This window comes from Lentzea sp. NPDC006480, assembly GCF_040611995.1.
Taxonomy (GTDB): domain Bacteria; phylum Actinomycetota; class Actinomycetes; order Mycobacteriales; family Pseudonocardiaceae; genus Lentzea.
Genome location: NZ_JBEXPJ010000046.1, coordinates 1 through 52,752 on the forward strand (window position 1 = coordinate 1; position 52,752 = coordinate 52,752).

Below are 52,752 nucleotides of genomic sequence, written 5' to 3' on the forward strand. Positions count from 1 at the left end.
GTGAGTTGGTAGTACTTGCAGACGCCGAACCGGCAGCGCTACTGCTCCCGTATTCCGTTGACCACCAGGCGGAGGGTCGTGACGAGCTCGCTGGCGAGCGTCGTCGGCTGCTTGCCGCGACCCACGTACCGGTAAAGCGTCCCCAGGTAGACATCCCGCAGGATGTTGCCGACCAGCGTCGGGTCGACGTGCTCGGCGACCTCGCCCGCCTGCTTGCCGGCGGTGACGATCTCCGCGAACAACGTCGTCGCGTACGGCTGCTCAAAGATGGGGTGGCCGCACCGCACCCAGGCCGCGAGCATGACCTGTGTGGTGCGCCACTCCAGCTTGTTGATCTTCGCGAGTGCCCGCATGCAGTTCTCCAGGCACGTCAGCGTGTCCAGGCCCCCACCCGCGATCGCGCCGAGTTCCGCTCTCAGCGTGTCTCGCCGCCGCGCACCCCACGCGGCGATGACCTCCTCCTTCTTGTCGAAGTAGTTGAAGAAGGTGCCTCGCGCGACATCAGCCCGTTCGGTGATGTCCTCGATCGAGGTCTCTTCGTAACCCTGTTCTGTGAACAGCTCGATCGACGCCGTGTACAAACGTTCGTACATGGCCCGCTTGTGCCGTTCGCGCCTCCCGACAGCCTGAGTCGGCGCCGCGGGCTCGGCCACGCGTCGCGTCCCCGCCATACATGAACCCCCGTCTAATTGTGTACCGGAGTACAGGCTAGCGGCATGCCGGGTACGAAAATACAGTCCAAAGGTGCTGACTACGGGATTTCACCTGTCTGCAGGCACGCGTGTCCAGGCGAGCGTCACCAGAACGCCGATCGCGATCCACGTGTAGGCGTCCCCGTAGATGTGCTGCCACCAGGTCCACAGCATCTCCTTGTCACCGGTGCTGGGCAGCCAGTTGAACGGGCCAAGGGAGAACGCAGAAACTAGCGCTGCCAGGGCCCCGAGCGCCACCCCGGTTCCGTTGCGGCGCAGGAAAGCGACTGCCAGGAACGCCGGCACGCACCACACCCAGTGGTGCGACCACGAGATCGGCGAGACGAGCAGCCCGGCGGTCGCGATTGCGACAAGTGCCACCACGTCGTGACGAGTCCGGCGCGCCGCGACCACCCCGAGCAGCACGACGATCGCCGACAGCACCACCCACAGCACCATCTCGGCGGAATGGCCGGGGTTGAGGCGGTGCAGCACACCCCGCAACGATTGGTTCGTCATGTATGCGATGCCGCCGACGCGGCTCCCGTCGAGGACGTTGTGGAACCAGAACTCGGCGGAGTCCTGCGGCGCCAGCACGAATCCGGCTCCGGCGAGTCCCGCGAAGGTCGCGACCGAGGTGAGTGCGGCCCGCCAGTCCCTGCGCACCACGAAGTACAGCACGAAGATCAACGGCGTCAGCTTGAGCGCGGCGGCAAGGCCGACGAGCATCCCGCGCCACCTCCGGTCGGTGACGGCCAGGCAGTCCACCACCACGAACGCCATCAGCAGCAGGTTGATCTGGCCGTAGGCGAACGTCGAGTGCACCGGTTCCAGCGCGAGCGCCGCGACCGGGACGGCGGCGCTGACCGTCCACACGACATTCGCGCGCTGGGTGAGCCGCCTGGTCACCACGAAGCAGACCACCGACAGGCACAGGAAGCTGGTCATCGTCATCAGCGTGTTCGCCAGCCACACCGGCAGAACCGTGAGCACGCTGAAGAGGACCGCGGCGATCGGCGGGTAGGTGAAGGGCAGGTTGAACTCGGCAAGCTTGCCGGGGAAACCCACGTAGAGCGGGAGCCCTTCCAGCCAGGCGAGCCCACCCGTCCGGTAGACCTGCAGGTCGAGGTAGTAGACGCCCATTCCGGCCAGCACGAGCGGCAGCGCCACCAGGGCGGCGAACCACAGCACGCGAGAGTCCCGGCGCGCCTTGGCCCACTGGTCCAGCGCGAGGATTCGCCGTCGCCCGGCCTCGAACGCGTCCGGGGACATCGGCGGGACGTCGTCGACGAACTGTCTGATCAGCACTGTCTCGTTCATGTCGACTTCTTGGCCGATGCGCGGTTTCGCGTTTCCACCTGTCGGGTGTGACCGTCCTCATGGGAATGCGGGAGGGGCGATCGGCCAATAAGTTCCTGTGAGCACCGAGACAGCGCCGCCGGCGCGAACTGGAGGCCCGGAGGTGAGTCGACCTCTGGACAGGGACACTTGGGTCGGTCTGTACGACCGGCACGCCCGTGACCTGCACCGCTACCTGGCGCTGCGGGTGGATGCCGCGATCGCGGACGACCTGGTGTCCGAGGCGTTCCTCATCGCGTGGGAACGCCGCGACACGTTCGACCCGGCCCGAGCGAGCCTGAAGGCGTGGCTGTTCGGGATCGGCACGAACCTGCTGCGCCAGCACGTGCGGTCCGAGGGCCGTCGCCTGCGGGCGTGGGCGCGTGACCACGGCAGGCGCGCCGTGGCGGACCACGTCGACGACCGCGCCGCCTCGGTGGTGGACGCGAAGTCGTTGATGAGCGACCTCGCCGAAGTGCTGGCGGACCTGCGGCCGGAGGAACGGGACGTGCTGCTCATGGTGGCGTGGGCCGATCTGAGCGCGGCGGAGGTGGCCGAGGTGACCGAGACGCCGGTGGCGACCGTGCGAACCCGGTTGTTCCGGGCGAGGGCGAAGCTGCGGGCGAAGATCAACGGACAGGAGGGCGACGATGCGTGACGAGCCGCGTCCGGTCGAGGACGAGACGGTCAAGTGGGCGATGTCGGACGTCGCCCCGATGAGCGACGAGGCGTTCGCGCGCGGCCGGGCCGCGTTGCTGGAGCGGATCGACGCCGAGGAGTCCGGGAAGGTCGTCCCGCTTCGGCGCCGGCGCCGGATCCCGCTGGTGGCCGCGGCCGCCGCGATGGTCGTGATCGCGGGCGCCGCGCTGCTCGTACCGTCGCTGACCTCTCGCGACTCAGGTCCGAACGTGGCTGTGGCCGACGTGCTGAACAAGGCCGCGGGGCTCACCGGTGACGCGAAGCTGCAGCCGGGCCAGTACCTGTACGTGCTGGAGAACGCGCGCTGGTCGATGAAGGACTACCAGTACGACTGGATGTACCTGCAGGACCAGAAGCTGCAGAGGTGGATCCCCGCCGACCGCAGGGGCAAGTGGTTCTACAAGATCACCAACGTCGGCGGCCGGCAGTGGCTGATCGGGTCGGACGAGGACCTCCCCACCGACTTCCAGTCGCCGATCGAGGCCGAGGGCGAGTACGCCTCCGAGGGCGGCCCCGCACTGCACGACAAGATCAAGGCCAACTTTCGCGACCCGTCGCCCGAGTACCTCGCCACGCTGCCCCTCAACCCGCGCGAGCTGTACCAGAAGCTGGTCGGCGAGGTGTCGGGCAACGAGGGCGCGGTCTTCCTCCAGATGGTCAGCCAGGGCCTGGACTCGGGCGTCTACCCCGCCGAGGTGCGGTCCGCGGTGTACAAGGCGCTGACCTACCTGCCGAAGCTGGAGATCGCCGACTCCGCGTCCGTGATCGACGGCAGGACGGGCACCGCGCTCGGCGTGACCGAGAACGAGATGACGGAGCAGATCGTCATCAACCCCTCGACCGGCGAGTACCTCGGATCGCGCACGGTGCTGGCGAAGGACGCGTGGGGGCTGAAGCAGGGGCAGGTGATCGGCACCAGCTCGGTGACCACGAAGGTCGTCGCCGGAGCGGGACAGACCTCCTGACGGTTGTCACAAAGCGGCGGACTGCCCGGTCTCTCCTGGTATGAGCGAACTGCTGCATCACCCGGAGACCGCGGGCGGTCCGCCGCCGAAGGTCGAGATCCTCGCGGAGGGTCCCGGCGTCGCACCGATGCCGGAGAACCTCGTGGCACGGACGATCCTGGTCAGCCTGCCGCCCGGCAGTCCCGGCGCGCCGCCCCACCGCCACCCCGGGCCCATCTACGCCTACGTCGTGAAGGGCGCCATCGCGTTCGAGCTGGAAGGCGAGCCCGAGCGGGTGATCCGGGAGGGTGAGGCGTTCTTCGAGCCCGGCGGCGACGTGATCCACTACAAGGGTGCGAACGCGCTGGAGGGCGAGGAGTCCGCACTTGTCGCCACCATGATCTGCGAGCCGGGCGCACCGCTGCTGACGGTCGTCGAGCACGACGAGCTGGCGGCTCGTGCGCACCTTCGGGTGGTGAGCTGACATGAGCCACGAACACGCGCATCAGCTGGACAACCCCGACAAGAGCGGCCCGCCGCCGAAGATCGAGGTCATCGGCACCGTGCCGGGTGCACCGCAGATCCCGGACGGCGCCGAGGCCATGACGATCTTCGTGACGCTGCCGCCGTCGAGTCCGGGAGCGCCGCCGCACCGCCATTCCGGGCCCGCGTACGGGTACGTCGTCAAGGGCGCCATCAACTTCGAGCTGGAAGGCGAACCCGCTCGGGTCGTGGAGGCCGGCGGGACGTTCTGGGAGCCCGGCGGTGACGTCATCCACTACCAGGACGGGAACCACCTGACCGACGAGGAGTCGGCGTTCGTGGTCACGATGTTCTGCGCGCCGGGACAGCCGATGCTGACGGTCGTCGAACCCGAGGAGCTCGAAGCGCGCAAGCACCTGAGGGCACCCCGGTGAAGACGTCATTGATCGCGCCGGCGGAGAACCACCTCGCCCTGGCGCGTCAGCTCAGCAGCGGGCGCAGTGCCGAAACCGTCCACGGTGGACACGACAGGGCGTCGCGGCAGACCGTGATGGCGCTGTGCAAGGGCGAGCACCTGCACGAGCACGAGCACCCCGTGAGGTGACCGTGCAGGTGCTGCGCGGTCACCTGCGGCTCGTCGCCGGGCCGCACCAGCAGGAGGCCGAGCCCGGTGACCTGCTGATCATGCCTGAGGCGAGACATCGAGTGGAGGCGCTGGAGGACAGCGTCTTCCTCTTCACCACGGCACTGAGGCTGCCGTGACGGTGAGGGGCGGGAACCCGCTCTCCAGGCTCCCGCTCCTCGACTGTCTCACTCGACCAGTTTGCCGGCCGTGTCGACGTCCCGCATGAGCGCCGCGATCTCGTCCGGCACCGCGGGGATCTCCTCCCGGGCGACCCGTCCGGGACCGGCCCACACCAGGTTCACCTGCTGCGCGGGGTCCAGGTCCGGGAAGTCCGACCGGTTGTGACAACCACGGGTTTCGCGCCGTTCCAGGGCACACTCCAAAGTCGCGCGGGCCGCGAGTGCGGAGGACTTCAGGTCGAAGGCGTGGGCAAGATCCTGGAAGCCGGCGAGATCCGGGTGCACGCCGACGTTGCGGATGCGCTCTTCCAGGTCGTCCAGCTCGGCCAGCCCCTTGCGCAGTGACGACTCGTCACGGACGACGCCCGCGTGTTCGGTCATCGTGTTGCGCAGAGTCCGTTGCAGGGCACGGACGTTCTCCGGGCCGTCGGCGTTCAAAAGCCCGTCGACCTCGGCACGCGCCTCGCCCAGCACGGTCCGCGAACGGCGTTGCGCGCTCAGCGAAGCCGAGTACTCCGCCGCCGCCTCGCCCACGATCCGGCCGTACACCAGCAGTTCGATGAGCGAGTTGCCGCCGAGCCGGTTCGCGCCGTGCAGGCCGCTGGAGGCCTCGCCGATCGCGTACAGGCCGTCGACGCCCGTGGAGTGGTCGGCGGGCGAGACCCACACGCCACCCATCGAGTAGTGCGCGGTCGGCGCGATCTCGATCGGTTCGCGGGTGATGTCCTTCATCTGCAGCTCGAGCAGCGTCTGGTAGACCCGCGGCAGGCGGCGCATGATCTGCTCGCGCGGCAGGTGCGAGACGTCCAGCCACACACCGCCGTTCGGGGTGCCGCGGCCTTCCTTGATCTCCGTGTACGCGGCCAGCGCCACTCTGTCGCGTGTGGACAGTTCCATGCGTTGCGGGTCGTAGCGGGCCATGAACCGCTCCCCCAGCGAGTTTGTCAGCACGCCGCCCTCGCCGCGAGCCGCCTCGGACACCAGGGTGCCGGCCGCGTTCTCCGGTTCGAGCAGGCCCGACGGGTGGAACTGCACCAGTTCGGGATCGCGGATGCGGCCACCGGCCTGAACGGCGAGACGGAACGAGTCACCGGTGTTCTCGTCTCTGCGGGAGGAAGTCCGGCGCCAGATCCGGGTGTGCCCGCCCGCGGCCAGGATCACCACGTCGGCGTGGAACACGTGCCGCGTGCCGGTGTTCAGGTCGAACCCGTACGCGCCGAAGACCACGTTGTCCCGCACCAGGATCTGCGTGATGTAGCAGGTGTCGTGAATCGGGATGTTCAGCTGCGTGGCGCGGTTCACCAGGGTGCGCTGGATCTCCAGCCCCGTGTAGTCGCCGGCGAACGACGTGCGGCGGAACGTGTGCGCGCCGAAGAACCGTTGCGAGATCCGGCCGTCCTCCTCGCGGGCGAACGGCATGCCCCACCGCTCCAGGTCGGCGATCCCGCGCGGGGCCTGTTCCGCGACGACCCGCACGATGTCCGGGTTCGCGAGGAGGTAGCTCTCCTTGATGGTGTCCGCCGCGTGCTGCTGCCACGTGTCGGCCGGGTCCATCGTCGCCAGCGCCGCGTTGATGCCGCCCGCCGCCAGCGCCGTGTGCGCGTCCGCCTTGGGGCGTTTGCCGACGACCAGCACGTCGACTCCGCGCTCGGCCAGTTCGATGGCGGCGCGCAGTCCCGCACCGCCGCTGCCGATCACCAGCACTGAGGTGGCTATCTGATGTTCAGGTTGCGTCATCGCGGCCTCCGTTGCCCGTATTTCCATCTATACAAGGAAGACCGGACGGCGGGGCGATGTGTGACTGTTACCTCCGCGACAGTGCGTCCTGAGTCACTAAGCTGATGGCGTGTTCGTGAAGCTCTGTGGTCTGCGCACCGAAGCCGATGTCGCCGTGGCGGTCGACGCCGGGGCCGACGCCGTCGGTTTCGTGCTGACCTCCAGCCCCCGCCAGATCGACGCCGACCTCGTCCGCGGTCTCGTCGCGGCAGTCCCGTCGGACGTCCTGACCGTCGCTGTCGTGCGCGGCATCTCCGCCGCCGAGGCGGGTGAGCTGGCGTTGAAGACCGGTGTGCGGGCGCTCCAGCTGCACGGCGACTACCCGAAGGAAGCGTTCGACGAGCTGTCCGGCCTGCCGTTTCAGCTGGTCAGGGCAACGGCACTGGGTCCGGGGACAGACGTGCGCACCGGCGCGTTCGGCGAGGAGCTGCTGCTGATCGACTCGCCGGTGGCGGGGTCGGGCGAGCAGTGGGACATCACGAGGCTCGCGGCCGACCCGCCGACCGGCAAGTGGGTGCTGGCGGGCGGACTGGCGCCGGACACCGTCGCCGAGGCGATCAACGTGGCCCGGCCGTGGGGTGTCGACGTGTCCAGCGGCATCGAGTCGAGCCGTGGCGTCAAGGACCACGGCCGGATGCGCGAGTTCGTCGCCGTGGCTAGAGCTGCTGCCCGGCGCGGATGACCGCACGCACGTCCAGCAGCGCCTTCAGATCGACCAGCGGGTTCCCGGCCACGGCGAGCAGATCGGCGTCGTAGCCCGCCGCGATCCGGCCCTTGCGTTCGCCGACACCGCACATGGTCGCCGCCACGCTGGTCGCGGACGCCAGCGCCTCGGCGTTGCCGAACCCGAGCACCTCGCCGAACTCGATGATCCCGTGCGGCAGCGAGTCGAACCGCTTGAACTGCCCGACTCCCGCGTCCGACGAGCACACCAGCCGCACGCCCAGTTCGCGCATCCGGCCGAAGTTCTGCCGCAGCTGCGTGCTGACCGGGAAGGCCGGCTCCGCGGTCGGCATCCGCGCCGTCGTGGTGCTGACGTAGATCCCCTTGCGCACCATGAGGTCCACGGTGTCCCAGTCGACCGCGAGGCCGCCCGGCGCCAGGAAGAAGGCGTGCTCGATCGAGTCGACGCCCGCCTCCACCGCCGCCTTGATGCCGGCGGCGCCGTGCGCGTGCACCGTCACGGGGATGCCCGCGTCGTGCGCGATTTCGACGGCCGCCCGCAGCTCCTCGGTCGTGTACTGCTGGTCGAACGGCGACGAGCCCGGCGTGATCGACCCGCCGGTGGCCATGATCTTCACGACGTCGACCCCGCGCTCGACCCGTTCGGTGACGGCCTTGCGGATGCCGTCGAGACCGTCCGCCTCGCCGCCGAGGAACCAGCAGTGGCCGCCGGTCGTGGTCACGGGCGGCCCGGACACCAGCACCTCTGGGCCCGTGTCGCGGACTTGGAGCGACAGGTAGCTGCGGTCGCCGAGATCGCGCACGGTCGTGATGCCCGCCCGCAGCGCTTCGGTGGCGTTGGCGCGCATGCGTGCGAGCACGACGTCCTCGGTGTCGTCCGGCAGCTCGGTCGCCACGCCGAGCGGGTCGAAGCCCAGGTGGACGTGCGAGTCGACGAGGCCGGGCAGCAGCGTGACGTCACCGAGGTCGGCCACTGGAAGATCAGCCACGTCACGCGCGAGCTCAACGATCTTGCCGTCCTCGACCACGACCTGCGGTGATCCGATGTCCCGCGCGCCGTCGAACACCCGCGCCGCCCGGATTGCGTACTTCATCCCCAGCCCCCTGGATCGACTCGCATCCCAGGCTAGCGGCAGGGTGGCTGGTAGTCGTGGTCGCGGAACTGCGCCGACCACTCCTCCCGCGTCATCGGCGTGCCCGCCAGCTCGCACACCCGCTTCGCCGCTGTCTCGACGTCGGTGTCCCAGAACCGGATCGTGCCTTCGCCGGCCGTCGCCGCCATGCGCCGGCCGTCCGGGGCCGTGAACACTCCCGCCACGATCCCGCCCGGGCTGCTCAGGACGGCGAACAGCGCGGGCGACGCGGGATCGCCGATGCTCCACAGCTGAGCGTCGCGGGCGGTGTCCGACAGCACGAGGGAACGGTTGTCGGGACTGAACCTCACGTTGCTGATCGGCCCGTTCTGGTCGGTGATCACCGACAGCGGCGCGGAGTCCGCGACCCGCCAGAGCCGGGCAGTGCGGTCGAGTCCGGCGCCCGCGACCATCGTGCCGTCCGGGCTGAACCGCACGCTCGTGACGGCCTCGCGGAAGCCGGTGAGCTTCGCGGACCTGCGCGGCCGGTCGCGGTCGGTCAGATCCCACAGGCGGACCGCGCGGTCGGTGTTGGCCGAGGCCAAGCGTTTGCCGTCCGGGCTGAAGGCGATGCTGTTGACGTTGCGGGCGTCGTCGGTGAGGGTCGCGAGCTTCGCCGGGGTGCGGGGTGAGGTGACGTCCCACAGGGTGAGGTCGCCCGCGTCGTCACCGGTGGCCAGGGTGCGGCCGTCCGGGCTCCAGGCCAGCGTGCTGACCGTTTCGCGGAACCCTTCGAGGACGGCGACCGGTTGCCCGGCGGTGTCCCAGACGCGGACTGTGCGGTCCCGGCTCGAGGTGGCGAGGAAGGTGCTCGCCGGGTTGAAGGCCGCGTACAGGGCCGGGCCGGTGTGGCCGGTCAGCGTCGCGATCGGGGTCAAGGTGCGGAAGTCGTTGCGCCACAAGCGAACCGCGTTGTCCAGGCTCGCGGTGGTGGCGAGCAGCCCGGTGCCCGCGAAGATCCCCTCGACCGCGGGCCCGGTGGGAGTCGGGAACGGGTCGTGCCAGAGGTAGGCACGGCCGGCGCTGCTGGAGCTCGCGAGCAGGGTGCCGTCCCGGCTCAGGGCGATGTCGCGCACGCGGTTCGGCTGGGTCAGCTCGCCGATCTCGCGCCGCGACGCCACGTCCACGATCCGGACGATGCCGTCGTTGGCGCCCAGGGCGAGACGGGTGCCGTCCGGGGTGAAGGCGAGGCCGCGCACCAGCACGTCCGGGCCGGGGAACTCGTGCACAGCACCGTCGTAGAGCCAGATCGCGTGTGTTTCGTCGGCGATGGCGAGCTTGCCGTCCTGGCTCCACGCCAGGCCACTGATCGGGCCCTTCGTCCGCAGCACCATCTTGTCGCCGATGAACACCCGGCCGTCCTCGCCCGCCGTCGCGAGCACGCCGGACGGGCTGTACTCGACGCGGTAGACCTCGCCCTCGTGCTGGACCGGCACGGTCGCCGGCTGCCCCGTCCGCAGATCCCACACCTGCGCGGTCGGCCCGGCGGTCGCGAGCTGAGAACCGTCCGGGCTGAACGAGACGCCCGCGACACCGACGCCCGGCAGGAACGAGGTGAGCAGCTCGCCACGAGCGTCGAACAGGCGCACACCGTTGTTCCCCGCCACCGCAAGGCGCCGGCCGTCACCGCTGAACGCCACGTCGATCACGCGGCCGGTGTTGGGCAGGGTGGCGATCCGCTGCGCACCTCTCCACAGCTCGACCACGCCGTCCACCGCACCGGTGGCCAGCAGGCTGCCGTCCGGCGTCAGCGCGATGGTGTCGATCTGGTCGCCCGCACCGTGCAGGCGGGTCGGGAACGGGCCGGCGAACGTGCTCAGCAACGCGCTGCGAGCCTCGGGCGTCGGTGAGATCCGATACGCCGCAAGGCCGATCTGCCCGGCGAGCGACGGATCGGTGGCGAGCAGACCGGCCGCGTGCTCGCCGCCCTGCCGTGATGTCGCCCGGTCCCGGTCCGCGACCGCCTGCTGCCACTGCACGACCGCCGCAGCCCCGGCGATCGTGGTCAGCAGCACGAAGACGGTGAGCGCCGCGACGAGTTGCCGCAGCCGCCGATTCCGCTTGCGAGCACTCGACTGTTCCGCTGCCTCCGCGTCCAGCGACGCCGTGAGGAACCTGTTCTCGCGCGGTGTCAACGCTTCCGGGTTCGCCGCCGCCCAGTCCCGTGCCGACGCGAGCCGCACACCCCGGTACAGCGCACCGGGATCGTGCCCGACCGCGGCCCACGACTCGGTCGCCTCGCTGAGCTGCCGGTGCAGCCGCAGCCCGGCGCGGTCGTCGGACAGCCAGTCGCGCAACCGCGGCCAGCTGCGGATCAGCGCCTCGTGCGTGAGCTCGACAGTGCTGTCGTCGATCGTGACCAGCCTGGCAGCGGCCAGCTTCTCCAGCACGTGCACGGTGAGATCGCTGTCGTCCAACGACTCCCGCGCCACCCGCCGCTTGGTGTCCGCCGTGCCCTCGCCGAGCGCGGTGAGCCGCACGAAGATCTGCCGCGCCGCCGCCTGCCCGGCCGGGTCCAGCGACGCGTACACCTCCTCGCCGCTGCGGGTGATCGCGTGCTGGAGGCCGCCCGCTTCCTCATAACCCTCGATCGTCAGCCGCAAGCCGCGCCGCCGTCGCCACGTCTCCAGCAGCGCGTGCGACACCAACGGCAACGCGGCGGGCTGCCCGGCCGCTTCCGCCACGAGCCGTGCCACGAGCACGGTGTCGAGGACGCACCCCTCGTGCGCCGCTGGCTGGGTGATCGCCTGCCTCAGTTCGTCGCCGGACATCGGCCCGACGAGAACCTGACTGTCCTGCAACGCCTTCACGAGCAGCGGATACCGTCCACAATGGCCGTAGAAGTCCGCGCGCACGCCGATCACGACTCTGGCGTGCTTGTCGGCTGCGTGCACCAGCGCTTCGACGAACCAGGCCCGTTCCTCCTCGGACCGGCACAGCGTGAAGATCTCCTCGAACTGGTCGACCACGACCAGCACCTCGGAGCCCGCCATGCCGAGGTAGACGTGCAGGGCGGCGGGGTCTTCGAGGTCCTGCAGCACCTGGCCGACCCGCGCGCCGGTCAGCTCGGCCATCCGCAGCGCGCACTCCTCGCGCGGTCTCGCACCCGGCGTGAACACCACGGATGGGCCATGGGTCCGAGCGACGAGACCCGCGCGCAGCAACGACGACTTGCCCGAGCCCGAGGCCCCGAACACGCCGAGGAACCGCCGCTCCCCCAGCCGTTCGCGCAGCTCGGCGATCAGGACGTCCCGGCCGAAGAACCTGTCGGAGTCCTCGACCTGGAACGCCGCCAGCCCCAGGTACGGCGCCCGGACACCCTCGGCGGGCGGCGCCGACAGCTCCTCGGACAGCTCGTGCCACCGCTGGCGCCACTCCTCGGCGTCTCCCCCGCACGCCTCGACGTACGCGAGCGTCACGGCCAGGGTCGGCAGCTTTCGCCCGCTCGCCGCGTCCGAGAGCACCGTCACCGAGTAGTGAGCCTGTTTGCTCAGCTCGCGGTAGGTCGGTTTGCCCGCCTTCTCCCGCAACCGGCGCAGATCGGCCGCGAAGCCCAGCAGCGCGCTGTCCTCGGGCCCGAGTGGCCGTTCCGGTCGAGGCATGGAGCTCCCCAGGGCGATGAACCGTTCCGCTAGACGGAACGGTAGCCCGGAATGTCCTCCACTCGGCCGAACACCGGCAACCCGCGTTCCCGGGCGATTCGCACGTCCTCGTCGGCGCCGGTCGACTCGCCGGGCAGCCGCAGCACCGCGTCGCAGTGCCGCAACAGGCGTTCCGCGGTCGGGTACATGATCTCCGTGGCGATGGGATCCGCCGGCGAACTCCCGCCCGCACCACGCAGAACGGGCAGCGCGACCCACTCACCGATCATCGGCACGTGCCCGCTGCGGAAGATCGGCCACGCGGCCTCCTCCAGGCGTTCGAGGTTGCGCGCCATCAGCGCGGGGTCGTCCCCGGTGCCCGATCGGTAGGGCCCTGCGATCAGAATCAGCATGCGACCGACCATAGTGTGCAACACTCGGCAGAAACAAGGAGAAACGTGCATGCTCGCTGCCCAACGTCGTGACCTGCTGCTCGAACGCCTGCGCACGGACGGCCGGATCGTCGCCAAGGACCTCGCGGTGGAAGTCGGCATCTCCGAGGACACGATCCGCCGCGACCTGCGCGATCTCGCAGCAGCAGGTCTGTGCCAACGCGTCTACGGCGGCGCACTGCCCGTATCCCCCGCCATCGCCGACTACGCGACGCGGCAGGACGTCTCGGTCGACGGCAAGCAACGGGTCGCACGCGCGGCAGCGAAGTTGATCGAGCCGGGCAGCACCGTGATCCTCGACGGCGGCACGACCACCCTCGCCGTGGTGCGCGCGCTACCCCTAGACCTGCAAGCGACGATCGTCACGCACAGTCCGACGATCGCGAGCGCGTTGGAAGCGCATCAGCACGTGGACGTCTACGTGATCGGCGGCAGGCTGTTCAAGCACTCGATGGTCGCGTGCGGCGCTGCTGCCGTGGAGGCCGCACGGGGCGTGCACGCCGATCTGTTCCTGCTGGGCGTCACGGGCGTGCACCCCGAAGCAGGCCTCACGACCGGCGACGCGGACGAGGCGGCGATGAAGCGCGCGCTCGCCCACCAGGCCGCCGACACCTACGTGCTGGCCAGTTCGGAGAAGATCGGCACGGCCTCGCGGTTCGGCGTGCTGCCGTTCAGCGAGGTCGCCGGCGTCATCACGGACGCCGACAACGCGATCGTGCGCGCGTTGGAGGTGCCGGTCGTCCAAGCCTGACCAGGTGGTTCTGTTGGTGTCTGCAAGTACCGCCAACTCTTGATCAAATCGCCTACAACTACAACCAACCGCCCACGAACCGGCCGTCGCGCGTTGCGGCGACCGGGCCAGTTGGTAGCAGGAAAGTGCTCGATGATCTTGGGTTGGTGGCACTCGCAGACGACATGGCCACCAACGGGCGTGAGGCGCTCTTGGAATCAAGCAGCTAGTACGTGATGCGCAGGAAACCCTTGGGAGAACCGTACTTCAGGCCGCACGCGGTGAGCGCGAGAACGCCGTACCCCTCCACGTCGCCCTCGAAGTACTTGGGGTTGGCCGACATCTCCTCCGCCACGTCGGTGGCGTAGCAGTCGTCCAGGTCCTCGTTCTCGTCGCTCCAGTCGTGCGGCAGCTTCAGGCCGTCCTCGGCGTCGAGGGGCTCGCCGATCTGCTCGTCCGGGTTGCTCTCGTCGTAGTAGCGGATGACCTCGCCGCCCTCGGCGACGCACCACTCGTTGCCGCCGCCCTGGCAGTGCATGGCGTAGTAGTGCGCCTCGCCGAACGCCGCGCTCAGCACCGCGCAGATCTCGGTGACCGGGCGGGACGCGTGCGCGAACGGCTCGCCGAACACGAGCGTCCAGCCGTCCCACGCACCCGTGACGTAGACCCTGGCGCAGCGGACGTGCTCGTCCTCCTTGGCCGACGAGTGGTGGTCGTTGTTCCAGGCGTCGCCGCCGAGGATCTTGGTCACCGGCACGGGGTCGCTCAGGCCGCAGACTTCGAGCACGGCCTGCTGGTTGTCGGTCCTGATCGCGTACCAGCCGCCGCAGAGGTGCATCTCCTCGCTGGAGTACAGGTCCTCCTCGACCTTGGCGGCGATGAACCGCCTCAGCACGCGGCGATCCCACTCGGTGAACGCGTCCGGGCCGCCGACCTCGGCGATCCCCTGCCACGCGCCCCGGCGGACCGCGCCCTTGGCCGTCCGGCGCGCCTCCTGCAGCAACGGCAACACGTCCGGCCCCATGCTGTCGAACGCCCACCGCGCTTCCCGCGCCACGTAGTAGTCGTCGTCCGCCAGCACCGGCACGAGTTCATGCGCGTACTTCAACGCCTGCTCACCGCGGAACATGCTCGCGGCGTGCACGCGCACCTTCTGGTGCGGATGCCGGGTCAGCGCCAGGTAGGTCTCGTCGCCGGCGCTCAGCAGCGAGAAAACGCGGCAGGCCTGCCGGCTGACCTGGCCGTCCTGCGTCGTGGCGATGAGGTCGACCAGGTGACCGAACGTCGAGAGCCCGTGCTGGGCCGCGAACTCCGCGGCCTCGGCGCGGAAGTCGTCCCGGTCCATCCCGTCGAGCAACGCCCGGATTTCCATGGCGCGGCAGATTACCGTTGACGCACCGGCCCGAGTGGACGACGCTACGGAACTGATGAGTCTCGCTGAGGAGCACGTCAAAACGGCAGTGCGGTGGAGCATCGGCCACGCACTGCCCCGGACGGTGCTGCGCATGCAGGCCCGTCGCGGCGACCTGCAGGGCCGCATCACCGTCGAGGCGTCCACGGGCGCCGACCTCACCGGCCTGTTCGACGAGATCCGCGCCCGCGGACCGCTCGCCGCCACCAAGGTCGGCCACACCACGGCCCGGCACGCGATCGTGCGCGAGATCCTCACCAACGACGCCCTGGTGACGACTCGCCCTCGCTACGGTGCCGGCATCCTCGGCAAGCTCGCCGCGTGGTCCGCCACGGACATCACGCATCCCGTGCAGCCGCCGTCGTTGCTGGTCGTCGAACCGCCGCAGCACACCCGCTACCGCAAGCTCGTCACCCGCGTCTTCACCGCGCGGGCCGTGGAGCAGCTGCGCGAACGCACCCAGGCGATCGCCGACGAGCTGCTCGACAGCCTCGACCCGGCCAACCCGGTCGATCTCATCGAGACCTACTGCGGCCTGCTCCCGGTCACCGTGATCAGCGAGATCCTCGGCGTGCCACCGGAAGACCGCGCGACCGTGCTGGCGTTGGGCGGAGCGGCCGCGCCGAGCCTCGACCTGGGCCTGTCGTGGCGCGTGTTCCGCAACGTCGAGACCACGTTGAGCACCTTCGACGCCTGGCTCACCCGCCACCTCGACGCCCTGCGCGCCAACCCCGGCGACAACCTGCTGAGCCGCCTGATCACCGCGCGCGAGGACGGCACCGGCCTCACCGATCGCGAGCTCAAGTCCACCGCGGGCCTGGTGCTGGCGGCCGGTTTCGAGACCACGGTCAACCTGCTCGGCAACGGCATCTCGTTGCTCACCAAGAACCCCGCGCAGCTCGAGACGCTCCGGTCGCGCCCAGAGCTGTGGAGCAACGCCGTCGACGAGGTGCTGCGCGTCGACCCGCCGGTCCTCATGACGGGCCGGATGTCCTCACGCGACACCACCATCGCGGGCATTCCGGTGCGGCGCGGGCAGTTCGTCACGGCCGTGCTCGCCGCCGCGAACCGCGATCCCGAGGTCTTCGCCGACCCCGCGACGTTCGACGTCACCCGCGAGAACGCTCGCGACCACGTGTCGTTCGGCGCGGGTCGCCACTACTGCCTCGGCGCGCAGCTCGCGCGGCTGGAGGGTGAGATCGGTCTGCGGTCGATCTTCGAACGGTTCCCCGACCTGAGGCCACTACCCGGCGCGCATCGGCGACCGACCCGCATCCTGCGCGGCTTCGAACGGTTGCCCACCAGCCTCACCAAGATCGGCGGGTGACCGACCGCCTCACGCATCCTGGACGCCTACCGCGCCTAAGCCGCGATCAGGTCCGCCAGGTCGTCGAACCGCACCACCAGCACCGCGCCGATCACACCGACCGCCGCCGCCAGCCCCGCGACGGCCGGATCGAAGGCGTTGTCCACAGCGGACAGTCCGAGAACCGCCACTCCCAACAGGAAAGCGTTGCGCGCGGTGTGCCGGTGCGTCAGCGTGGTGCGAGCACGCCCGAAACACCGGCACACCGCGCCGGACCGCCGTGACACCGCGCGCCACACCACGGCGGTCAGCACCGCGAACATGCCTGCCGCCAGCACCAGGCCCGCGGTCCAGAACCCGACCAGCAGGAGCAGCGCGATCCCGAACTCCGCCACGACCGTCAACACCGCGAACGGCCTGATCCACCGCGCCGGAACCCCGAACGCGGGCACCGACGCGACGAAGTCCGCGTAGTCGGACCGGCCGCGCACCTTGCTCACCGCGGAGATCAGCAGCACCAGTCCGCAGAGGACAACTGCACCCGTGGTCATGTCACCTCTGTCCGATCGGGCGGAGCACCACGCCGATCAGCGCGTCCGCCGGGAGATAGCCGAGTCGCCGGGAGTCGTTGCTGCGGGCCGGGTTGTCGCCGAGCACCAGCAGGCGGTCCGCGGGCACGCGCGGCCCGGGCACCGGGATCTGCGGTGGCACGGGATCGCCCGGCACCGCCACCGCGCGCTTCACCAGGCGGCCACCGGTCGGGTCGTCCGGCGTCGAGGCTTCCACCTGCACCACCACGATCTGCCCGGCCCGGACGCGATCGAGCCGCGCCCGCCGGACCAGCAGCCGATCGCCGGAGTGATAGGTCGGTTCCATGCTCACGCCGTGCACGGTCACCACGAGCAAACGGTTGCGCAGCACCAGAAGCCACGCCACGACTGCCACAACCGCGAGTGCGAACCAAATCACGTGGTCACATCCACTTCGTCATAACCTGAAGCCTGCAGTCGAAAGAGCCGTGCGTAGTCCCCATCGAGGAACATCAGCTCGTCGTGCGTGCCCAACTCCGAAACCTGACCCGCCGTCAGCACCGCGATCAAGCCCGCGTCCCGGACCGTGCCCAGCCGGTGCGAGATCAGCACGCTCGTCGCCCCCTCTCGATGCCGCCGCAGGCTGTTGTGCACCTCGTGCTCGGCCTGCGCGTCCAATCCCGAGCTGGGTTCGTCCAGGATCATCAGGTCGCGGCGGTCGCGCAGGAACGCCCGCGCCAGCGCCAGCCGCTGCCACTGACCACCGGACAGCAGCACCCCGGTCTCCGGATCCTCCCGGTCGGCCTCGTCGAAGTACATGCGCGACAACAACGTGTCGTACCCGCGTGGCAACGCCGCAACCAGGTCGTGCGCACCAGCCCGTTCCGCAGCAGCGACAACACGTGGTCGATCATCCATAGAGGACACATCACCGAGCGAGACGTTCTCGGCGGCGGTGAGGTCGTAGCGCATGTAGTCCTGGAAAACCGCGCCGATCCGGGCCCGCAACGACTCGACGGCGAACGACCGGATGTCGACGCCGTCCCACAGGATCGCGCCCCGGCTGGGGTCGTAGAACCGGCACAGCAGCTTGACGATCGTCGACTTCCCCGCGCCGTTCAGCCCGACCAGCGCGAGCGAGCGCCCGTGCGGGATCGTGAGGTTCACCCCGCACAGCACCCACGGCTGGTCGTCGGCATAGCGGAACCACACGTCGCGCAGCTCGATCCCCTGCCGCAGCGCGGGAACCGGGGCGGCGGACACCGGCAGGTCCGGCGGCTGCGACTCGATCTCCTGGTAGTGGTGGAACAACAACACCGAGTGGTGTGCGGAGGCCAGGTTGTGCACCAGGCTCTGCGACGCGCCCTGCACCCCGGCGACGGCGGCGACGAACATCGCGACGTCACCGATGGACAGCGAGCCGGACACCGCGAGCCACACCGACCAGACCAGCCCGGCCGCCGACACCAGCGCGGTCAGCCCGGCGAGCAGGCCGCGCACCCGTGCGTCCCGGCGGTCCTGGCCCTCCACCACGGCGTGCGCGGCGGTCAGCTCGACGAGCATGCGGCGCCGGAACAGGTCGCCGAGGCCCAGCAACCGCAGCTCTTTGGCCGCGTCGAGGCTCGACAGCAACTCCGCGTAGAACACCTCGCGCCGCTCGGCCGGCGTGATCGACCACATCACCTCGGCCCTGGCCCGGCTCAACCGCATGTGCGCGATCAACGCCGGAACCGCCGCGACCAGCACGATGACCGCCATGCCGGCGTTCAGAACGAGCAACGTGCCGAGGAACCCACCGGTCGTGATGGCCGCCTGCACCGCGCCCAGTCCGTCGTCGACGAGCTGGCCAGGCCCGCTGCGACCGGTCTGCTGCGCGAGCTGGAGCTTGTCGCGGAACCTCGGGTCCTCCATCCGCGCCAGCCCGGTGAGCCGTCCCATCGCCTGGTAGAGCCGGTCCATCGTGAGCACCGCGACCGCGCGGTCGAGCCGCTGCTTCAGGTACTCCGTCGACACCGGCAGCAGACCGCTGACCAGTCCGGTCAACGCCAGCGCGACGGCCCACGGCACCAAAGCGGCCCAAGCTCCGCCGGCCGCGATGCCGTCCAGCAGAACCTTGGTGCACCACGCGGCGGACAGCGGCACGATGCCGCCGAGCAGCGTGAGCACCACGTAGATCGGGGTGCCCGCCGGTGCCGCCGCCCGAGTCAGGCTGAACGCGCTGACCAGGAGCGACAACACCCGGCGGGCGCCGAGAGAGGTGTTCACCGGGTCGCGAGAGCCGGCAGCGCGGACATCTCCCAGCCGCTCGCCGCCACGGTCCGCGAGTCGTCGACCAGGCACACCGCCGGATAACCGGTGGTGCCGAACGCGTTGTGCAGCGGGCCGCCCATCTCCTCGACGACGACCTCGGCCACCTCACCGAGGCGCACGACCATGTCGGCGACCTCCTCGGCGGGTCCGGCGGCGATCGCGATCACCTTGCCGCGGTGACCGGTCGCGTACTCGATGAACTGCGGCACGCGTTCCTTGCACGGTTCGCAGTTCGGCGAGAAGAAGCCGACCAGCGCGCCGGAAACGTCCACATCGGACAGTTCGACGGGCGAACCGGCGGTCAGCATGATGGGCGGTTCCTCCGCCGACTGCTTCTCGCGCAGGTCGCGCAGCGTCTCGTTCTGCTGACGCAGCCGCCGGATGATGCCGAAGCTCAGCAGCAGGTCCAGCAGGCACAGGACTCCGACGACCACGACCGCGGCGGTGAGCACTGACATGGCAAGTCTCCGAAGGTAGAAGGGAGAGCCGTGGGTGGTGAACGGGTCACCACCCACGGCGTCTGATCACGCGCCGCAGGTCCGGAAGACCACGCAGGGTCCGCAGAACTCCTTGCACGCACCGTTCTGCGAACAACGCTGGCGGAAGTCACTGCGCTCACGGCAGTAGCAGTGCTTGTAGTACGGGTCCGGCGGGCAGCCCGCGCCCACGTCGGCCTTGGCCACGAACACGCCGAGCAGCTTGTCGCTGAGCGACTCCAACGTCTTGCGCATGTTTCGCGCTCCCTCACTTCCTCCCGCGCCGGGTGGCGTCGGTGGCGTCAACGTAGGAAAGCGGGGTACACGGGGACGCCCAGCGCGCATACACGGCCGCGTGTATGCCGTGTCGGCGATGTGTCAGCGATCACGGTCAGGATCACCGGCGTGTCAGTCGAGTTCAGGGTTCTCGGGAGGATCGAGGTGCGCGCCCGCGGCACGAACATCGCGCTGGGCTCGCTCAAGCAACGCCTCCTGCTCGCCACGTTGCTGCTCAGCCCCGGCCGCCCGGTGCCGATCCGCCGGCTGGTCCGCGCGCTGTGGGCGGACGAACCGCCGATGTCCGCGATGGCGAACCTGCGCACGTACGCCAACCGGCTGCGCCAGGTGCTGCCGGACGGGTGCGAGCGCATCGCGGGCAGGCAGGCGGGCTACCAGCTGACCTTGCGGCCGGGCGAGCTGGACCTGCACCTGTTCACCGAACGCGCCGAGGCGGGCCGGACGGCGCTGGCCCGCGGTGATCACGCCGCGGCCGCACGACATCTCGGCGAGGCCCTGTCGGCGTGCCGGGGTGCGGTGCTGGAGGACCTGGCCGGCTGCGCCGCGCTGGCCGGGTCGATCGCGCCGGTCGAGGAGCTGCGGCTGTCCGTGACGGAAGACCACTTCGACGCGCGGCTCGGCCTCGGCGAGCACCACTCGTTGATCACGCCGTTGCGCGAGTTCGTGGCCGAGCACCCGTTGCGGGAACGGCCGCGCGCGCATCTCGTGACGGCGCTGTACCGCTCAGGCGACCTGGCCGGGGCGCTCGCCGTCTACACCGACTACCGCGGGGTGATCGCGGACCGGCTCGGCCTGGAGCCCTCGCCGGAGCTGGTCCGGTTGCACCAGGCGGTGCTGGACCGCGACCCGTCGCTCAGCAAGGCGGTCACCGTGCGGGCGACCTCGGTTCCGCGCGAGCTGCCTTCGCCGTGCCGGTCGTTCTCCGGCCGCCAACCGGAAGTGGCGCGGTTGCAGGCTTTGCTCGCCCAGGACACACCTGCCGTGGCTGTCGTGCACGGCCCGTGCGGTGTCGGCAAGAGCGCGCTGGCCCTGGAAGTCGCGCATCGGGTCGCGCCGGTGTTCCCCGACGGCCAGCTCTACATCGACCTCGGCCAGGCGACCCGCGTGCCCCACCGGCTGCTGCGGCACCTGGGCGTCTCTGACGTTCCGCACGCTGAGGAGGAGGCCACCGCGCTGCTGCGGTCCAGGTTGGCGGACCGTGCCGTGCTCGTGGTGCTCGACGGCGCGACAGATCCCGCGCCGCTGCGTTTCCTGCTGCCCGCCACCGGCCCGTGCGCACTGCTGGTCACCAGCCGCGCGCCACTTCTGCTGGACGGCGCGGCACAACTCCCACTCGGCCCGCTGTCCGATGTGGACGGTCTGGAGCTGCTGACCCGGCTGGCGCCCAGAGCCGCCTTCGAACCCGCCGCCGCGGCTCAGATCGTCTCGTTGTGCCACGGCATCCCGCTGGCGCTGCACATCGCGGGTGCGCTGCTCGCCCACCGCCCGACCCGTTCACTGTCGCGGTGGGTTCGGCGACTGGCCCCGGAACGACGCCGGCTGGCCGAGCTCAGCTTCGGCGGTGAGTCGGTCCGCGCCGCCTGCGCCACGGTGTTCAGCGCGGTCGACGACCCGTTGGCGGCCAACGCGTTCCGGCTGCTCGGCAGGTACGACATGTGCGACGCTGCCACCGCCGCGGACGTGCTGGGCACGGGCCTGCTGGAGACCGAGGCCGCGCTGGACCACCTGGTCGACCTCGGTCTCGCCGAGTGGGGCGACGGCGACACCTACCGGTTGCCGGGGCTGATGCGGTTGTTCGCCACCGAGCTGACCAGCCCGAACACCACCCGGCCACCAATGGCCGGTCCCTGGCCTGTCCTCCGGCACGGCCTCGCGCCATGATCCAGGCGAGCCGAGGGGGTTTCATGTCCATCCGATTCCGCACCGCCAGGAAACGCGGCGCCTGCCTGGTCGCCGCGCTGACCGCCGCCACGATGTTGTCCAGTCCGCACGCGAAGGCCGCAGAGCCGTCGCCCCCGCACCTCGCCGACGGTTTCGGGCTGGTGGTGACGAGCCAGCCGAGGTGGGTGGACGAGAACCACCGCACGTTCCTGTTCAGCGTCTCCACGAACCAGGTGCCGGCGCCAACCCTGCTGGAGGGCCAGGAACCGGGCAGGCACGCGATCGTCGTCACCCTGCCGGCCGGCTACGACCCGAGCGCGCGCTACCCGGTCCAGTACTACCTGCACGGCCACCCCGACCGCCCCGACGCCCTGTGGAACCAGCGCGTCGTCGAGAACGCGACCAGGGACGTCCCGCTGATCACCGTGCAGCCCAACGGCAGCGGCCGCGGCTGGTACTCGAACTGGGTCAACCCCGGTGCCGCCGGCCCGCAGAACTGGGAGAACTTCCACCTGGAACAGGTGATCCCGTTCGTCGACGCCAACCTGCGCACGATCGCCACGCGCGACGGCCGCGCGATCGTCGGCCACTCGATGGGCGGCTTCGGCGCGTTGCACTACGCCGAGCACCGCCCGGACCTCTTCAGCTACGCCGGCAGCTTCTCCGGCGGACTGGACCTGCGGAACTCCGAGATCCGCGCCGCCGTCGTCGCGAGCGAGCTGAACCCCGGCTCCGGCACCCCGGCCGTCGGCGCCGACGCGATCTTCGGGCCGCCGATCTGGCCGTTCGACGGCGTCTGGAACGACCAGAGCCCGGCCCAGCACGTGGAGTCGTTGCGCGGCATGGGAGTCGCGCTCTACACGGGCAACGGCGGCGACCTGACCGTCAACCCGATCCAGGCGGTGCTCGAGAACCGGGCGAGGGAGACGACCCTGGTGACCGCCTCCAACCTCACCGCCGCGGGAATCCCGTTCCACCTGTCCGACTACGGCGACGGCACCGGCTGGGCGCCGGGCTGCACCGCCAAGCACGCGGACGAGGCGTGCGTGCAGGCGGACATGAACCACTTCGTCGGGCTGATCACGCGCCGCTGAGGCGTGCCGCGACGGCTCGCACCTCCCGTGCCACATCAGGCTTTTCCGCTTCCACCCCGGCGACGAACACCCGCTCGACGTTGCCGGGGTGCGCGGCCGTCACGACCGCGGCGACCGGATCGGCGGCACCGAGCAGGTTGAGGTCGTCGGCCCGCAGCACCACCAGATCCGCCTGCTTGCCCACGCCCAGCGACCCGACCTGATCGCCCATCCCGATCGCCTGCGCGCCTTCGATGGTCGCCATCCGCAGCACATCCGCGGGAGTGACGTGCACGCCCTCGCTGACGTGCGCGGACATCAACGCGGCTCGCATCAACGAGAACATGTCCCCCGCCACCACCGCGACCGAGTCGACGCCGAGCCCGGTCGGCACGCGCAGCGCACGAGTGCGGCGGATCATCGGCGCGCCGTGGCCCATCTCCGCTTCCAGGCCCGGCGCGATCGCCACGCCCGCACCGGCGTCGGCGATCAGCTTCAGCTCGGCGTCCGGAAGCCCGTTGCCGTGCACGAATGTCGTGTTCCCGTCGAGCAGGCCGCGGTCGTGCAGCGCCGAGATCGGGTTGCCCTCACCGGCGACGTGAGTGAGCACCCGCAAGCCCAGCTCACGCGCCAGCTTCCAGTCGTTCTCCACCACGCTGATGTCCGAAAAGGACGGTCCGACCGGCGCGAGCGCGATGTCGACGAGCCCGCCGCCGAGCTCCACACCGCGCCGCACGTCGTCCGGCTCGAGCGTGGGCCCGAACACCGCCGGCCCGTATCCGAACATCGCCCGAACACCCGACTCCCGCAGCCCTCGCACGGCGGCCTCGGCGTGCGCGAAGGTCGGCGCGAACGAGTAGTCCTGCACGGTCGTGATCCCGGAGGCCAGGCACTCCAGCGCACCCGCGAGCGTGCCGATCCGCAGCTCGTCCGGCGTCACCACCTCCTGCAACGGCTTGAGCAGCTTCTCCAGGTAGTCGCCGAGCGACATGTCGGCGCTGAACGACCGCACCAGCAGCTGCCACAGGTGCCGATGCGCGTCCACGAAGCCCGGCAGCACGATCCGGCCGGTGCCGTCGATCACGATCCCGGCCTGCAGCCCCTTGCCCACCGCGGCGATCCGCCCGTCCCGCACGAGCACGTCGGTACCCGGCAGAGCCACCACCGGGTCGGTGTCGATCACCAGGGCGTTGCGCAACACGAAGTCCATCAGATTCCCCTCAAGCGAAAGCTTTCTTAAAAGCTATCACGGTGTGCAATAGGCTCTGACCTGTGACGGATCGCGTGGAAGAACTGCTGGCGGTGTGGCGCGCGGAGCTCCCGGAGGCCCTGGTCCCCGGCTCCGAGCTCAGCAAGCGCCTCATGGTCCTGTCCGGTCTGCTGGGCGAGGCCACCCGCGCCACCGTGACCCGCTTCGACCTCACCGGCGCCGACTTCGACGTGCTGGCCGCCCTGCGCCGCAGCGGCAAGCCCTACCGCCTCAAGGCCAACGAGCTCAGCCGCTCACTCCTGCTCTCCACCGGCGGCACCAGCAACGTGGTGAACCGCCTGGTGAGCCGCGGCCTGGTCGAGCGCGAACCGGACCAGACCGACGGCCGCAGCACCTACGTCCGCCTCACCCAGAGCGGCACGTCGCTCGCCGAGGAGGTCGTGATCGCGAACAGCAAGGCGCACGACGAGGTGCTGTCCGCGATCCCCGCCGAGCTCCTGGAGAACGCGACGGCCGCCCTGCGCGCGCTGGCCGAGCACCTGCCCTGACCCACGCCTGACGTGCGACGTTCGGCGTGAACCGAACGGAGCATTTCTGGAACCGCGCGTCCCGAATGCCCTCCCACCTCCTCTAACGCATCGAACGGGCCCCTGCACCCGCGCGACCTGCGCGGGCATCGCCCGCTAGGGAGTTGGAGGAATCGTGTTCCTGGGATCACGATCACGCTTGCGCACCGCGGTCATCGCCGCGGCCGTGGGCGCCGGTGTTCTGACGGCGGCGACCCCTGCCGCAGCCGCGGGCACGCGCGCATACCTGGTCATCACCGCGCCGAACGACACGGCGGGCGCGAAGACGGCCATCGCGAGCAACGCCGGCACGGTGTTCAGCAGCTACGACGCGATCGGTGTCGTCGTCGCCCACTCCACGGCCACCGACTTCGCGACCAAGATGCGGACCGTCAGCGGTGTGCAGAAGGTCGGCGCGACCCGCACGTCGGACGTCCCCGCCGAGGCGGCCAACCCGGCGATCCCCGCCGCGAGGGCGCAGAACGCCCCGTCCACGTCCGAGCCCGTGAACTCCGACATGCGCCAGATCGGTGCGGACAAGGCGTGGGCGGTCAACCAGGGTTCGTCGAACGTGACGGTGGGCATCCTGGACACCGGCATCGACGACCTGCACGACGACCTGAAGCCGAACTTCGACGCGGCCAACTCCGCTTCGTGCGCCTACGGCAAGGCCGACACGCGTCCCGGTGCGTGGCGGGACATCGACTCGCACGGCACGCACGTCGCGGGCACGATCGCGGCAGCCAAGAACGGGCGTGGCGTGGTCGGTGTGGCGCCGGGCGTGAAGATCGCCGCCGTGCGCGTCGCGGAGCAGCCCGGCAAGTCGTTCTTCTTCGCCGAGAACACCATCTGCGCGTTCGTCTTCGCCGGTGACCACGGGTTCGCAGTGACCAACAACAGCTACTACACCGATCCGTGGCTGTTCAACTGCCCGGACAACGTCGACCAGGACGCGATCCTGGAGGGCATCAAGCGGGCCGTGGCATACGCGGAGGGCAAGGGCGTGCTGAACGTCGCCGCCGCGGGCAACGAGAACTACAACCTCGCGAACAAGACCCGCGACACCAAGAGCCCCAACGACTCCACGGTCGTGCAGCGCAACATCACCAACGCGTGCCTGAGCGCGCCGACGGAACTCCCCGGCATCGTCACCGTCGCGTCGATCACCTCGACCAACGGGAAGTCGTCGTTCTCCAACTACGGCACCGACAAGATCAGCATCGCGGCGCCTGGTGACATGGTCCAATCGACCCTCCCCGAGGGCAAGTACGGCGCGTTGTCCGGTACCTCGATGGCCTCGCCGCACGTCACGGGCGTGGCCGCGCTGCTCAAGTCGACCCACCCCACGGCCACCCCGGCCCAGCTGCGTCAGCTGCTGGCCACCCAGGCCGACGACCTGAGCTGCACCGACAGCCGCTGCTCCGGCACCACGGCGAAGAACAACTTCTTCGGCGAGGGCCGCGTGGACGCGCTCGAAGCGGTCGGCACCGGCACGCCCGGCACGTCGTTCGAGAACACCGCCGACGTGAACATCCCGGACAACGGCCCGGCCGTGACCAGCCCGATCACGGTCTCCGGCGTGACGGGCAACGCCCCGGCCACGCTCAAGGTCGGCGTCGACATCATCCACACCTACCGCGGTGACCTGGTCGTCGACCTGATCGCCCCGGACGGGTCGGTGTACTCGCTGAGCAACAAGTCGGGCGGCAGCGCGGACAACATCCAGCAGACCTTCACCGTGAACGCGTCGAGCGAGGTCGCGAACGGCGTGTGGAAGCTGCGCGTCCAGGACGTGGCGAGCCAGGACATCGGCTACATCAACTCCTGGAAGCTGACCTTCTAGAAGTGACCCCTGATCGGCCGTCCGTCATGGGCGGCCGATCAGGCCTATCGTCCGTGAATGCTCGATACCCGCCAGCTAGAGGTGTTCGCGACCGTTGCCAGGACCGGCTCGTTCAGCGCGGCCGCACGGGAACTGCACTGCACCCAGCCGGCGGTCAGCCAGCAGATGCGCGCGTTGGAACGGCAGGTCGGCGGCCCGTTGTTCGTCCGCACGGGCCGCGGCCTGAACCTCACCGAAGCCGGCCGGATCCTCGCCGAACGCGGCACGGAGCTGCTCGACCAGCTCGCCGCTACCCACCAGCAGATCAGCGCGATCGCCACGCACGACATCGGCACCATCCGCATCTGCGCGTTCCCCAGCGCCAACGTGTCGCTCGTGCCCTACGCGGCCGCGATCCTCTCCAAGGAACGCCCCCAGCTGCGCCTCGAACTGGTCGAGGAGGAGCCGCCGGACTCGTTCGCACTGCTGCGGCGCGGCGCGGTCGACGTGGTGATCAGCTTCAGCTACCGCGGCGAACCCCAGGACGAAGCCGCGATCGCCGGCATGCTCCGGGTGCCACTGCTGCGCGAGCCGCTCGCACTCCTGCTCCCGACCGGACACAGGCTCGCCGGACGCAAGAAGATCTCGCTGGCCGAAGCGCAGGACGAACGCTGGATCGCCGGCTGTGTCCGCTGCCAGGGCGCCCTCCAGCAGGCCTGCGCCGAGGCCGGGTTCACCCCGGACGTCACCTGCTCCACCGACGACAACCTGGCCATCCAGAGCCTCGTCACCGCGGGTCTGGGCGTCGCGCTCGTGCCGCGGCTGCTGCTCTCGTTCATCCAGCACCCCGGCCTGACCACGGTCGAGGTGGACTCCGAGGCCGAACGCGAAACCGCCCTCTACACCTGGCCGGACCTCATCAAGCTGCCGCTGATGCGCGCCACAGTCGACGCGATGATGACCGCAGCCTCCAAGGCATAACCGCTGCCTGTTTCCGTACGCGGGGCCCTTTCGTCCGCTCCAAGCACACGAAAGCTCCCCGCGTACTGCTGAGGCATAACGGTGGCTTATACGCCCCCAAGAAATGCCCATCTTCTGCGCATAGCTCGCAAGAGTGATGGTTGCTCACATGGGCAGCATCAAGACCACTGCGCGCGCGATCGACTCACCGCTACCCGGCCTCGTGCTGGTCGCGGCCGGTGTCGCGGTCTCGATGGTGGTGACCTGGCTGCTGCCCTCGGTCAGTGCGCTGACGGCGGCGGTCCTGCTCGGAGCCGTCGTGGCCAACGTCGTGAAGCTCCCCATGGCGTTCGGCCCCGGCATCAAGCTCGCCGGACGCCGCCTGCTGCGCCTCGGCATCGTGCTGCTCGGCCTGAAGCTGGTGTTCCGGGACGTGCTGGCGCTCGGCTACGAGGTGCTGGTGCTGGCGGTCGTCGCCGTGGTGGTCACGTTCGTCGTGACGCGCTGGCTCGGCCGGATTCTCGGCGTCGGCGAAGGGCTGTCGCTGCTGATCGCCACCGGGTTCTCGATCTGCGGCGCGTCGGCCGTCGCCGCCATGAACGGCGTGCGTGAACAGGACGAGCAGGACGTCGCCAAGGCACTCGGGCTGGTCACGCTGTTCGGCACGGTCGCGATGTTCGCGCTGCCCGCGTTGCACCCGCTCACCGGCCTGTCCCCCGCCGCTCATGGCGTGTGGGCGGGCGGAAGCGTGCACGAGGTCGCCCAGGTCGTCGCCGCCGCCGGACCCGTTACCGGCGCACTCGCCATCGCGGTCGCCGTCAAGCTGACCAGGGTCGTGCTGCTGGCGCCGATGCTCGCCGCGGTGAGCGTCGCCGAACGCCGCAAGTTCCCCGCTGCCGGCAAGCGACCGCCGATCGTGCCTTTGTTCGTCATCGGATTCCTGGTCGCGGCCGCCGTTCGGGCCACCGATGTCCTGCCGGGCGTCGTGCTGTCGACGGCGACGTTCGTGGACAACCTGCTGCTGGCCGCGGGCATGTTCGCCCTCGGCACGGCCGTGAACCTGCGTTCTCTCGTCCGCTCCGGACTGCCCGCGCTGACGCTGGGCCTGCTGTCCACGGTCCTCATCAGCGTTGTCGCACTGATCGGAGCTTCTTTGATCATGTGAGGAGCAACCATGCCTCGTCTGCTCTCCCCCACCGCCGCGCTGCTCGTGGGCGCGATCCGCACCGCTGTCAACGCGGGCGGTAGCGACGCCGCCGTTGCCAAGCGGGTCGCCAAGGCCCTCACCCGCCACCTCACCGACCCGGAGCTGCTGGACGCCGAGCACCGGGAACCCGACCCGGCCGCTTACCGCCAGCACGTCCTGCACGTCGAACCCGACGGCAGCTTCTCGGTCGTCGCGCTGGTCTGGCTGCCAGGTCAGGAGACCTGTATTCACGACCACGTGTCATGGTGCGTCGTGGGCACGTACGTCGGCGAAGAAGAAGAGACGACGTACCGGCTCGCGGGAGATCACCTCGTTCCGTTGCGGTTCAATCGCACTCCGCAAGGTGTCGCGTCGTACCTGGTGCCGCCAGGTGACATCCACAAGGTGTGCAACAACTCCAGCTCGGTCGCGATCTCGATTCACGTCTACGGCGCGGACATCGGCGTGCTCGGCACGAGCATCAGGCGGCGGTACGACCTGCCCGTCAAGCGTTCCAAGATTGCGAACTGAGTGCCATTTGGAGCAATTTCGGCATACCCGGCTAACCCGGCGGCACGATCGCAGCGATAGCAGGGACGTGGAACATCCCGACCTGTGGGCGATCGCCGCGGAGGCCCTCGAAGAGCACGAACGCCCGGAGGTGCGAGCCTGGCTGGCCGGAGTCGTCATCCAGCCGGGTCAGACCGAACGGCTCGCCAGGGGCGAGCGCGACGTGGTGTTCCTGCTGCCCGACCGCATCGTGCTGGTGCGGCCGGACCCGTTCTGGGTGGGCTCGTACCCGAAGGACCAGGTCGCGAGCATCATGATCGTCGCGGGGCACGTCCAGTTCGAGATCGCCGACGACAAGGGCTTCGAGTACTGGATCGACGCCGAACAGACCCCGGTCGAGCCCTTCCAGGAGGAAGCGGAGGCCTGGCTGCGCCCCACCAGGAGCGGACCGGGTCTCGGGGTGTTCGCCCTGGGCCTGGTGTTGATCGTGGCGCTGCTCTTCGCGTTCGGGCCGGAGTTCGAGTCGGGCGAGGAGCGGCTCAGCACCAACTCGTCGTGCGGCGACTTCATGTCGGCCGGCCTCGACGCCCAGGTCGATCTGCTGAAGCGGCTCTTTGGACAGCAGGGCAGGTCGGACGAGGCGAACAACCCGGCGACGCTCACCGCCTCGCGCAAGGCCTGCGGGGAGAACGGCTCGGCGACGGTGGACTCGCTCATCGGCGGGAAATGACGCCCCGCTCGATCGCACCGGTGGCGAACTCGATGAGGTGCGCGGGCTTGACCCGGTTGGTGCGCGCGCCCTGGAGCAGCAGGTCGTCGGCGAGCCCGATCAACGTGTCCCACACCCAGTGCGGCAGTGCCGGGTCGTCGATGAGCGCCTGACCAGAGGCCTCGGCGGTCTCGTTGAGCGCCTTCGCGAGCGCCTTGATGGTCTTGCGGTAGTCCTGCGCCGACCCCGCGACCTCCTTGCCCCTGCGGCCGCCGGAGAGCACCTTCGCCTCCCACTGCGCGGCTGACCGGCCGAACCGGCGCCACAGCTCGGTGACCTGGGGCTCGACCGCTTTCAGGATTCCCGCGATGCCGAGGTTGCGGTCGGCCGTGTTCAGCGTGTGTTGGAGTTCCTCCAAGCGGCGTTCCATCAGGGCCGCGAAGACGTCCTCCTTGCCGGAGAAGTACTGGTACACCGTGCCGGAGCTGACGCCGGCGCCGACCGCGATCGCGCGCATGGTCAAGCCCGCGTAGCCCTGCTCCTCAAGGATCCGCTCGGCCGACTGCAGGATGTCGCGCCGCCTGCCTTCCGCGTCGCCCCAGGCCGTCTGCTCTGTGCTCACGGTTGCGGATCCTACTTTGAACAACGTTCAAAAGCATATTGAACGTTGTTCGGTTTGGTTGCTACCGTCGGTGCGTGGACCACTTGGACACGCTCGAAGCCGACAGCATCGACATCTTCCGCGAGGCCGTCGCGGAGAGTGAACGGCCGGTCCTGCTGTACTCGATCGGCAAGGACAGCTCGGTACTGCTCCACTTGGCGCGCAAGGCCTTCTACCCGTCGAAGCCGCCGTTCCCGTTGCTGCACGTGGACACCACGTGGAAGTTCCGGGAGATGATCGCGTTCCGGGACTCCACGGCGGCCTCTCTCGGCCTGGACCTGATCGTGCACCGCAACCCGGAGTGCGTGGCGCTGGGCATCAACCCGTTCGACCACGGTTCGGCGCGGCACACCGACCTCTGGAAGACCCAGGGGCTGCGGCAGGCGCTGGACGCCGGCCGGTTCGACGTCGCGTTCGGCGGCGCTCGACGGGACGAGGAAGCCTCACGCGCCAAGGAAAGAGTGTTCTCGTTCCGCACCGCGCAGCACCGGTGGGACCCGAAGAACCAGCGGCCGGAGCTGTGGCGGCTCTACAACACGCGGGTCGCGCCCGGCGAGAGCATCCGGGTGTTCCCGCTGTCGAACTGGACCGAGCTCGACGTGTGGCGGTACGTCGAGCGCGAGCGGATCCCCGTGGTGCCGCTGTACTTCGCGGCGCAGCGGCCGGTGGTGGACCGCGACGGCCTGCTGATCATGGTGGACGACGACCGGATGCCGCTGTCCGAGCTGCCGCGCACCGAGCTCGTCCGGTTCCGCACGCTGGGCTGCTATCCGCTGACCGGGGCGGTGCGCAGTGCGGCGCGGACGGTCTCCGAGATCGTCGAGGAGATGCGGGCCACGACCACGTCCGAGCGGCAGGGGCGGCTGATCGACCACGACCAGAGCGGCTCGATGGAGCGCAAGAAGCAGGAGGGGTACTTCTGATGGAGCTCCAGAGATCGTTGCTGCGGTTCATCACCTGCGGCAGCGTGGACGACGGCAAGAGCACGCTGATCGGCCGTCTGCTCTACGAGTCGAAACTGTTGTACGCGGACCATTTGGCGGCTCTGGAGGCTGACTCCCGGCGCGTGGGGACTCGTGGTGGCGAGCTGGACTTCGCGCTGCTGGTCGACGGGCTGGCCGCGGAACGCGAGCAGGGCATCACGATCGATGTGGCGTACCGGTTCTTCGCCACGGAGGCGCGGCGGTTCATCGTCGCGGACACGCCGGGGCACGAGCAGTACACGCGCAACATGGTCACGGGCGCGTCGACCGCCGATGCCGCGGTGATCCTGCTGGACGCGCGCAAGGGTGTGCTCAGCCAGACGCGGCGGCACGCGCGGATCGTGTCGTTGCTCGGCATTCGGCACATCGCTGTCGCCGTGAACAAGCTCGATCTGCTGGGCTACTCGCAGGACGCGTTCGAGAAGGTCAAGGCCGAGTTCGCCGCGTTCGCCGCCGAGCTGGACTTCGCGGAGATCACCTGTGTGCCGATGTCGGCGACCGAGGGCGTCAACGTGGTCGGCCACAGCGAGCTGACGCCTTGGTACGACGGGAAAACGCTGCTGCAGTGGCTGGAGTCGGTGGTCATCGAGGCCGAGGGCGACGGTCCGTCGCGATTCCTCGTGCAGTGGGTCAACCGCCCGGACGCGTCGTTCCGCGGCTTCTCCGGGCGGGTGCTGCGCGGAACCTTGCGCCAGGGCGACGAGGTTCGCGCCGGTGAGCGAACCTCCACTGTGGAACGAATCGTCACGATGGACGGCGATCTCGCTGAAGCGCCCAAGGGATCGTCGGTCACCGTGGTGCTCGCCGATGACGTGGACGCGAGTCGCGGAGATGTGTTGGCGGCAGCCGAAGACCCACCTGGTGTGGCCGACGCGTTCCAGGCGAAGCTCGTCTGGTTGAACGAGAACGGGTTGCTGCCCGGCAGGCAGTACCTGGCCAAGATCGGCGCGCGAACCGTGGGCTTCACCGCCACGAAGGCGTTGCAGCTCAACGAGATCGGCACCGACAGCGTGCACTTCGAGGCGCCCGTGCCGTTCGAGAGCTACCGCACCAACCGCGACCTGGGCTCGTTCGTGGTGCTCGATCGACTGACGAACGCCACGGTCGGCGCCGGGATGATCGATTTCGCGCTGCGCTCGTCGAACCTCCGCTGGCAGACGCTGACCGTCGACAAACAGGCACGTATCTCACGGAACGGGCACCGGCCGTGCGTGGTGTGGCTGACCGGGTTGTCCGGCGCGGGCAAGTCCACGATCGCCGACCTGGTCGAGAAGGCACTGCACTCGGCAGGCAGGCACACGTTCCTGCTGGACGGCGACAACGTGCGGCACGGCTTGAACAAGGACCTCGGTTTCTCCGACGCCGACCGCGTCGAGAACATCCGCCGGATCGCCGAGGTCGCCGCGCTGATGGTCGACGCGGGCTTGATCGTGCTGGTCTCGTTCATCTCCCCGTTCCGCGCCGAACGTGCGCTGGCGCGCGAACTGGTGGCCGAGAACGAGTTCTGCGAGGTCTTCGTCGACACCCCGCTGGCCGTCGCCGAGCAACGTGATCCCAAGGGCTTGTACGCACGGGCCAGGCGCGGCGAGCTGGCGAACTTCACCGGCATCGACTCGCCCTACGAACCACCGGAGAACCCGGAGATCAGGCTCGACACCACCGCACTGAGCCCCGCGCAGGCCGCCTCCGCCGTGGTGGCACGACTGCGCTCGCTCGGCGTCTGTTGAACGTTGTCCAGAATCAGGTATGTTCAGCTAGAACACGTTCTAAATTCGGGAGGGTCCCCGTGCCGGATCAGGCGTGGTCGCAGTTCTGCCAGGCGTTGGAGAAGGCCGGTGAGGTGATCGCCTCCGGCCCGGACACCCCGCTGGACCGAGCCGAGGGCTATCGCTACCTCGCCCGGCTGACCCGCGAGATGCTGTACTCCTGCCTGGACAACGCCGATCCCGACTTCCCGCGCTTCCACGAGCTCGACCTGGTGAAGATCGGCGCGGACAACCCGGACAACGTCTACCTGTCCGCGAACATCCGCGGCGACCGCACCTACCGCATCACCGGCACCCGCGGCACCATCGCGTACTTCAGCATCGGCTCGAAGGCCAACCGGTACGCCAAGGACGGCACGATGGCGTCGACCGGCGAGCTGTCCGGCGCGGACCTCACGATCTCCCCGGACGGCACGGTGGAGATCATCGCGAGCGCAGTTCAACAGGGCCCGAACTGGCTTCCGCTGGCCCCGGACTCGACCGGTCTCGTGGTGCGCCAGACATATCTCGACCGGACTTCGGAAGTGCCCGGCACGTGGCACATCGAGCAGATCGACGGGCCTCTCGAACCTGCTCCGCTGACTTCCGAGTTCTTGGCCAAGGCGTTGCAGCGAGCGGCTTTGTCGGTACACGGCACCGCGGCGACGTTCGCGCACTGGACCCGGACGTTCGCCGCCCGCCCCAACGAGCTCCCGGACTTCGGCCAGGAGATGTTCCAGCGGGCAGGCGGTGATCCGGAGATCTTCTACCTGCACGGCTACTGGTCCTTGCGCCCCGGCGAGGCGTGGGTGATCGAGACCGACGTGCCGGACTGCCCGTACTGGAACTTCCAGCTCGACAACTGGTGGATGGAGTCGCTCGACCACCGCCGCCAGATCACGGTCAACAAGCACACGGCGTCGTTGGACGCGGACGGCCGGCTGACGATCGTGGTGGCCGCCAGCGATCCCGGCGTGGGCAACTGGATCGACACGTGCGGCCACAACTCCGGCACCGCGCTGCTCCGTTGGCTGGGCGCATCCGTTCACCCGATCCCGAAGTGCCGCGTGGTTCCCCTGGAGGAGATGCGATGACGGTGACGACCGAGCTGAACGTCTCGGAGCTGCTGGACAAGGCGAGCGCCAAGACGGGGCTCACCGACTTCGGCGACGACTGGTTCCGCGAGCCGCTCGACGTGCTCGTCCGCAGCCTCAACACCGAGGCCGCCCTGTCCCCGCTGGGCTTCGAGCTGACCAGGCACCGCCTCACCGCGCTGCTGGCCGATCGACTCCGACTCCGCGCGCTGCAACGCGCACATCCCTCGATACTCGACATCGAAGTGCGCGTGGCCGCCGAGATCTGCGGCCTCCCCCGCACCGGCTCCACCCTCCTGCACCGCCTGCTCTCCGCCTCCCCCCAGGTAACCTCCACCCTCTCCTGGGAAGTCGCGTACCCGATCCCGTTCCCCGGCGAGGCCCCCGACGCCCCGGACCGCAAACGCCGCGCCCAGGAACGCATGCAGATGTTCGCCCAGCTCTCCCCCGACTTCGGCGACCTGCACACCGTCGTCTGGGACGGCCCGGAAGAAGACGTCCTGCTCCTCGACCGAACCTTCGTGTCGATGAGCTACGACTCGTTCTACCGGGTCCCGTCCTACGGCGACTGGCTGCGCTCCACCGACCAGTCCCCGGCCTACCGCGAGCTGCGCGAGTGGCTGCAAGTCCTGCAGTGGCAGAGCCCGGACCGGGGCCTCCCCTGGGTCCTCAAGTCACCACACCACCTGACCGCGGTCGACACCGTCCTCGACACCTTCCCGGACTGCAAGATCGTGATGACCCACCGCTCCCCGGTCAACGCCGTCCCGTCCTACGCCTCGATGGTGCGCGCGATGTCCGCCCAGTACAGCGAGAACATCGATCCGGTCCGAATTGGACAGTACTGGTCCCGCCGCTTCGCCATGACACTCAACGACTTCGCCACAGCCCGCTCGGCCCGCCCCGACCGCTTCGTCGACGTCCGTTTCGCCGACACCGTGAGCAAGCCTCTGGAAGTGGCCCGCCAAGTCCTCGACGAGCTGGGCCTGCCCGCCGGCCCGGCCGACGACGCCGCGTTCGAGGCATACCTGACCCGGAACCGCACCGAACGCCACGGCTCGCATTCCTACACCCCGACGGACTTCGGCCTCTCCGAAGACCAGCTGGAACGCGACTTCGCCTTCTACTCGGAGGTCTACCTGTGATGCTGCAAGACGAAGTCGTGATCATCACCGGCGTCGGCCCTGGCATGGGCTCGAAACTGGCCCTCCGCGCGGCCGCGGAAGGCGCCAAGGTCGTCATGGCCGCCCGCTCCGCCGACGTGATGAAGCAGGTCGAGAAGGACGTCCTGGCCGCCGGCGGTGAAGCCGTTGGTGTGCAGTGCGATGTCCGGAAGGCTGAAGACGTCGCGGCATTGGTGTCCACGGCCGTCGACCGGTTCGGCACCGTGACGGGCCTGGTCAACTCGGCCTTCGGCCACCCCGGCTTCTTCGACCTGCTGGACACACCGGAGAAGGCGATCCGCCGCTCGATGGACATCATCCTCTACGGGGCGTTGAACGTGACCCGCGAGGTCGTGCCGCACATGAAGGCCGCCGGACGCGGCTCGATCGTGAACATCGGCACCATGACCACCCGCAAGCCGATGCGCGGCGAGGCGGGCTACGCGGTGGCCAAGGCGGCGATGGCCACGGCGACCCAGTTCCTGGCGCTGGAGCTGGGTTCTCACGGCATCCGCTGCAACCAGGCCGTGATGGGCTGGCTGGACGGCCCGGGCGTGCGGTTCTACCTCAAGATGACGGCTGATTCCCGCGGCGTGTCAGAGCAGGCCGTGTACGACGAGATCGCCGCCCTCAACCCGCTGGGGCGGATCCCGACCGACGAAGCCTGCGCCGGTGCGGTGCTGTTCCTGTTGTCCCGCTTGGCCTCTGAGGTGACCGGGGCGACTCTGGACGTCAACGGCGGGGAGTACATGCCGGCATGAGCCACCTCATCGAATCGGTTGTCGTGGAGATCGACGCTCCGGCCGCGTTCGTGTGGTCGGTGCTGCTCGACTACCCGAACTATCCACAGTGGAATCCTTACACGCTGGCGGTTTCCACGACTCTGGCGGTGGACTCGCCGATCGACCTGACCTTGCCCAAGCCCGACGGCAGCGAGGGGACCTGGGTCAGCCGCGAGTACATCCGCGTCGTCGATCCGCCTCGGTTGCTGCGGTACGACACCGGGGACACGTTTCCCGGGCTGCTCGGTACGCGCGACCAGGTGATCACGCCGCTCGGGGAGGAACGGTGCAGTTATCGGACGTTCGAGACGTTCACCGGTAAGTACGCGGATGCCGTGTTCGCCGCGCAGGGCGAGTACGTGAAGAACGGGTTCGACTCCGTCGCGCAGGCACTTCGCGCTCGCGTGATCTCGCTGCGCGCGACCACTCGCCCTGTGTAGGGAGCTCGGCCCCCAACTTGCCAAAATAGATGATGACTGTAATCTAAGCGAGTGGAACTGACCAACGCCATCGCCGTGGTAACCGGCGCCAACCGCGGCCTGGGCCGCGTCCTCGCAGCTCAACTACTGGAACGCGGCGCCAAGGTCTACGCGACCTCCCGCCGCCCCGAGACCATCGACCTGCCGGGCGTCACGCCGCTCTACCTGGACGTGACCAAGCCTGAGTCGATCGAAGAAGCCGCCAAAACCGCAGTGGACGCAACGCTGCTCATCAACAACGCCGGCGTGGCGACGGGCGCGCGACTGACCGGCGGCGACCTCCAGGACATCAAGCTCGAAATGGAGACGCACTACTTCGGCACTCTGGCCACCACGCGCGCGTTCGCCCCTGTCATCGCGGGCAACGGGGGTGGCGGCATCCTGAACGTGCTGTCGGTGCTGGCCTGGGCGCATCTGCCGCAGTACGGCGCCTACTCGGCGGCCAAGGCGGCGGCGTGGGCGTTGACCAACGCCACCCGCGCCGAGCTGGCCGAGAAGAACATCCAGGTCAGCGCTCTTCACGTCGCGTACATGGACACCGACATGGCCGCGTTCGTGCCGAAGGAGGACAAGATCGATCCGGAGCTGGTCGCCAAGATCGCGCTCGACGGGTTCGCCGCGGGGCTGCCCGAGATCCTCGCGGACGACCTCACCCGCACCGTCAAGGCAGGGCTCGCGGGCTAGCGGCGGGACGCGAGCTCGTCGCGCACGGTTTCCAGGATCTCCCCGGACAACGGCGTCCTCCCGGTGGCACGAGCCATCGTGAGGGCGCCGACCAGCGTGGCGAGATCGACCAGAGCCCGGCGGCGGGCCACTTCCTGGTCGTCCGGCAGGCCCTTGAGCCCGACCAGGAACTCGATCATCCGCTCCAGCCCGGCCGCGTACGCCGCGCGCAACGGCGCGTCGTCAGCGGCACGAGCGGACTCCGTCGCCAGAGCGGTGTTCGCGCAACCCGTGCCGGGAGAGTCGCGGTGGTCGACGGACAGGTATTCGCCGACGAACTCGTCCCAGGCGCCCTCGCGGTCGGTGAGGTCCGCGATCCGGGCGAGCACGGACTGGAACGCGGTCTCGGTCGCGATGCCGAGCAGCTCGTCCTTGGACGCGAAGTGCTTGTAGAACCCGCCGTGGCTCAACCCGGCGGCGCCCATGACGTCCTGCACGGAGATCCCGGCGCTCCCGCGCTCCCGCAACAGCTGCGCCGTGGCCGTCACGATCTGCTCGCGGTGCAGTGCCGCGTCGGCACGCGAAGACCTTCCCACGCCCGCAGGATACCCCAGAAAGATGATGGCCGACTTCTATGCGTGCGTAGTTGTACCGATGCCCGCGGACGAGCCACGCGAGCACTCTCGAAACCATGACCGAACTCGATCGCGCCAGGGGTGCCGCGCTCGTCGGCTTCACCGCCACGGCGGCCCTGCTCGTGCTGACCGTCGCCGCCTACCTGAACGACTCCCTGGAGTCGCTCGGGTGGCAGGGTGGCGAGTACGCGTACACGTTCGTCTGGACCGCGATCGGCGCGATCCTGGTCGGCGCGGTCGTCAAGGCCGCGAGCCCGGGACCGTGGCGGTCGATCGGCTCGGGGATGCTCTGGGCAGGGACCGTCGGTGTCGTCGTGGTGATCGTGCTGGTGGTCGGCTTCGTCTGGGCGCTGTCGAACTTCGGCCTGTGACTACCGCAGCTGCGACAGGCCCCGCAGCGAGTTGGCGATCTGCTCGCGGTGCAGATCGAGCATGTCCCGCGTGACGCCCTTGCCCGTGGCCCGGGCGACATCATCAGTCGCCACCTTGAGCACCGCACTGATGGCGGCGGCCTGCACGCGGATCTCGATGGCGTCCTGCGGCAGACCCGTGCGTTCGGCCAGCACCTCGGCCAGCGTGTGCTCCGCCCGTTCGCGCAAGGTCAGGTAGGCGGCTCGCAGCGCGGGTTCGTGCTGGGTCAGCCGCACGACTTCGAGCACGGCCTCGATGTCCTCGTCGGACGCTCCGTCGAGCAGCGGCCTGTAGGCCTCGCGCAGGTGGTCGATCAGTTCGAGCTCGGCCGGCCACGCGCGCAGCACCTCGCAGAACGCGCTGACCATCTTGGTGAGCAACGGTTCCACACAGGCTTCCTTGTGCGGGAAGTAGCGCCAGAACGTGCGTTCCGAGACTCCCGCCGCCTGGGCGATCTGCTCGCCGGACGTGGCCGCGACGCCCTGGCCGGCGAAGAGCCGGACCGCGTGGCGCGAGATCTCCAGCCGCTGACGCTGACGTTGCTCGTCGCTCACCGGCGGCCGTCCCCGCCGAGGCTTTTCGGTCACAACGTCCGTCATCGCCCGATTCAACCACGAACTCTTTAGTGGCAGTGAGTGCCAATAATCGCTACGGTCGAGGTATGAGCTCTGTGACCGAACGACTACAGCTGCCGCTCGCCAGGCCGAACGTCCTCGACCTCGCCCCGCTCTACGAGGTGCTGCGCCGCGAGGCCCCGATCGCGCCGGTCACCACCCCGGCCGGCGACCCCGCCTGGCTCGTCACCTCCTACGAGGAGGTCAAGCTCCTGCTGGGCGACAAGCGCTTCGGCCGCTCCCACCCGAACCCCGAGCAGGCCTCGCGCATCTCGACCGCCGCCGTCCAGGACGGTCCGACCGGCAACTACGAGACCGAGGAGGCCGACCACGCCCGCATGCGCCGCCTGCTGACGCCGGCGTTCTCCGCCAAGCGCATGCGACGGCTGTCCGACCACATGCACCGGTTGGTCGACGGCTACCTGGACTCGTTGACGACTTCCGGCGAGGACGTCGTCGACCTGCACTCCGGGCTCGCCTACCCGTTGCCGGTCGCGATGATCTGCCTGCTGCTCGGTGTGCCGGAGTCGGACCACGAGCTGTTCGGGCGGCTGTCCGAGCGGATGGGCAACGTGACGATCGGTGCCGAGGCACGGGTGGCGCACGAGGAGTTCATGCGCTACATGGTCGGGCTGGTCGAGACGAAGCGTGCGGACCTCGGCGAGGACGTGATCTCCGACCTGGTCCGCGCGCAGGCCGAAGACCCGTCGTACGACTACGAGCAGATGGTCCGGCTGTGCGTCGGTCTGCTGTTCGCGGGCCATGAGACGACCGTCAACCGCATCGGGCTCGGGACGTTGTTCCTGCTCACCGAACGCTCGCGGTGGGAGGCGCTGGTGGCCGATCCGGAGGGCCGCGTCGACGCGGTGGTCGAGGAGATCATGCGTCTCGGTGCGCCCGGTGATCTCGGGCTGCTGCGGTACGCGCACGAGGACGTGGAGATCGCCGGTGTGACCATCCAGCGCGGCGACGCGCTGGTGTTGTCGGTCAACTCGGCCAACCGCGATGTCCAGGTGTACTCGGACGCCGAGTCCTTCGACCCCGACCGTCCGGAAAGGACACACCTCGGGTTCGGGCACGGTGCCCACTTCTGCATCGGTGCGTCGCTTGCCCGCACCGAGCTGCGCGTGGTGTTCGCGGCGCTGGCCAAGCGGATGCCCGGGTTGCGGCTGGCGAAGGAACTGGACGAGCTGGAGGTGCGGCCCACGCTCACCGGTGGTGTCGCCGAGCTTCCCGTCAGCTGGAGGTAGTCGTGAAGGTTGTTGTCGACCAGGGGAAATGCATCGGAGCCGGGCAGTGTGTGCTGGCGGCCGATGACGTCTTCGACCAGCGGGACGACGACGGGCTGGTGGACTTGCTGGACGCTTCGCCGCCTGCCGAGCGGTTGGCTGACGTCAGGCACGCGGCGGCGGTGTGCCCGGCGTCGGCGATTGTCGTGGAGGACTAGGGCGTCCTGGCACCGGGGCACGGCCTGGTGGCGGAACTCGCCCAGGCCGTCCTCGGGCGCTGGAGTGCGCTCAGGACACAGGAGTCGGCACGAGACGCGACTCCGGGCCGCGACGAACCCCTGTGCCAGGAACAGGTCGTGCTCGTCGATTGCGTAGATGTGCGGCACACCCACCGATCGGTCAGCACCTCGACCTCGGCGGTGAGCCCGGGGACGTTCATCAGTCGGTCCACGCGTCGTAGAGGTCCGAGAGCATCGCCCACCGAACTCCCCGGGCCCGGCCGGTCAGAGGAAGTACGAGTCGTGCTTGTCGCGGAACTCGGGCAGCTCCTCCGCCGAAACACTCGCGACCCGCTCGAAGTACTCCTCGCGCGGCGCACCGGGTGTGAACAGCAGCAACATCTCGGCGGGCGCGTCGGAGTCGTTGCGGAACGCGTGCAACCCGCCCTGCGGCACGTGCAGGAAGTCTCCCTGCTCGGCGTCGATCCACTTGTCGCCGTTGTAGAGCCGCACGGTCCCGCTCAGGATGTAGAACGACTCCGAGATCGTGCGGTGGAAGTGCGTGCTCGGCCCGCCCGCCTTGGGTTTCATCATGACCCGGTACAGCCCGAACTCGCCCTTGGTGACCTCGGTGGTGGCCAGGTAGTGGATGCCGTTGCCCGGTTCACCGTGTTCGGGCTGCGTGTCCGCGGGCCGGAAGTTCGCGCTGACCTCGCCGTCGTCGCCGAAGTAGACCTTCTCCGGATATGACATGCCGACCGTCCTCTCGTGGGTTCCTCACCTACAAGACACGAGAGCGCGTGCGGATGTGACCGGAAGTGCTAACTCTGCATGAGCGGTTCGACCAGCGCGGTGCCGTCCGCCTTGCCCACGAAGCAGTGGACGATGCGGCTGGAGCGGCGATAACCGTTCTCCGTCTTCACCTTCCACGCCTCCTCGGTCGGGATGACCACCCAGTACTTCAGGGTCTTCTCCTTGTCCTGACCGGTCACTTTGGACGAGAGGAACGTGCGCGTGCACCCGGTTCCGCCGATCTTCGTCAGCTCGGCGGTGCCGGGGTAGGGCACGTCCTTCTCGGTGTCGAAGTTGGCCGGGAACGTGTCCAGCACCTCGGTCTCGTGCCCGAGGTAGCAGCCGATCCGGTCCTTCTGCTCGATCTTCCGCACGCCTTTCGCGGGCGTCCAGGTCAGGCAGTCCTTCTGGAACGCCAGCAGGCCGTCGTACGGGAGGTCGCCGCCCGGTCCGAGGGTGAGCACGGGCTGCATCGCGGGTGTGCTCTCCGGACCGGTCAGGCCCGCGCCCTCCAACATCGGCTTGAACACCGTGAAGTACAACAGGACCAGCGCGCCCACGAGGAACAACGGGGTCAGCGTCGCCGAGAGGACCAGGGCGATCGGGCGGCGTTTGCGGGGAGCCGGCGGGAGGATCACCGGTGGGGCCATGACCATCGAGTTGACGGTCATGGGCGCGGAGGTGACCGGTGCGACGGGCTGGAGCTGCTGGGTCAGCTCGCTCTCGGTGGAGCGCAGCGCCCGTTCGATCAACCGGTGCGCGGCCGCCGCGGTCAGCCGGCGGTCCGGATCAGGCTCCAGCAACCCGGTGATCAGCTCGCCCAGCGGGCCGGTCACCCGCGGCACCGGTCGTTCGCTCATCACCGCGAGGATCGTCGCCGAAGTGGTGGGCCGGTCGAACGCGCCTTTCCCCTCGGTGGCGTAGAAGAGCGTGGCGCCCAACGCCCACAGGTCCCACGCGGGCATCGCCTCGCCGCCCGCGAGACGTTCCGGCGACATGTACGCGGGCGAGCCGATCAGGGTGCCGGTCGCGGTCAGCCGCGGGTCGTCGATGGACTGCGCGATGCCGAAGTCGGTGAGCTTCGCGGTGCCCCTGCCGGGCACCATCACGTTGCCGGGCTTGACGTCCCGGTGCACGACACCCGAGGAGTGCGCGGCCTCCAGCGCGTTCAGCAGCTGCAGCGCGAGGGTGGCGGCGGACTTCACGTCGAGCGGGCCGTCGAGGTCCACCAACTCTTCCAGCGTGGGAGCCTTGATCAGCTCTATCACGATGAACGTCTGGTCGTCCTCCGAGATGAGGTCGTAGACGGTGACGACCGCGGGGTCCTGCAGCTGGCTCGCGATCCTGGCCTCGCGCAGCACCCGTTCCTGGTAGACAGCTCGCTCGGCGGCGGGCACGTTGCCCGGCAGCAGGAGTTCCTTGACCGCGACGTCCCGGCCGAGCACCGTGTCCTGGCCGAGCCACACGGCCCCCATGCCGCCCCGCCCCAGTTCACGGACCAGCCGGTAGCGTCTGTTGCCCACCTCGCGCATGGCGGGAAGTTTCTCAGCCCATCACCCGGTCCGGTGAACCGGCCATGACGTACGGCCACAGCGTCATCTGACGGGCGCGAGCGATCAACGCCCTTGCTTAGCGTCGCGGGCGTGAGACTGACAAAGCTGTTGGCAACAACCCTGCTCCTGACCGGCCTGGCGCCACTCGCGCCCGCGTCGGCGAGCAGCACCTCGTGTGCGGCGGTCGCGGTCACCGCCCCGGCCGGCGCTCGGATCGAGTCCGTGGACGCGGTGCGCCACGTCGCGGCTGGCGACGTGCCCGCGTACTGCCAGTTGACCATCACCGTGACGCACGGTTCCGACCACGCGAAGACCGTCGTCGGGCTTCCCGAGACCGGCTGGTCCGGGCGTCTGCAGGGCATCGGCGGCAGCGCGTATGCCGCCGGTGACACCGGGGCGCCGTTCGTGCAGGCCGTGAAGGACGGCTACACCGCGGTCACCACCGACGCCGGTGTGCTGACCGGCCTCGACACCAGCTGGGCGGTGCGGGACGGGCAGCTGGACAAGACTTTGCTGACCAACTTCGCGACGCGTTCGGTGCACGAGTCGTCCTTGATCGCCAAGGACGTCGTTCGCAAGCACTACGGACGCGCGATCTCCTACTCCTACTGGAACGGGTGCTCGACCGGCGGCCGCCAGGGTTACGCCGAGGCGCAGAACTTCCCGGACGACTACGACGGTGTGCTCGCCAACGCCCCGGCGGTGAACTGGACCCAGTTCGCCGTGGCCACCTTGTGGCCGCAGATCGTGCAGAACCAGGACGGGCACATCATCGGCAACTGCGTGCTCAACGAGTTCCGCAAGGCCGCGGTGGAAGCTTGCGACGCCGCGGACGGGGTGCGGAACCAGATCGTCGACCGGCCGGACCGGTGCGGCTACGACCCGCGCCGGCTCGTGGGCAAGATCGTTGTCTGCGACGGCAAGGAAGTGACGGTCTCCGAGGCCGATGCCGACGTCATGCGCAAGATCTGGAACGGTCCGACCGACGAGCGCGGCCGGTCGTTGTGGTCCGGTCTGCCGAAGGGTGCGGATCCGATCTGGCTGGCGGGCAACATTCCCGGTTTCCCCGGCGGCCCGGGCTTCCCGGTCGCGTCCGCCTGGGTGGGGAGCTTCCTGCTGAAGCAGCCCGGTTTCGACACCTCCAAGCTCACCTACCAGCAGTACCGGGACCTGTTCCGGCAGTCGGTGCGCGAGTTCGACTCCGTCATCGGCACGTCGAACCCCGATCTCACGGCGTTCCGGCGCACCGGCGGCAAGCTGATCACGTTCATCGGCACCAACGACCAGCTGATCCCGCCCGGTGGCACGCTGAAGTACCGCGCGGACGTCGAGCGGCGGATGGGGTACGTGAACGACTTCTACCGCCTGTTCCTCGCTCCGGGCGTCGACCACTGCTTCGGCGGCAACGGTGCCGCGCCGGTCAACCCGCTCGGCGCGCTGGTCGACTGGGTGGAGCGCGGCAAGGCCCCGGCCGTGCTGGCCGGGGCGTCCGCCGACGGCACTCGTGACCTGTGCCCGCTGCCGCAGGTGTCGCGCTACCGCGGCGGCGACCCGAAGGTCGCATCCAGCTACCGCTGCACCTAGGAGAGCTTGTCCTGCAACCACTTCCGCGCGACCGGCCAGGCGTGACCGCCCGGTTCGATCACGTGGAAGTGGTCCGCGCCGGGTGACTCGACGAACTTCGCGTCGCCGCCCTTCTCGGTGGCCTGCCGCGCGTGGGTCCGGCTGACCTCGATGTTCGATGCTCCACACGGCATGCCCGTCCTCGACGAGATCGGCGATGAGCGGCCGGACCGGAGTGTCGTCCGCGGACTTTCGGTGCCATAACAGCGAATCACGAAAGAACTCCTTCTTCAGCGCTGACGAGTGAGTCGATGGCGTCGAAGAACGCTTTGATGCCGGGCAGGTTCGCGCCCTTCGCGCTCGAAGCCGCGTAGTCAGCGGGCGAACGCCATTCGACGATGTCGAGCCATTCGTCGTTCGGCAGCCGCACGAGCCGCGCCCCGAGGAACCCGACTCGGTCAGCCTGGAAGTCGGCGATCATGCCCGGCCGGGCAACGAGCAGCTGGTCGACCTTCGAGGGCAGGACGCGGAAGCGGGTCAGTTCCACCGAAGTAGTCATGAGCTCATGATAGTCATCATTAGTGACTAATTCCACCGGAGAGTGACCTGACACCCACACCGCCGATGAAGACGGTGAGCGCGCCCACGAGAACGCCCGTCAACACGCGCCATCCCAACGGTTGCGTGATCTGCAGCCACTGCTCGGTCAGCACGACTGCGGCGGCCAGCGGGAAGGTGAACGACCAGAAGCCCAGCGAGAACGGCAGCTTCAGGTACCGCGGCAGCAACCCGGCCTGCATCAGCAGCAGGACCACGCCGAGTCCGGCCATGGCCTGCGCGACGGGGTCGATCTCGTGCCCGTTCAACGTGAACCACGAGATGCCCGCGACGGCAGGCGGTGCCAGCAGGATCATCATCGTGGGCGCCAACGGGTCCGGGAGCGAGCCGTAGAACGTCAGGCGCAGCACGGCGACCGCGGTCATGGCGACCCCGAAGAACGTGCCGACGCCGAACAACGCCCACGCGAGCCCGCCGCCGCCGAGCTTCATCGCCACGTCCGCGCCGATGAACCCCGGCGCGACGGTCGGCAGCAGGTAGCCGGGGTGCATGGCGGCGAGCTCCAGCCGGCCCTCGAACCAGAACCCGAAGACGAACGCCGCGAGCACCGCCGACGCGAGCAATGCAGCCAGGTACAGCACCCAACCGGCCACCGGCGAATGCGAGAACAGTTGCGCGGCCAGCATCATCGCGGTGACCGGGGCCAGTGACGCGACCGGTCCCTGTGCCGGATGCCTCAGTTGTGCGAGCAGCGGTTCCCCGCTTTGCACGCCACGAACGACGTGCGCGACGAGCAGCCAGACCCACGCGATCGCCGCCACCGCCCAGAACGCCTGGGACACCGCGTGCGGCAGACCGAGCGCGGGGCTCGCCGCCGTCCACGCGCCGGCGAGCCCGGACAGGCCGAAGCCGATCGCGAACGTGGTCAACGGGATCCGCGCCACCGGGACGGCCGGAGCGTCGCGGATGAGGGTGGTGGTCATGAACGTCCTCCGTGGACAGTGCTCGAAGATGTCGGCCATGTTGCTGAGCCGGGCACCGGCGGAACGTCTGTCAAATGACCGTCGCGCCGAGGACAGTCATCTGACGGACGCTGGCCAGTCACCGTCCGGACCACGATGGGCGGCATGAAACCAACCATCGTTCTGGTGCACGGTGCTTTCGCGGACTCCGGCGGCTGGGGTCCGGTCGCCGACCGCCTGCAGGCTGAGGGGCACACGGTCATCGCGGCCGCGAACCCGTTGCGGTCAGTGGCTCACGACGCGGCACAGGTACGGGCGCTCGTCGACTCGATCGAGGGCCCGGTCGTGCTGGTCGGGCATTCCTACGGCGGCATGGTGATCAGCAAGGCGGGTGCCGGCGCGGACAACGTGACCGCGCTGGTGTTCGTCGCCGCGTTCGCCCCGGAAGCCGGGGAGAGCGGCGCGAGCCTGTCCGGCAAGTTCCCCGGCAGCTCGCTCGGCGAGACGCTCCGCACGGTTCCGCTGCCCGACGGCGGCCAGGACGCGTACGTGGCGCAGGAGCTGTACCACGGCCAGTTCGCCGCTGACGTGCCGGTGGACACGGCTCGGCGGATGGCCGTCACGCAGCGGCCGATCACGATCGCGGCGTTGAACGAGAACGCCGAGGGCGCGCAGGCGTGGCGCGGGCTGCCCAGCTACTTCGTGATCGCCGGTGCGGACAAGAACATTCCCCTCGCCGCGGTGAAGTTCATGGCGGAGCGGGCCGGTGCCGAGACCGTCACGGTCGAAGGCGCCTCGCACGCGGTGTTCGCGTCGCAGCCGGACGTGGTCGCCGGCCTGATCCTGCGTGCTGCCAACGCCTGACGCCGGACGAGCGCACGACCCAGTGCTTCGCGGAGATGCACCTCGATGAACACCCGCAGGTACGGGTCGTGCGCCATCGGGTCGAAAGCCGCCGCCAGCTCGGGATCGGGCTGTTCGGTCAGGTTGACGACGTCCCAGAGGTTCAGCGGATCTTCCTCGGTTCCGGCGACGGAGTGCTCGACGTGGAAGATCGGCTGGCCTTTGCCCGCGATGAAGACGCGGCCGTCCGGGGCCTCGAAGCGTTCCGCGCCGACGAAGAACGCGCGCCGCCGGGCGTGGTCGAGCCGGACCTGCTCGATGATGATCTCGGAGCGTTCGCGGTCGAGCCACAGCTTCTGCTCGGACACGCGGACGAACTCCTCGACCTGGCCGTGCCACGTGCTGGGGAACTTCTCGGCACTGCCCGGTGTCACGACTCCCGGGAGGTAGACGTCCGGCTGCTTCGCCTTGCGGGTCTCCATGTCCCACAGCTGCGTGCCGGTGTACTCGAACGGCGGCGACACGTCGTAACGCTCGCGCAGCACCTCGTTGACCCGCACCGGAGGCAGGTCGACCTTCGTGTTGCCCGGTGCTGCCCACGCCTGTTCGAAGACGGCTTGGTGGTCCATCGCGACTCCCAGGTAGTAACGACTCCTGACAGTCACCCACAACTGACTAAACCGGCGGGATGTTCCCGAGCCAGTCGTGGGTTTGCTCGGTTCTGCTGGTGGCGTGCATCACCGCGCTCGGGCCGCGTGAGGCTTCCTGGAAGAGCACGCGGGTCCCGTTTTCGTCCGGAATGAGCAGCCACGACTGGTAGAAGCTCAGGCCGTCACAGATCGCCGCCCAGCCGAACCGGTTCGGTGCCACGAGCTCGCCGACGATGCCGTCGAACGTGTGCAGGGCTGTCGTGACCACGAACCCGCTGCCCGTGAGCTCGACGGCGTCTGTGCCGCGCTGCCACTTCGGCCAGTCCTCGACGGTGGTCACGAGCGCGAAGACCGCGCTTTCCGGTGCTGCGACGAGGCGTTCGTGGCTGACGAAGCTGTCGCAGCTGTCCGGGCCCCAGCCAGGGGGCCAGTTCACGGTCATACCCCTCAGCTTGGCGCCCACCTGGCGGGACAGCATCCGTCAGATGACTGGCCGCCGGTCGTAGCCGGTCAGGGCGTCTCGCAGGGCCGCGCGGCTGGTGATGCCGAGCTTCGGGAAGATCTTGTAGAGATGGTCGCCGACGGTCCGGTGCGACAGGAACAGCTGCTGCCCGATCTGCTTGTTGGTCAGGCCGCGGCTCGCGAGCTCGGCGATCTCGCGTTCCTGCGGGGTCAGCTCTGACTCGTTCGTGCTCCGGGTGAGGCCCGTGGCGCGCAACTCGGCAGCAGCGCGATCACGCCACGGGATGGCGCCCAGTTCGGCGAAAGCGTCGTGGGCGAGGGTGAGCTGGTCTCGTGCCCTTCCGGTGTCTCTGAGCCTGCGCAAACGTTCGCCGTGGAGGAGCCGGACCCGTGCCGTGTCGAACGGCCAGATGTCCTCGCCTGACAACGCCTCCTCGAACAGAGCCTCGTCGCCGACCAGTGCGCGTGCTGCGGTGGCGAGAAGCCTTGTGCGTGACGACGTGGCGACCATTGCCCGGGCGTGCTGCTCGGCTTCGTGCTTGTGTCCACTGTGGAGCGCCGCTTCGACGAGGTCGAGGCCGGACCACAGCGCGGTCGGGCGGAACGCGGTCAGTTCTCCTGCTGGGCTGACGTTCGTCGCGGCTTCGTAGGCCGCTCGGTAGTCGCCCGCGCCGATCTCCGCCAATCCCCTTGCCTGCCAAGCGAAGTACGTGACGCCGGCCGCACGGTTCGCCTGCGCCCAGCGGATCGTGGCGTCGGTGAGCTGCCGGGCGACGTCGATCTCACCTCTCCCGGCCGCGACCAGTGCGTGCACCCAGTCGAAGTACCAGCGGAAGAACCGGAAGCCGTGCTCGGCGCACACGCCCAGGCCCTCGTCGCACAGCTGCCACGCCTCGTCCCAGCGGCCGGTGTGGAAGGCGTCGATCGCGAGGTGGATGAGCGCGCCGATGTACCGCCGGGCCGGCACTTCGCTTTTTCGGCCGAGCTCGACGAGGTGGCGTTCCGAGGTGCGGATCAGGTGCAGCCGGTCGCCGAACAACGCCGCCGTGCCGATCCGGACCAGCCGCGTGGGTTCCTCGTCGTCGGTCACGGAGTCGATCAGCGCGTCGAGCGTCTTGAGGTCTTCTTCCGTGGCGCTCGCGGGGTCGGCGAACACCGCAGCGTTCACGCGCGTGACCGGGTTCGGTTCCGGGACGAGCTTGTCGACCAGCGCGCGGTGGTGGCGTCCTGACTCCTCCGTGCCCACCCACCAGCTGATGAGCATCAGGCTGTGCATCGCTTCGAGCAGCACCGGGTTCTCGGCGTCGAACCCGTGGTCGCCGGCCTCGATCGCACCCGCCAGCAGCCGGTACGCGGTGGTGACGTCGCCGTCGCTGTTGATCAGCAGGTGGGCGGCGGCCGCGGCGGCGTAGAGCGACTGCGCACCGGTCTGGCGCGCGTCGCCCAGCAGTCTCGTCGCGGTGGCCATCTCGCCGCCGGCCTCGGCGCCGATGTACGCGGCTTCAGCGAGTCTGCGGCCGCGGTCCCGTTGGGCGGGGCTGAGTTCCGCGGCCCTGGTCAGCGCTGTTACCGCACCGATCGCGTCGCCGCGCTTCATCAGTTTTTCGGCGGCGGACTCCAGCTGGGCCGCGATGTCCTCGTCCGGGTCGATGGCCGACTCGGCGAGGTGGCGGATGCGGCGTTCCGGGGCGTCCACGACCTCGGCCAGCCTGGCGTGGGCCCAGCGGCGTTCCGTCTCGGAGGAGGCTTCGACGACCGCCGCGCCGATCAGCGGGTGCCGGAACGTGAGCCGGTTCGGGCCGGTCTGCACCAGCCTGGCCTTCTCGGCCGGGGCGAGGTCGTCGAGGACGCAGGCGGTGCCGCCCGCGGTTCTGAGCCTGCCGACGTCGATCGAGCCGCCGAGGGTGCACAGCAGCAGCATGAGCCGGGTCTGCTCGGGGAGGCCTCTGACGCGGTCCGTGAACATCGCCTGGAGTCGTTCGGACAGCGGCAGGACCTCGCCCAGCGCGGTGAAGTCGGTGCGCTGGGCACCGTCCAAAGCGGACGGCAGCTCCAGCAGCGCGAGCGGGTTTCCGGCCGCGGTTTCGAGAAGTCTTCTCCGGACGGCCGGTGCGAGGTCCGGGAAGTGGTGCTGGACGAGGGTGCGGGCGGACGGGACGTCCAGGGGCGGCAGCACGATCTCGTTGAGGCCGCTCTGCTGGAAGAAGCCGCGCTCCGCCGTCCGGCACGCGCCCACGAAGACGATCGGGCTGCCGACGAGCCTTCTCGCCACGAAGCTGAGGACCTCGGCGCTCGCACGGTCGATCCAGTGCAGGTCGTCGATGGCGATGAAGATGGGTGTCTCTTGGGCTAACGCGCGTAGCAGCAGCAACGCGGCGTTCGACACCACGAGCCTGTCAGGCACGGGACCGACCTCGAACCCGAGCGCGCACCTCAACGCCGTGCGGTGGGCCTCGCTCAGTGCGTGCATCTCGGCGTCGAGGGGCATCAGCAGCTGGTTGAGCGTCGAGTAGCCGATCTCCGACTCGAACTGCACCCCGGCCGCGCGCAGCACCCGCTCGTCGCTCTTGTCGCGGATGAGTTGGTCGAGCACCGCGGTCTTGCCGACCCCGGCCTCACCGGCGATGAGGAGCGCGCCACCGCGCACGCCGGCGTTGTCGAAGTACGCCCTGATCGAGCTGATGTCGTCCTCGCGGCCGATCAGTGGCACGGTTCCTCCTGAGCGGCTCCAGCGGGCTCCTTTAATTAGGATAATTCGTGAGCCCGCTGCTTTGTTCCGCGCTCAGGTGAGCTGCAGCGACGTCGGGTACAGCCAGCTGCCGGGGGTGTCCTCGGCGGGGTTCGTGTAGTAGTCCCGCACTGCCGCGACGTATTCCTGCACGCTGATGGCCCCGTCGCCGTCCGTGTCGAGGTGCGCGAACGCCATCCCGCACTCCTCCTCGCTGAGCCCACGCGCCTTCAGCAGCACGCCGAACTCGTCCGCGTCGACCCGGCCGTCGCCGTTGGTGTCCGCGAGGTCCAGCAACGACTGCACGATCTCCAGGAAGTCCGCGTCGAACGGCCCGTGGTCGACGAACGCCTCCATCATGGCGTCCCGGTACTCCTCGGGCCCGATCTTGCCGTCCCGGTCGGCATCGCAGTGGTCGACCAGCATCTCCCAGAACCGGTCGTACGCGTCGACCAGCTCACTCCCGCGCTCCGAGGACGCCGGCTCCCCGAACGCCCGCAGCAGCCGGTTGGCCAGCGCGTAGATGTCGGCCAGCTCGATGACGCCGTTGCCGTCGACGTCGTAGTGGGCGAACGTCGAGTCGATCCTGTGCTGCAACACCTGCTTCATGCCCGGCACTGTGGAGATGCGATGCCGGTCAACGCAAACCGCGTCGCCCACCCAGGTGATCGTCCTAGCTCGACCGTGTGAGTGGAACGATCTGTGCTTGCGGGTGTGGCGCGGACCTGGGCTGAGCCGATGCGACTCGGCATGGTGGCGCCCGCCGGCCCCGGTGTGGAGGACCTCGCCGCGCGGGCCGAGGAGCTGGGCTCCGACAGCTTCTGGCTCTACGACACCCCGATGGCGCACGGCGACCCGTTCGTCTTCCTGAGCCTGTGCGCCGCGGCCACCATCCGCATCAAGCTGGGCATCGGCGTGACGTCACCTTCGTTGCGCGCTGGAGAGCTTCACGGCCGCGCTGCAGGACCTGTGCGCCGGCCGTTCTGCCGACTACCGCGAGGGTGACCGGGTCCGTTCCGTCCAGTTCCTGCACACCGCGCTGGTAGCCGATCCGATCGAGTTCGTGGTGGCCGCGCTCGGGCCGAAAGCAGCCGCGGCGGCGGGTCGGCGCGGTACCGGGCTCATCTCGTTCGGCCTGCTGGATCCCGCCGCGTGGCGCGCACTGCGCCAGGCCGCGCCCGGTGCTCGTTCCTATCTGATCACCGCGCTGCACGTGCTCTCGGGCGCCGACCTCGACGCTCGGAACGCGACCGGTCACGTCGTGCTGTCACTGCTGGCTTTCGCCGCCGACAACCCGGCCTTCGCCGCACGACTTGGTCCGTTGGAACAGGAGGCAGTGCGGAAGTTCCTCGTCCTGGGCTGAGCGTCCCAGGTTCGCGCTGTGGCACCGGCCGCCTTCGGCCGCAGCGGTTCGTCAGTTCAACAGCGACCGTCACCTCATCGACGACGCCTCCCAGGAGATGCGGGCACCCAGGACATCGGGCCACCCTGTGGAGGCGTTGTCGCCGGCCGACCCGGTATTGTTATACCGGTACCAGCCTAACGGAGGAACACGTTGATCGAACTCAAGTCGCCCGCCGAGATCGCGCGCATGCACGTCACCGGCCAGTTCGTCGGCGCACTGCTCGAAGAGGTGTCGGCAGCCGCCGCGATCGGCGTGAACCTGCTCGACCTCGAGCTGCACGCGCGGCGGCTGATTCAGGAGCGCGGCGCCGAGTCCTGCTACTGGGACTACTCGCCGTCGTTCGGCCGGGGCCCGTTCCGCAACGTCATCTGCCTGTCGGTCAACGACGCGGTGTTGCACGGGCTGCCGAAGAGCTATGTGCTGCAGGACGGCGACTTGCTGACGCTCGACATCGCGGTGGGCATCGACGGGTGGGTGGCGGACTCGGCGGTGTCGGTCATCGTGGGCACGCCCAGGGACGAGGACCTGCACCTCATCCAGGCCACCGAGGTGGCGCTGGAGGCGGCGATCGAGGCCGCGCGGCCCGGTAATCGGATGGGCGACATCGAGGCCTCGATCGGTGAGGTGGCCAAGGAGTTCGGGTACACGCCGAACCTGGAGTTCGGCGGGCACGGCATCGGGCGCACGATGCACGAGGCGCCGCACGTGTCGAACAACGGGAAGCGCGGCCACGGCATGAAGTTGCGGCCTGGCCTGACGATCGCCATCGAGCCGTGGCTGGCGGCGACGACCGACCGGATCATTTTTGACGACGACGGCTGGACGTTGCGGTCCGCCGATGGGTCGCGCACGGCGCACAGCGAGCACACCGTCGCGATCACCGAGGACGGGCCGTTGGTGCTCACGCGCCGGCCGAACGAGCGGAAGCAGAACGCGTTGCGGGCCGCCGGGTACCAGGTCGCGGACACCGAGTACGGCCACGACGTCACCTTCACC

The 52,752-nt window shown here is 69.3% G+C and carries 56 protein-coding genes and 1 pseudogene; 32 read left to right on the forward strand and 25 right to left on the reverse strand.

Annotated features, from left to right (window positions below; all coding sequences use genetic code 11):
- Nucleotides 1-38: 38 nt before the first annotated feature.
- Together ABZX92_RS19970 and ABZX92_RS19975 are read right to left on the reverse strand one after the other, a co-directional pair.
- Nucleotides 39-593, reverse strand: coding sequence for a TetR/AcrR family transcriptional regulator (locus tag ABZX92_RS19970; RefSeq protein ID WP_355561197.1), 555 nt, complete (start codon nt 591-593; stop codon nt 39-41).
- A 168-nt stretch (nt 594-761) separates the two neighbouring features.
- Nucleotides 762-2,012 (reverse strand): glycosyltransferase 87 family protein, encoded by a 1,251-nt coding sequence (locus tag ABZX92_RS19975; protein ID WP_355561200.1) that lies wholly within the window; start codon nt 2,010-2,012, stop codon nt 762-764.
- A gap of 142 nt (nt 2,013-2,154) precedes the next feature.
- Here ABZX92_RS19975 and ABZX92_RS19980 point away from each other — a divergent pair, with 142 nt between their 5' ends.
- Genes ABZX92_RS19980 through ABZX92_RS20005 form a run of 6 tightly spaced genes read left to right on the forward strand, consistent with a single transcriptional unit; the run spans nt 2,155 to nt 4,918 of the window.
- Entirely contained in the window at nt 2,155-2,688 is a 534-nt protein-coding gene (locus ABZX92_RS19980) for an RNA polymerase sigma factor (protein WP_355561203.1), read from the forward strand.
- Nucleotides 2,681-3,694, forward strand: coding sequence for a hypothetical protein (locus ABZX92_RS19985; protein WP_355561205.1), 1,014 nt, complete (start codon nt 2,681-2,683; stop codon nt 3,692-3,694). Before ABZX92_RS19980 ends, ABZX92_RS19985 begins: the two co-directional genes overlap by 8 nt.
- Nucleotides 3,695-3,734: 40 nt before the next feature.
- Complete coding sequence (locus ABZX92_RS19990) at nt 3,735-4,157, forward strand: cupin domain-containing protein (protein ID WP_355561208.1); 423 nt, start codon at nt 3,735-3,737, stop codon at nt 4,155-4,157.
- 1 nt (nt 4,158) lies between these two features.
- Nucleotides 4,159-4,590 carry a cupin domain-containing protein gene (locus ABZX92_RS19995; RefSeq protein WP_355561210.1) on the forward strand — a complete coding sequence of 144 codons (432 nt, stop codon included), beginning with the start codon at nt 4,159-4,161 and terminating at the stop codon, nt 4,588-4,590.
- Nucleotides 4,587-4,760 carry a hypothetical protein gene (locus ABZX92_RS20000; protein ID WP_355561213.1) on the forward strand — a complete coding sequence of 58 codons (174 nt, stop codon included), beginning with the start codon at nt 4,587-4,589 and terminating at the stop codon, nt 4,758-4,760. The genes ABZX92_RS19995 and ABZX92_RS20000 overlap by 4 nt, the downstream gene beginning before the upstream one ends.
- On the forward strand, nt 4,757-4,918 hold the full coding sequence (locus ABZX92_RS20005; protein ID WP_355561216.1) for a hypothetical protein: 162 nt from the start codon (nt 4,757-4,759) through the stop codon (nt 4,916-4,918). Before ABZX92_RS20000 ends, ABZX92_RS20005 begins: the two co-directional genes overlap by 4 nt.
- 48 nt (nt 4,919-4,966) lie before the next feature.
- Here the strand turns inward: ABZX92_RS20005 and ABZX92_RS20010 are convergent, their stop codons facing one another.
- Nucleotides 4,967-6,697, reverse strand: a complete 1,731-nt coding sequence (locus tag ABZX92_RS20010; RefSeq protein WP_355561219.1) for an FAD-dependent oxidoreductase — start codon at nt 6,695-6,697, stop codon at nt 4,967-4,969.
- Nucleotides 6,698-6,806: 109 nt separating this feature from the next.
- Between ABZX92_RS20010 and ABZX92_RS20015 the strand changes: the two genes are divergently transcribed.
- Nucleotides 6,807-7,418, forward strand: a complete 612-nt coding sequence (locus ABZX92_RS20015; RefSeq protein ID WP_355561222.1) for a phosphoribosylanthranilate isomerase — start codon at nt 6,807-6,809, stop codon at nt 7,416-7,418.
- Here ABZX92_RS20015 and ABZX92_RS20020 read toward each other — a convergent pair.
- From ABZX92_RS20020 to ABZX92_RS20030, 3 genes are read right to left on the reverse strand one after another with little or no spacing between them, the layout of a single operon-like run.
- Nucleotides 7,393-8,514, reverse strand: a complete 1,122-nt coding sequence (locus tag ABZX92_RS20020) for an amidohydrolase family protein (protein ID WP_355561224.1) — start codon at nt 8,512-8,514, stop codon at nt 7,393-7,395. The two genes, ABZX92_RS20015 and ABZX92_RS20020, sit on opposite strands and share 26 nt — an antisense overlap.
- 32 nt (nt 8,515-8,546) lie before the next feature.
- Nucleotides 8,547-12,155 carry a hypothetical protein gene (locus ABZX92_RS20025; protein ID WP_355561227.1) on the reverse strand — a complete coding sequence of 1,203 codons (3,609 nt, stop codon included), beginning with the start codon at nt 12,153-12,155 and terminating at the stop codon, nt 8,547-8,549.
- 29 nt (nt 12,156-12,184) lie between these two features.
- Nucleotides 12,185-12,547 carry a DUF4406 domain-containing protein gene (locus ABZX92_RS20030; RefSeq protein WP_355561229.1) on the reverse strand — a complete coding sequence of 121 codons (363 nt, stop codon included), beginning with the start codon at nt 12,545-12,547 and terminating at the stop codon, nt 12,185-12,187.
- A 49-nt stretch (nt 12,548-12,596) separates the two neighbouring features.
- On the opposite strand from ABZX92_RS20030, the gene ABZX92_RS20035 reads away from it, so the two are divergent.
- Entirely contained in the window at nt 12,597-13,337 is a 741-nt protein-coding gene (locus ABZX92_RS20035; protein WP_355561232.1) for a DeoR/GlpR family DNA-binding transcription regulator, read from the forward strand.
- A gap of 205 nt (nt 13,338-13,542) precedes the next feature.
- On the opposite strand, the gene ABZX92_RS20040 is transcribed toward ABZX92_RS20035, so the two are convergent.
- Nucleotides 13,543-14,688 (reverse strand): HEAT repeat domain-containing protein, encoded by a 1,146-nt coding sequence (locus tag ABZX92_RS20040; protein WP_355561235.1) that lies wholly within the window; start codon nt 14,686-14,688, stop codon nt 13,543-13,545.
- Between the two features lie 55 nt (nt 14,689-14,743).
- On the opposite strand from ABZX92_RS20040, the gene ABZX92_RS20045 reads away from it, so the two are divergent.
- Nucleotides 14,744-16,054 carry a cytochrome P450 gene (locus tag ABZX92_RS20045; RefSeq protein ID WP_355561238.1) on the forward strand — a complete coding sequence of 437 codons (1,311 nt, stop codon included), beginning with the start codon at nt 14,744-14,746 and terminating at the stop codon, nt 16,052-16,054.
- A gap of 35 nt (nt 16,055-16,089) precedes the next feature.
- On the opposite strand, the gene ABZX92_RS20050 is transcribed toward ABZX92_RS20045, so the two are convergent.
- The 5 genes from ABZX92_RS20050 to ABZX92_RS20070 form a co-directional block, all read right to left on the reverse strand.
- Nucleotides 16,090-16,584: a MauE/DoxX family redox-associated membrane protein gene (locus ABZX92_RS20050; protein ID WP_355561240.1), complete on the reverse strand. Its 495-nt coding sequence runs from the start codon at nt 16,582-16,584 to the stop codon at nt 16,090-16,092.
- Nucleotide 16,585: 1 nt separating this feature from the next.
- Nucleotides 16,586-17,002, reverse strand: a complete 417-nt coding sequence (locus ABZX92_RS20055; protein WP_355561243.1) for a S26 family signal peptidase — start codon at nt 17,000-17,002, stop codon at nt 16,586-16,588.
- Nucleotides 16,999-18,828: an ABC transporter ATP-binding protein gene (locus ABZX92_RS20060; protein WP_355561245.1), complete on the reverse strand. Its 1,830-nt coding sequence runs from the start codon at nt 18,826-18,828 to the stop codon at nt 16,999-17,001. The genes ABZX92_RS20055 and ABZX92_RS20060 overlap by 4 nt, the downstream gene beginning before the upstream one ends.
- Complete coding sequence (locus tag ABZX92_RS20065) at nt 18,825-19,331, reverse strand: hypothetical protein (RefSeq protein WP_355561248.1); 507 nt, start codon at nt 19,329-19,331, stop codon at nt 18,825-18,827. Before ABZX92_RS20065 ends, ABZX92_RS20060 begins: the two co-directional genes overlap by 4 nt.
- 66 nt (nt 19,332-19,397) lie before the next feature.
- On the reverse strand, nt 19,398-19,604 hold the full coding sequence (locus ABZX92_RS20070; protein WP_355561251.1) for a hypothetical protein: 207 nt from the start codon (nt 19,602-19,604) through the stop codon (nt 19,398-19,400).
- A 150-nt stretch (nt 19,605-19,754) separates the two neighbouring features.
- Here ABZX92_RS20070 and ABZX92_RS20075 point away from each other — a divergent pair, with 150 nt between their 5' ends.
- Both ABZX92_RS20075 and ABZX92_RS20080 read left to right on the forward strand, forming a co-directional pair.
- On the forward strand, nt 19,755-21,527 hold the full coding sequence (locus ABZX92_RS20075; protein WP_355561254.1) for a BTAD domain-containing putative transcriptional regulator: 1,773 nt from the start codon (nt 19,755-19,757) through the stop codon (nt 21,525-21,527).
- Nucleotides 21,528-21,550: 23 nt separating this feature from the next.
- Complete coding sequence (locus ABZX92_RS20080) at nt 21,551-22,621, forward strand: alpha/beta hydrolase family protein (RefSeq protein ID WP_355561256.1); 1,071 nt, start codon at nt 21,551-21,553, stop codon at nt 22,619-22,621.
- On the opposite strand, the gene ABZX92_RS20085 is transcribed toward ABZX92_RS20080, so the two are convergent.
- Nucleotides 22,608-23,810, reverse strand: a complete 1,203-nt coding sequence (locus tag ABZX92_RS20085) for an amidohydrolase family protein (protein ID WP_355561259.1) — start codon at nt 23,808-23,810, stop codon at nt 22,608-22,610. The two genes, ABZX92_RS20080 and ABZX92_RS20085, sit on opposite strands and share 14 nt — an antisense overlap.
- 62 nt (nt 23,811-23,872) lie before the next feature.
- On the opposite strand from ABZX92_RS20085, the gene ABZX92_RS20090 reads away from it, so the two are divergent.
- The 6 genes from ABZX92_RS20090 (at nt 23,873) to ABZX92_RS20115 (ending at nt 29,584) form a co-directional block, all read left to right on the forward strand.
- Nucleotides 23,873-24,358 (forward strand): MarR family transcriptional regulator, encoded by a 486-nt coding sequence (locus ABZX92_RS20090; protein WP_355561262.1) that lies wholly within the window; start codon nt 23,873-23,875, stop codon nt 24,356-24,358.
- Between the two features lie 178 nt (nt 24,359-24,536).
- Entirely contained in the window at nt 24,537-26,219 is a 1,683-nt protein-coding gene (locus ABZX92_RS20095; RefSeq protein WP_355561263.1) for a S8 family serine peptidase, read from the forward strand.
- A gap of 57 nt (nt 26,220-26,276) precedes the next feature.
- Nucleotides 26,277-27,179: a LysR family transcriptional regulator gene (locus tag ABZX92_RS20100; RefSeq protein ID WP_355561266.1), complete on the forward strand. Its 903-nt coding sequence runs from the start codon at nt 26,277-26,279 to the stop codon at nt 27,177-27,179.
- Between the two features lie 148 nt (nt 27,180-27,327).
- Nucleotides 27,328-28,323 carry a putative sulfate exporter family transporter gene (locus ABZX92_RS20105; protein WP_355561269.1) on the forward strand — a complete coding sequence of 332 codons (996 nt, stop codon included), beginning with the start codon at nt 27,328-27,330 and terminating at the stop codon, nt 28,321-28,323.
- 9 nt (nt 28,324-28,332) lie between these two features.
- Nucleotides 28,333-28,875 (forward strand): cysteine dioxygenase family protein, encoded by a 543-nt coding sequence (locus tag ABZX92_RS20110; RefSeq protein WP_355561272.1) that lies wholly within the window; start codon nt 28,333-28,335, stop codon nt 28,873-28,875.
- Nucleotides 28,876-28,942: 67 nt separating this feature from the next.
- Nucleotides 28,943-29,584: a hypothetical protein gene (locus tag ABZX92_RS20115; protein ID WP_355561275.1), complete on the forward strand. Its 642-nt coding sequence runs from the start codon at nt 28,943-28,945 to the stop codon at nt 29,582-29,584.
- Here ABZX92_RS20115 and ABZX92_RS20120 read toward each other — a convergent pair.
- Entirely contained in the window at nt 29,568-30,185 is a 618-nt protein-coding gene (locus tag ABZX92_RS20120; protein ID WP_355561278.1) for a TetR/AcrR family transcriptional regulator, read from the reverse strand. The genes ABZX92_RS20115 and ABZX92_RS20120 overlap by 17 nt on opposite strands.
- Nucleotides 30,186-30,259: 74 nt before the next feature.
- Here ABZX92_RS20120 and cysD point away from each other — a divergent pair, with 74 nt between their 5' ends.
- The 7 genes from cysD to ABZX92_RS20155 are packed head-to-tail and all read left to right on the forward strand — an operon-like array spanning nt 30,260 to nt 37,154.
- A complete protein-coding gene (gene cysD / locus ABZX92_RS20125) occupies nt 30,260-31,147 on the forward strand; it encodes a sulfate adenylyltransferase subunit CysD (RefSeq protein ID WP_355561280.1) in 888 nt (295 codons plus the stop codon).
- The gene (cysC, locus tag ABZX92_RS20130; RefSeq protein ID WP_355561282.1) at nt 31,147-32,934 is read left to right on the forward strand and encodes an adenylyl-sulfate kinase; all 1,788 of its coding nucleotides are present in this window, start codon (nt 31,147-31,149) and stop codon (nt 32,932-32,934) included. The genes cysD and cysC overlap by 1 nt, the downstream gene beginning before the upstream one ends.
- Nucleotides 32,935-32,993: 59 nt before the next feature.
- Entirely contained in the window at nt 32,994-34,046 is a 1,053-nt protein-coding gene (locus ABZX92_RS20135; protein ID WP_355561285.1) for a DUF1214 domain-containing protein, read from the forward strand.
- Nucleotides 34,043-35,191, forward strand: a complete 1,149-nt coding sequence (locus tag ABZX92_RS20140; RefSeq protein ID WP_355561288.1) for a sulfotransferase — start codon at nt 34,043-34,045, stop codon at nt 35,189-35,191. Before ABZX92_RS20135 ends, ABZX92_RS20140 begins: the two co-directional genes overlap by 4 nt.
- Nucleotides 35,191-35,970 carry an SDR family oxidoreductase gene (locus ABZX92_RS20145; RefSeq protein ID WP_355561291.1) on the forward strand — a complete coding sequence of 260 codons (780 nt, stop codon included), beginning with the start codon at nt 35,191-35,193 and terminating at the stop codon, nt 35,968-35,970. The genes ABZX92_RS20140 and ABZX92_RS20145 overlap by 1 nt, the downstream gene beginning before the upstream one ends.
- The gene (locus tag ABZX92_RS20150) at nt 35,967-36,431 is read left to right on the forward strand and encodes an SRPBCC domain-containing protein (RefSeq protein ID WP_355561294.1); all 465 of its coding nucleotides are present in this window, start codon (nt 35,967-35,969) and stop codon (nt 36,429-36,431) included. Before ABZX92_RS20145 ends, ABZX92_RS20150 begins: the two co-directional genes overlap by 4 nt.
- A gap of 51 nt (nt 36,432-36,482) precedes the next feature.
- Entirely contained in the window at nt 36,483-37,154 is a 672-nt protein-coding gene (locus tag ABZX92_RS20155; protein ID WP_355561297.1) for an SDR family oxidoreductase, read from the forward strand.
- Here the strand turns inward: ABZX92_RS20155 and ABZX92_RS20160 are convergent.
- Nucleotides 37,151-37,729, reverse strand: coding sequence for a TetR/AcrR family transcriptional regulator (locus tag ABZX92_RS20160; RefSeq protein ID WP_355561300.1), 579 nt, complete (start codon nt 37,727-37,729; stop codon nt 37,151-37,153). The genes ABZX92_RS20155 and ABZX92_RS20160 overlap by 4 nt on opposite strands.
- A gap of 95 nt (nt 37,730-37,824) precedes the next feature.
- Here ABZX92_RS20160 and ABZX92_RS20165 point away from each other — a divergent pair, with 95 nt between their 5' ends.
- Entirely contained in the window at nt 37,825-38,139 is a 315-nt protein-coding gene (locus tag ABZX92_RS20165; protein ID WP_355561303.1) for a hypothetical protein, read from the forward strand.
- Here ABZX92_RS20165 and ABZX92_RS20170 read toward each other — a convergent pair whose 3' ends face one another.
- The gene (locus ABZX92_RS20170) at nt 38,140-38,778 is read right to left on the reverse strand and encodes a TetR family transcriptional regulator (RefSeq protein WP_355561305.1); all 639 of its coding nucleotides are present in this window, start codon (nt 38,776-38,778) and stop codon (nt 38,140-38,142) included.
- Between the two features lie 62 nt (nt 38,779-38,840).
- On the opposite strand from ABZX92_RS20170, the gene ABZX92_RS20175 reads away from it, so the two are divergent.
- Nucleotides 38,841-40,043: a cytochrome P450 gene (locus ABZX92_RS20175; protein WP_355561308.1), complete on the forward strand. Its 1,203-nt coding sequence runs from the start codon at nt 38,841-38,843 to the stop codon at nt 40,041-40,043.
- Nucleotides 40,044-40,045: 2 nt separating this feature from the next.
- Entirely contained in the window at nt 40,046-40,240 is a 195-nt protein-coding gene (locus ABZX92_RS20180) for a ferredoxin (protein ID WP_355561311.1), read from the forward strand.
- A gap of 105 nt (nt 40,241-40,345) precedes the next feature.
- On the opposite strand, the pseudogene ABZX92_RS20185 reads toward ABZX92_RS20180, so the two are convergent.
- The 3 genes and pseudogenes from ABZX92_RS20185 to ABZX92_RS20195 all read right to left on the reverse strand — a co-directional run.
- Nucleotides 40,346-40,414: pseudogene (locus ABZX92_RS20185) on the reverse strand (penicillin acylase family protein); the annotation flags it as partial.
- A 111-nt stretch (nt 40,415-40,525) separates the two neighbouring features.
- Nucleotides 40,526-40,993, reverse strand: a complete 468-nt coding sequence (locus ABZX92_RS20190) for a cupin domain-containing protein (protein ID WP_355561314.1) — start codon at nt 40,991-40,993, stop codon at nt 40,526-40,528.
- Nucleotides 40,994-41,061: 68 nt separating this feature from the next.
- Entirely contained in the window at nt 41,062-42,564 is a 1,503-nt protein-coding gene (locus ABZX92_RS20195; protein ID WP_355561317.1) for a serine/threonine-protein kinase, read from the reverse strand.
- A 111-nt stretch (nt 42,565-42,675) separates the two neighbouring features.
- Here ABZX92_RS20195 and ABZX92_RS20200 point away from each other — a divergent pair, with 111 nt between their 5' ends.
- Nucleotides 42,676-44,169, forward strand: a complete 1,494-nt coding sequence (locus tag ABZX92_RS20200) for a tannase/feruloyl esterase family alpha/beta hydrolase (protein ID WP_355561321.1) — start codon at nt 42,676-42,678, stop codon at nt 44,167-44,169.
- On the opposite strand, the gene ABZX92_RS20205 is transcribed toward ABZX92_RS20200, so the two are convergent.
- The 3 genes from ABZX92_RS20205 to ABZX92_RS20215 form a co-directional block, all read right to left on the reverse strand.
- Nucleotides 44,166-44,342 (reverse strand): hypothetical protein, encoded by a 177-nt coding sequence (locus ABZX92_RS20205; protein ID WP_355561324.1) that lies wholly within the window; start codon nt 44,340-44,342, stop codon nt 44,166-44,168. The genes ABZX92_RS20200 and ABZX92_RS20205 overlap by 4 nt on opposite strands.
- A 77-nt stretch (nt 44,343-44,419) precedes the next feature.
- The gene (locus ABZX92_RS20210) at nt 44,420-44,707 is read right to left on the reverse strand and encodes a hypothetical protein (protein WP_355561326.1); all 288 of its coding nucleotides are present in this window, start codon (nt 44,705-44,707) and stop codon (nt 44,420-44,422) included.
- A 19-nt stretch (nt 44,708-44,726) separates the two neighbouring features.
- Nucleotides 44,727-45,689 carry a transporter gene (locus ABZX92_RS20215; protein ID WP_355561329.1) on the reverse strand — a complete coding sequence of 321 codons (963 nt, stop codon included), beginning with the start codon at nt 45,687-45,689 and terminating at the stop codon, nt 44,727-44,729.
- A gap of 135 nt (nt 45,690-45,824) precedes the next feature.
- Here ABZX92_RS20215 and ABZX92_RS20220 point away from each other — a divergent pair, with 135 nt between their 5' ends.
- The gene (locus ABZX92_RS20220) at nt 45,825-46,532 is read left to right on the forward strand and encodes an alpha/beta hydrolase (protein WP_355561332.1); all 708 of its coding nucleotides are present in this window, start codon (nt 45,825-45,827) and stop codon (nt 46,530-46,532) included.
- Between the two features lie 654 nt (nt 46,533-47,186).
- Here the strand turns inward: ABZX92_RS20220 and ABZX92_RS20225 are convergent.
- The 3 genes from ABZX92_RS20225 to ABZX92_RS20235 all read right to left on the reverse strand — a co-directional run bounded on the left by ABZX92_RS20225 (nt 47,187) and on the right by ABZX92_RS20235 (nt 50,960).
- Complete coding sequence (locus tag ABZX92_RS20225; RefSeq protein ID WP_355561335.1) at nt 47,187-47,603, reverse strand: SRPBCC family protein; 417 nt, start codon at nt 47,601-47,603, stop codon at nt 47,187-47,189.
- Between the two features lie 39 nt (nt 47,604-47,642).
- Entirely contained in the window at nt 47,643-50,333 is a 2,691-nt protein-coding gene (locus ABZX92_RS20230) for an AAA family ATPase (protein ID WP_355561337.1), read from the reverse strand.
- 72 nt (nt 50,334-50,405) lie between these two features.
- Nucleotides 50,406-50,960: an EF-hand domain-containing protein gene (locus tag ABZX92_RS20235; protein WP_355561340.1), complete on the reverse strand. Its 555-nt coding sequence runs from the start codon at nt 50,958-50,960 to the stop codon at nt 50,406-50,408.
- A 129-nt stretch (nt 50,961-51,089) separates the two neighbouring features.
- Here ABZX92_RS20235 and ABZX92_RS20240 point away from each other — a divergent pair, with 129 nt between their 5' ends.
- The 3 genes from ABZX92_RS20240 to map all read left to right on the forward strand — a co-directional run.
- On the forward strand, nt 51,090-51,356 hold the full coding sequence (locus ABZX92_RS20240; protein WP_355561343.1) for an LLM class flavin-dependent oxidoreductase: 267 nt from the start codon (nt 51,090-51,092) through the stop codon (nt 51,354-51,356).
- Nucleotides 51,357-51,414: 58 nt separating this feature from the next.
- On the forward strand, nt 51,415-51,714 hold the full coding sequence (locus ABZX92_RS20245; RefSeq protein ID WP_355561345.1) for a hypothetical protein: 300 nt from the start codon (nt 51,415-51,417) through the stop codon (nt 51,712-51,714).
- Nucleotides 51,715-51,906: 192 nt separating this feature from the next.
- The coding region (gene map / locus ABZX92_RS20250) for a type I methionyl aminopeptidase (protein WP_355561348.1) at nt 51,907-52,752 on the forward strand (846 nt) is incomplete at its 3' end.

Excerpts from the sequence above, each read along its gene's own strand:
- ABZX92_RS20010 (WP_355561219.1), bottom strand. The coding sequence starts at position 6,697 with ATGACGCAACCTGAACATCAGATAGCCACCTCAGTGCTGGTGATCGGC.
- ABZX92_RS20235 (WP_355561340.1), bottom strand. The coding sequence starts at position 50,960 with ATGAAGCAGGTGTTGCAGCACAGGATCGACTCGACGTTCGCCCACTAC.
- ABZX92_RS20020 (WP_355561224.1), bottom strand. The coding sequence starts at position 8,514 with ATGAAGTACGCAATCCGGGCGGCGCGGGTGTTCGACGGCGCGCGGGAC.
- ABZX92_RS20025 (WP_355561227.1), bottom strand. The coding sequence starts at position 12,155 with ATGCCTCGACCGGAACGGCCACTCGGGCCCGAGGACAGCGCGCTGCTG.
- ABZX92_RS20035 (WP_355561232.1), top strand. The coding sequence starts at position 12,597 with ATGCTCGCTGCCCAACGTCGTGACCTGCTGCTCGAACGCCTGCGCACG.
- ABZX92_RS19970 (WP_355561197.1), bottom strand. The coding sequence starts at position 593 with ATGTACGAACGTTTGTACACGGCGTCGATCGAGCTGTTCACAGAACAG.
- ABZX92_RS20225 (WP_355561335.1), bottom strand. The coding sequence starts at position 47,603 with ATGACCGTGAACTGGCCCCCTGGCTGGGGCCCGGACAGCTGCGACAGC.
- ABZX92_RS20215 (WP_355561329.1), bottom strand. The coding sequence starts at position 45,689 with ATGACCACCACCCTCATCCGCGACGCTCCGGCCGTCCCGGTGGCGCGG.
- ABZX92_RS19995 (WP_355561210.1), top strand. The coding sequence starts at position 4,159 with ATGAGCCACGAACACGCGCATCAGCTGGACAACCCCGACAAGAGCGGC.
- ABZX92_RS20030 (WP_355561229.1), bottom strand. The coding sequence starts at position 12,547 with ATGCTGATTCTGATCGCAGGGCCCTACCGATCGGGCACCGGGGACGAC.
- ABZX92_RS20110 (WP_355561272.1), top strand. The coding sequence starts at position 28,333 with ATGCCTCGTCTGCTCTCCCCCACCGCCGCGCTGCTCGTGGGCGCGATC.
- ABZX92_RS20140 (WP_355561288.1), top strand. The coding sequence starts at position 34,043 with ATGACGGTGACGACCGAGCTGAACGTCTCGGAGCTGCTGGACAAGGCG.
- ABZX92_RS20050 (WP_355561240.1), bottom strand. The coding sequence starts at position 16,584 with ATGACCACGGGTGCAGTTGTCCTCTGCGGACTGGTGCTGCTGATCTCC.
- ABZX92_RS20205 (WP_355561324.1), bottom strand. The coding sequence starts at position 44,342 with ATGCCGTGTGGAGCATCGAACATCGAGGTCAGCCGGACCCACGCGCGG.
- ABZX92_RS20170 (WP_355561305.1), bottom strand. The coding sequence starts at position 38,778 with ATGACGGACGTTGTGACCGAAAAGCCTCGGCGGGGACGGCCGCCGGTG.
- ABZX92_RS20040 (WP_355561235.1), bottom strand. The coding sequence starts at position 14,688 with ATGGAAATCCGGGCGTTGCTCGACGGGATGGACCGGGACGACTTCCGC.
- ABZX92_RS20240 (WP_355561343.1), top strand. The coding sequence starts at position 51,090 with ATGCGACTCGGCATGGTGGCGCCCGCCGGCCCCGGTGTGGAGGACCTC.
- cysC (WP_355561282.1), top strand. The coding sequence starts at position 31,147 with ATGGAGCTCCAGAGATCGTTGCTGCGGTTCATCACCTGCGGCAGCGTG.
- ABZX92_RS20045 (WP_355561238.1), top strand. The coding sequence starts at position 14,744 with ATGAGTCTCGCTGAGGAGCACGTCAAAACGGCAGTGCGGTGGAGCATC.
- ABZX92_RS20210 (WP_355561326.1), bottom strand. The coding sequence starts at position 44,707 with ATGACTACTTCGGTGGAACTGACCCGCTTCCGCGTCCTGCCCTCGAAG.
- ABZX92_RS19990 (WP_355561208.1), top strand. The coding sequence starts at position 3,735 with ATGAGCGAACTGCTGCATCACCCGGAGACCGCGGGCGGTCCGCCGCCG.
- ABZX92_RS20085 (WP_355561259.1), bottom strand. The coding sequence starts at position 23,810 with ATGGACTTCGTGTTGCGCAACGCCCTGGTGATCGACACCGACCCGGTG.
- ABZX92_RS20105 (WP_355561269.1), top strand. The coding sequence starts at position 27,328 with ATGGGCAGCATCAAGACCACTGCGCGCGCGATCGACTCACCGCTACCC.
- ABZX92_RS20220 (WP_355561332.1), top strand. The coding sequence starts at position 45,825 with ATGGGCGGCATGAAACCAACCATCGTTCTGGTGCACGGTGCTTTCGCG.
- ABZX92_RS20145 (WP_355561291.1), top strand. The coding sequence starts at position 35,191 with ATGCTGCAAGACGAAGTCGTGATCATCACCGGCGTCGGCCCTGGCATG.
- ABZX92_RS20190 (WP_355561314.1), bottom strand. The coding sequence starts at position 40,993 with ATGTCATATCCGGAGAAGGTCTACTTCGGCGACGACGGCGAGGTCAGC.
- ABZX92_RS20080 (WP_355561256.1), top strand. The coding sequence starts at position 21,551 with ATGTCCATCCGATTCCGCACCGCCAGGAAACGCGGCGCCTGCCTGGTC.
- ABZX92_RS19975 (WP_355561200.1), bottom strand. The coding sequence starts at position 2,012 with ATGAACGAGACAGTGCTGATCAGACAGTTCGTCGACGACGTCCCGCCG.
- ABZX92_RS20165 (WP_355561303.1), top strand. The coding sequence starts at position 37,825 with ATGACCGAACTCGATCGCGCCAGGGGTGCCGCGCTCGTCGGCTTCACC.
- ABZX92_RS20070 (WP_355561251.1), bottom strand. The coding sequence starts at position 19,604 with ATGCGCAAGACGTTGGAGTCGCTCAGCGACAAGCTGCTCGGCGTGTTC.
- ABZX92_RS20100 (WP_355561266.1), top strand. The coding sequence starts at position 26,277 with ATGCTCGATACCCGCCAGCTAGAGGTGTTCGCGACCGTTGCCAGGACC.
- ABZX92_RS20150 (WP_355561294.1), top strand. The coding sequence starts at position 35,967 with ATGAGCCACCTCATCGAATCGGTTGTCGTGGAGATCGACGCTCCGGCC.
- ABZX92_RS19985 (WP_355561205.1), top strand. The coding sequence starts at position 2,681 with ATGCGTGACGAGCCGCGTCCGGTCGAGGACGAGACGGTCAAGTGGGCG.
- ABZX92_RS20195 (WP_355561317.1), bottom strand. The coding sequence starts at position 42,564 with ATGCGCGAGGTGGGCAACAGACGCTACCGGCTGGTCCGTGAACTGGGG.
- ABZX92_RS20175 (WP_355561308.1), top strand. The coding sequence starts at position 38,841 with ATGAGCTCTGTGACCGAACGACTACAGCTGCCGCTCGCCAGGCCGAAC.
- ABZX92_RS20065 (WP_355561248.1), bottom strand. The coding sequence starts at position 19,331 with ATGTCAGTGCTCACCGCCGCGGTCGTGGTCGTCGGAGTCCTGTGCCTG.